This window comes from Brevundimonas sp. BAL450, assembly GCF_015767455.1.
GTDB lineage: Bacteria > Pseudomonadota > Alphaproteobacteria > Caulobacterales > Caulobacteraceae > Brevundimonas > Brevundimonas abyssalis.
This window is the reverse complement of sequence record NZ_JADWOW010000032.1, coordinates 1-51361: the sequence shown is the minus strand read 5'-3', so window position 1 is coordinate 51361 and position 51361 is coordinate 1. Positions and strand designations below refer to the sequence as shown.

Below are 51361 nucleotides of genomic sequence, written 5' to 3'. Positions count from 1 at the left end.
TGTCCGCCGGCGGACACCGGGGTCGAGCCGAAGGCGTTGGCGGGCGTCAGGCTCTGGGGAAAGGTTCGGGCGGAAGCGGTGTAGTCGGGCAGCACGCTGGGCTGGATCTGCAGCGGCGCCGGCGGGCCCACGTCGCTTGTCCGGGCGTCGGCGGCGGGCCGCTGTTGGGCGCGCGGCGCCTCGGCCTTGCCGGGCCAGCTGAGCATGCGCAGACCCGCCTGACCGCTGGGGCTTTGATTCCCGGCGCTCTGGGCGTCCGCCGACGAGGCCGTGAAGACCAGGCCGGCCGCCAGCAGACCCGAACACAGGATGCTGTGGTTCCCTCGTCGTGGCGCCATGGCCGAAGCCCCCTGGAGATCATGGCCGCATCATCGGCCGGACAGGGGGCGAGGCTAGGCTCCACGGCCTTAACCCGTCGCTAACGGAGGCCCCGATTTCCGCCCCGCCGACGCAGCACCGCGCGCTCGATCCCGCCGATCAGCGCGTTCAGCGCCACCCCCATCAGGGCCAGACAGGTCAGGGCGGCCAGAAGCTCGGCGGTGCGCAGCCGGTTTCCCGCCTCCAGCAGACGCCAGGCCAGCCCCTGGGTCTGACCCGTGCCCGAGACGAACTCGGCCACCACCGCCCCGATCACCGCCAGGCCCGCCGCCACCCGCAGCCCCTCCAGGGCGAAGGGCGCGGCGGCGGGCACGCGCAGCCGCCACAGCCTTTGCCACGGCGATGCGCCATAGAGGTCGAACAGCCGCTCCAGATCCGGGTCCGCCGATTTCAGCCCCGTCAGCACGCCCGAAAACAGAGGGAAGAAGGCCACCGTGGCCGCCAGCGCCACCACCGCCCGGTCGGCGTTGTCCAGCCCGGCCCAGATCAGTACCAGCGGCGCGATGGCCACCACCGGCGTCACCTGAAGCGTCACCGCCAGCGGCCGCACCGCCCGCTCCGCCGTGGGGTTCAGGGACACCGTCAGGGCGAGGGCCGTGGCGGCCAGCCCCGCCACCATCAGCGCCTGCAGCGCCATCCAGAAGGTGGCCCAGGCCGAGGCGGCCAGACGCGGTCCGGTCTCCACCAGCGCCATGAGCACCGCGCTGGGCGGCGGCAGGAAATAGGCGGGCACGGCCAGCGCCCGGCAGGCGATCTCCCACCCCGCCAGCAGCAACGCCAGCAGGATCAGGGGCGCCAACATGTCGCCCGCCCGCCTCACGCCGCCGGCTCCATGGCCGCGTCCAGCGCCGAGGCGATCTGTTCGACGGCGCGGGCGTGGGCCGGGTCCAGGCGATGGCCCGCCGGACGCGGCAGGGCGCCGGGCGTGCTGATCTCGGCGGCGATCCGGCCGTCGACGGCCCGCATCACCAGCACCCGTCCGGCCATGTAGGCGGCCTCCTCCACGTCATGGGTGACGAAGACCACGGCGGGCCGGCGCCGCGCCCACAGGGCGTGAATGTCCTCGATCAGGGCCCGGCGGGTGGCCGAATCCAGCGCCGCGAAGGGCTCATCCAGCAGCAGCAGGTCGGGGTCGGTCACCAGCGCCCGGGCCAGGGACGCGCGCATGGCCATGCCGCCGGACAGCTGATGGGGCCGCGCCCCCGCCCGCTCGCCCAGCCCCACCTGCGCCAGGGCGGTCCGCGCCCGCACATGGGCCTGATCCTTCGATTGCCCGGCAAGGCGCAGGGGCAGGGCCACGTTCTCCACGGCGGCGGCCCAGGGCATCAGGGTGGCGTTCTGGAACACCAGACCGGTGCGGCCCTTGTCCACCCGCCGCTCCACCCGGCCCGCGTCCGGCGTCTCCAGCCCGGCCAGCAGCCGCAGCAGGGTCGACTTGCCGCAGCCCGAGGCCCCGACCACGGCGACGATCTCGCCGCGCGTCACGGCCAGGTCCACCGGGCCGATAGGGCCACGGTCGGCGTGATGGACGACCACCCCGTTCAGCCGGGCGATGAGGGAAGGGTCAGCGGTCATGGACGTCCAGCCCGGTCAGAAGGCCGGACTGTTCCACGGGCCGGGGCGGGACGGAAGCGTCTCCATCAGCCTGCCGGAACGGTTTCAGTCGTCGCGCTGGGCCTCGCGGATGCGCGCGCGCTCCTGCTCGACGGCGTCGCGGCGGGCCGCCTCGCGCGCGGCGATCCGGCGCTCGATCTGGACCAGTTCACTGGCGTTGCGGCGGGAGGCCTCCTCGCGGCTCTCCCCCGGCTGACGACCGGTGATGTCGGGAACATAGATGCGCTGGGCGCAGGTGCGGGTCTCGAGATCGTACCAGCCGCCCCGGGCCTCGCATCGTTCTCCGGGGGCCGTCCAGAAGACGCGGAAGAGCACCACGCCGATCAGGAGCACGGCGAAAATGATCAGAAACAGGAAGCCCAACCGCTTGAAGCTCAGATACACGCGCGAGAATCCCCGGGAAGTTGACTTGGCGTTACGTTGACAGGCCGTGACGGCCGTTCCATGTGCTGCCGCACCAATAAGGCCGCGGCCGGGCGGCTTTCCAGACCAAAGTTTCAAAAAGGGTTCGGCATGAAGGTTCTTGTCCCCGTCAAACGGGTGATCGACTACAACGTCAAGGCGCGCGTCAAGGCGGACCAGTCGGGCGTCGACCTGGCCAATGTGAAGATGAGCATGAACCCCTTCGACGAGATCGCCGTCGAAGAGGCCGTGCGCCTCAAGGAAGGCAAGGAGCACCACGCCGCCGGCACCGCCGACGAGATCGTGGTCGTCTCCATCGGTCCGAGCCAGGCGCAGGAGACCATCCGCACCGCCCTGGCCATGGGCGCCGACCGGGGCATCCTGATCCAGTCCGACACCGATCTGGAGCCACTGGCCGTGGCCAAGCTGCTGAAAGCGGTGGTCGAGGAAGAGAAGCCCGACCTGGTCCTGATGGGCAAGCAGGCCATCGACGGCGACAACAACGCCGTCGGCCAGATGCTGGCCGCCCTGCTGGACTGGCCCCAGGGCACCTTCGCCTCCAAGCTGGAGATCAAGGACGGCAAGGCCGTGGTGACCCGTGAGATCGACGGCGGGCTGCAGACCCTGGCCTCGACCCTGCCGGCGGTGGTGACCACCGACCTGCGCCTGAACACCCCGCGCTACGCCTCCCTGCCCAACATCATGAAGGCCAAGAAGAAGGAGATCGCCATGAAGGCGGTCGCCGACTACGGCGTCGACACGGCGCCGCGCCTCAAGGTGCTGAAGGTCACCGAGCCGCCCAAGCGCTCGGCCGGCATCAAGGTGGCCGACGCCGCCGAACTGGTGGCCAAGCTCAAGTCCGAAGGAGTCCTGTAATGGCCGTTCTCGTCATCGCCGATCACGACAACGCCCACGTGCGCGACACCACCCACAAGACCGTCGCCGCCGCCGCGCAGTTGAACGCGGGCGACATCGACATCCTGGTGGTGGGCCAGGGCGCCCAGGCCGCCGCCGACGCCGCTGCGAAGATCTCGGGCGTGCGCAAGGTGCTGCTGGCCGAGTCCGCCGAACTGGGCAAGACCATCGCCGAGGCCGTCGAGGCCGTGGTGGTCCCCATGGCCGGGGACTATGACGCCATCCTGTCGCCCGCCTCGTCGGACGGCAAGAATTTCGCCCCGCGCATCGCCGCCAAACTGGACGTGGCCCCCATCTCCGACATCATCGAGGTGGTCTCCGGCGACACCTTCACGCGGCCCATCTATGCGGGCAACGCGCTGGAGACGATCCAGAGCTCGGACAAGACCAAGGTCATCACCGTGCGCCCCACCGCCTTCACGGCGGCGGAAGAAGGCGGCTCGGCCAAGGTCGAGACCATCAAGGGCGCCGACGCGGCCAAGACCGACTTCGTCGGCGAGGAAATGGTCAAGTCCGACCGTCCCGAGCTGGGCGCGGCCAGGATCGTGGTCTCCGGCGGCCGGGCCCTGGGCTCGGCGGACGAGTTCCACGCCGTGATGGACCCGCTGGCCGACAAGCTGGGCGCCGCCGTCGGCGCCAGCCGCGCCGCCGTGGACGCGGGCTACGCCCCCAACGACTATCAGGTGGGCCAGACCGGCAAGGTCGTGGCGCCGGAGCTCTACATCGCCATCGGCATCTCGGGCGCCATCCAGCACCTGGCCGGCATGAAGGACTCCAAGATCATCGTGGCCATCAACAAGGACGCCGACGCCCCCATCTTCCAGGTGGCGGACTATGGCATCGTCGGCGATTACAAGACGGTGATCCCCGAGCTGATGAAGGCGTTGGGCTGAACCTTCGAACACCCTGACGGGGGAAAGGGCCTTCCCGGCCCGCCCCCGCTTGGCGTAAGACAGCCGTCCGCGCGTTTCCGCGCGATCGGTTCAAGAGGCGTTCGACCGCATGGTTGAAATCAGGACGGTGGCCGTCATCGGCGCAGGCCAGATGGGCATGGGCATCGCCCATGTGGTGGCTCTCGGCGGCTATGACGTCAGGCTTTACGACGTGGGCGCGGACAAGCTGCCCGCCGCCATCGGCGCCATCGGCGCCAGCATGGCCCGCCAGGTCTCGCGTGGGACCGTGACGGCGGCCGACGCCGACGCGGGCCTGGCCCGCATCCTCCCCATCGAGACCCTGGCCGAAGCCGGAACCGCCGATCTGGTGATCGAGGCCGCGACCGAGGACGAGGCCATCAAGAAGTCGGTCTTCCGCGACCTGACCCCGCACCTGGGCGCCCATACCCTGCTGGCCTCCAACACCTCGTCCATCTCCATCACGCGGCTGGCCTCGGTCACCGACCGGCCCGAGCGGTTCATCGGCCTGCACTTCATGAAGCCGGCCCCCGCCATGAAGCTGGTGGAGCTGATCCGCGGCATCGCCACCTCGGGCGAGACCTATGACATCGCCGTGGCCTTCGCCGAGGCCCTGGGCAAGACCACCACCGAGTCCGAGGACTTCCCCGCCTTCATCGTCAACCGCATCCTGGCGCCGATGATGAACGAGGCGGTCTACACCCTGTACGAAGGCGTGGGGAACGTCACCGCCATCGACACGGCCCTGAAGCTGGGCGCCAACCATCCCATGGGGCCGCTGGAGCTGGCCGACTTCATGGGCCTGGATGTGGTGCTGGCCATCATGAACGTGCTGTACGAGGGCCTCGGCGACAGCAAATACCGCCCCTGCCCGCTGCTGGTGAAATATGTCGAGGCCGGCTGGCTGGGCAAGAAGACCGGCCGGGGCTTCTATGACTATTCCGGCGCAACCCCGGTTCCGACCCGATGAAACGCGATCTGAAGGACATCCGCGACGTGGGCGATCTGCCCGGTCAGGCGCCGATCAAGTGGCGCGGCTCGCCGGGCCTGTGGGCCCTGCTGGGGGGTCTGGCGGCGGTGGCCTGGCCGCCGCTGATCCTGACCCTGCCGCTGATGCCGCCGTCGCAGATCAGCTTCGGCTTCGACATGGACTGGCGGCTGCAGGTTCTGATCGCAGGCGTCATCGCGGTGCCGCTGGGCATGTACATGCTGGCGCGCGAGCGTGAACGGTCGGGTTCCCCGTCCACCCGTCTGGGGGTGATCTGGCGTTTCCTGCTCTACGGAGGCTTGCTGGCGGCGGTGCTGCAGATTCTGACGGCCCTGGTGATGATGGGTCTTCGCTGGGTGGAGGCGGGCGCCCTGGCGCAAAGCCTGGGCGCGGCCGAGACCACCCTGCTGATCTATGGCGTGGCGGGACTGCCGCTGGCCATGCTGATCGGCCTCAGCTACGCCCTGTGGGCGGGGCTGTGCGTGGCCCTGATCGCCTTCACGCCCAAGCCCCCGCCGGTGCGCCCGCGCGCCGGCCTGCTGGGCGAAACCGAAGGCGTCTAGGCCCCGCCGCCGCGGAATCATTACAGTCCTTTCATGAATCCCGGCTTGCCGATCGGGCGGATCGAGGCGACCCTCCCGCGCGAATGTCTGGGAGGGGCGACATGACCGAAACAGCCGTCAACACATCAGAGCGCGATCCCGTCGCCGAGCCCGCGCCCGTGCGCACATCCGACCGGCTGTTCAGCCTGGACGTGGTGCGCGGCTTCGCCGTGCTGGGCATTCTGGCGGTCAACGCCATCACCTTCGCCATGCCTGAACCGGTCATGATGAATCCGTCGCTGCAGCCCGGCGGACTGGAAGGCGAGGCGGCGGCGGCCTGGCAGACCATGCATGTGTTCTTCCAGGACAAGATGCGCACCCTGTTCTCCATGCTGTTCGGGGCGTCGCTGTTCCTCATCGGCGGCGAACGCAGCGACCTGACGCGCGGCAAGCTGCTCAGGAAGCGCCTGTTCTGGCTTGGGCTGTTCGGCCTGGCTCACGGCCTGTTCTTCTGGTTCGGCGACATCCTGCTGCTCTACGCCCTGACCGGGCTCGTGGTCCTGCTGGTGCGGTCCTGGAGTGCGAAGCGGCTGCTGATCGTGGGGGTCGCGCTGAACGTGACCCTGTCGGCGCTTTATGTGGGCGCCATCGCCCTGATGCGCATGGCGCCGCCCGAGGCTCTGGCGGACATGAACTGGGACGCCTCGCCCCAGCGGATCGCGGAAATGATCGCCGAATATCAGGGCACGGCCCTCGAAACGACGCTGACCCTGATGGGCAGTTGGGTGTCGGTGGTTCCGTTCATGGCCATCGGTTTCATTCCGGCGACCGCGGCCCTGATGATGATCGGCATGGGACTCTACAAGAGCGGCTTCCTGGCCGGCCGCGCACCCGCGTGGGTGTATGGGCTGTTCATCGCCCTGGGGGCCGGATCCGTGTGGCTGATCCACGGAGAAAGCTCGGCCGTGATCGCCGCCGGTTTCCCCATGGTGGAGACCCTGATGCGCCCGGCCAACACCTTCCTGTCGCCGCTGGTGTCGCTGGCCTACGCCAGCGCCCTGATCCTGCTGGCGCGGTTCGGGCTGAAGCTGATCCTGACGCCGCTGGCCAGGGCCGGGCAGATGGCCTTCACCAACTACCTGACCCAGACCCTGATCATGACCACCATATTCTACGGCGGGCGCGGCCTGGGCTATTTCGGCCAGGTGGGCTGGCCCGAGATGTGGATGTTCATCATCGGCATCTGGGTGGTGCAGCTGATCTGGTCGCCCCTGTGGCTGTCGCGGTTCACCATGGGGCCGCTGGAATGGGTGTGGCGCCGCCTGACCTACGGAAAAGGCGTGGCGCTCAAGCGGGCTTAAGGCGCGCTATCGCTCGCCGCGCGGCGGCTCGCTGCTTGAGCGCATGTTTGTGCGCTAACGCTCGCCGCGCGGCGGCTCGCTGCTTGAGCGCGCGGGGAGCCTGACCATTGTCGCGGGGGACGTGATGGCGTAATCGCGCGCCATGACATCCCCCGCCGACACCACCACCGAACCCGTCCGTCCCGAAGCGCGCGCGCCGCGCGGATTCCAGGACCGGCGCGGTCACGACCTGGTGGCCGAGCGCCGCATCGTCCAGGCGGTGTCCGAGGTCTACGAGCGTTGGGGCTTCGAGCCGCTGGAGACCTCGGCCTTCGAATACGCCGACGCCCTCGGCAAATTCCTCCCGGACGCCGACCGCCCCAACGAAGGCGTGTTCGCCCTGCAGGACGATGACGATCAGTGGATGGCCCTGCGCTATGACCTGACCGCGCCCCTGGCCCGGTTCGCGGCCCAGACCTGGGAGACCCTGCCCAAGCCGTTCCGCCGCTACGCCTTCGGGCCCGTCTGGCGCAACGAGAAGCCCGGCCCCGGCCGTTTCCGCGAGTTCGTCCAGTGCGACGCCGACACCGTGGGCTCGGACCGGCCCGAGGCGGACGCCGAGATCATCGCCATGGCCGTCGAGGGTCTGCAGGCCGCGGGCCTCGCGCCCGGTCAGGCCGTGATCAAGATCGCCAGCCGCAAGCTGGTCAACGGCGTGCTTCAGGCTGCTGGCGTGACCGAACAGGGCCAGACCCTGGCGGTGCTGCGCGCGGTGGACAAGCTGGACCGGCTGGGCCCCGACGGGGTGAAGCTGCTGCTGGGCGAAGGCCGTCTGGACGACTCCGGCGACTTCACCAGGGGCGCCGGGCTGAATACGAAAGGCGTCGACGCCGTGCTGGCCTTCCTGGCGGTTCAGGCCGGGTCTCGCGACAGCGTGCTGAACGCCCTGGACGCCGTGGTCGGCGGCACCGAAGCGGGGGCCGAGGGCCTGAACGAACTGGGCCGCATCAGCGCCGCGCTGAAGGCCATGGGCGTGGCCGACGAAGCCGCCGGCATCGATCCCTCGGTGGTGCGCGGGCTGGAGTACTACACCGGCGCCGTGTTCGAGGCCGAGCTGCTGCTGGACACCACCGACGACAAGGGCCGTCCGGTGCGCTTCGGCTCCATCGGCGGCGGCGGACGCTATGACGATCTGGTGGCCCGCTTCACCGGCGAGCGCACGCCGGCCACGGGCTTCTCCTTCGGCGTGTCGCGCCTGGTCTCGGCCCTGCGCGCGGCGGGCCAGGACCCCGCCGGGGACGCCCGCGGCCCGGTGGTCATCATCGCCTTCTCCGAAGACGACATGGCCCACTATTTCGCCGCCGCGTCAGAGCTGCGCGGCGCCGGGATCGCGGCCGAGGTCTATCTGGGCAAGGCGGGCATGAAGGCCCAGATGAAGTACGCTGACCGGCGCGGCGCCCCCGCCGCCGTCATCATGGGCGGCGACGAGATCGCGGCGGGCAAGGTCACCATCAAGGATCTGGACCTGGGCCGCGAACTGGCTCGCAAGGTCGCCGATAACGACGCCTGGCGCAGCGAACGGCCGGGCCAGTCGCTGGTGGATCGCGCCGATCTGACGGCCACGGTGCGGGCGATTCTGGATCACGGCAAATAACCTTCACCATTGCGTGGGTTATCAGCGATCACCTTGCTTTTGCCCGGCTTTTCAAGGCTGCGGCGGCTTGACGCGCCCGCAATTTTGGCGTTTTGTTGCACTTGTGTGAAGCACGGCGCGCCTTCGGGCGAGCTGATGGTTCTCCGGCGTTTCGGGGAGGAAGCGCCCGCTCCGACAGAGAGCGAGAAGACCCGCCGCGATGTATCCCCCGCGGCGGGTTTTTTCTGTCTGGGACTCATCTTTGGTGCGCTAACGCTCGGCTCGCGGAGCCTCGCTGCTTGAGCGCGCGCCTCCGCTCATCCCGGCGAAGGCCGGGATGAGCGGGAGAACAACCTCACCCACGAAAAAGGGCCGGAGCGTCGCCGCTCCGGCCCTTCCTCAGTTCGCTTTGACGCGCCTTACCAGAGGCGGACCCGGTCTTCCGGCGCCACGTAGTAGCGGTCGCCCGGCTGCACGTCGAAGGCGTCGTACCAGGCGTCCACATTGCGCACCGGCCCGATCACGCGGAACTCGGCGGGCGAGTGCGGGCCCTGGGCCAGCTGCTGGCGCAGGGCGTCGTCGCGGTACAGACCCCGCCACACCTGGGCCCAGCCCAGGAACACGCGCTGGTCGCCGGTGTAGCCGTCCAGAACCGGCGCTTCCTGCCCGTTCAGCGACACCCGGTAGGCTTCCAGGCCCAGGGTCACGCCGGCCAGATCGCCGATGTTCTCGCCCATGGCCAGGGCGCCCTGGATGAAGTGGCCGGGGATCGGCTCATAGGAGTCATACTGGGACCCCAGGATGTTGGTCTGGGCGACGAAGCGGGCGGCGTCCTCTTCCGTCCACCAGTCCTCCAGACGGCCGTCGCCGTCGGACTTGCGACCCTGATCGTCGAAGCCGTGGCCGATCTCGTGGCCGATCACGCCGCCGATGGCGCCGTAGTTGACCGCCGGGTCGCCGTCGGGATCGAAGAACGGCGGCTGCAGGATCGCGGCCGGGAAGACGATCTCGTTCTTGGTCGAGGAATAGTAGGCGTTCACCGTCTGGGGCGTCATGAACCATTCGGCGTCGTCCACCGGCCGGCCCAGGCGGTTCAGGTCATAGTTCCAGCGCCACTGCCCCGAGCGGAGGTAGTTGCCGAACAGGTCGCCCGCCTGGATGTCCAGGTCGGAATAGTCACGCCATTCGTCGGGGTAGCCGATCTTGACGCCGAACTTGTCCAGCTTGTCCAGGGCGCGGACGCGGGTCTCCTCGCTCATCCAGTCCAGGTTGCGGATGCGCTCGCCCATGGCGGTCTTCAGGTTCTGGACCAGCTCCTCCATCTGGGCGCGGTGCTCCGGCGGGAACCAGCGGGCCACGTACAGACGACCCAGGGCTTCACCCAGACGACCCTGGGCGAAGCTGACGCCGCGCTTGTCGCGGGGCCGCTGGGCCTGGGCGCCGGTCAGCTCGCGGGAGCGGAACTCCCACTGGGCGTCGCTGAAACGCTCGGACAGATAGGGCGCGGCCTGGTCCACGGTGTGGAAGGCCTGCCAGGCGCGCAGGGTCTCCATGGGCGCCTCGGCGAAGACGCGCGCCATCTCCGGGAAGGCGGTGTTCTGGCTGACCACGAAGCGGTCCTGCTCGCCCAGACCCGCCGCCTCGAAATAGGCGGACCAGTCGAAGCCCGGCGCATAGGCGCTCAGCTCGGCCGTGGACATGGGGTTGTAGGTCAGGTCGCGGTCACGGCTCTGGATGCGGGTCCAATGGGCGGTGGCGATGGCGGTCTCCATCTGCACCACATCGACGGCGGCCTGTTCGGCGTTCTCCCAGCCGGCCATCTCCAGCATGCGGGCCACATAGACCTGATAGGCGGCCAGCTTCTCGGCGAAATTCTCGGCCAGATAATAGTCGCGGTTGGGCAGGCCGATGCCGCCCTGGCTCAGATAGACCGCATAGGCTTCCGGGTCGCGGGCGTCGTCGCTGATGTAGGTCCCCCAGAACGAGCCGCCGGGCGCGCCCTGGGTCGCCCCCATGTAGGCGGCCATGGCGTCATGGCTGTCGACGGCGCGGATGGCGCTCAGCATCGGCTGGATGGGCTGGGCGTCCAGGGCGTTGATGGCCGCCACGTCCATGAAGCTGTTGTAGGCGTCGCGGACCTTGGCTTCGTCGCTGCCGGCGGCGAGATCCTCGGCGGCCGAAATCTCCGCGATCAGCGCCGTCATGCGGTTCTCGGACAGCTGGCTCAGCAGGTCGAACGAGCCGTAGCGGGTGCGGTCGGCCGGGATCTCCAGATTGTCCACATAGGTCCCGTTGGCGTAGCGGAAGAAGTCGTCGCCGGGACGCACGCTGGTGTCGCGGCCTTCCAGGTCGAAGCCCCACGTGCCGTAGCGCGGCGTCTCGATGCTCTCATAGCCCGTGGCGCCCAGCTGCGGCGCCTGGAACAGCGACACCACCGTGCACGACTGGTTCATGCACTCGTGGTCGTGGCCGTCATCGGCCATGGCGGCGGCGGGCAGCAGCAGGGCGGCGACGGCGGCGCCGATCATCAGTCTTTTCATGGTGTTTCCCACAGGGGTCCCTGAGCCGGGACGAGGTCGGCGCACCATAGGGGTCCGGACCGCCCCCCGAACCTAAAAAAAAGTTCATCCAACCCTCGGCCGCTCTCGCATCGACGCGCGCGATGCCCTTTAGATGGTCGTTCTGACAAGGTGAGGCTGGATGGCGGCGGAACACGCGGGCGAATACAAGGATCTGGTGGTTTTCCTGGCCGCCGCCGGGGTGCTGGTGCCCATCTTCAGCCGGTTCAAGGTCAGCCCCGTGCTGGGCTTCCTGGCCGCGGGCGTGCTGCTGGGCCCCGACGGCCTGGGCCGGTTCGCCGACGTGGCGCCCTGGGTCGAGTGGCTGACCATCACCGACCGGGCGGACATGGCCGTGCTGGCCGAGCTGGGCGTGGCCTTCCTGCTGTTCATGATCGGGCTCGAGCTGTCGTGGGGGCGGCTGAAGACCATGCGGCGCATGGTGTTCGGTCTGGGCGTGGCCCAGATTCTGGCCTGCACCGCCGCCCTGTCCGCCCTGTTCCTGCTGCTCGGCCAGACCCTGGACACGGCGCTGGTGGCGGGCATGGCCCTGGCGCTGTCGTCCACGGCCATCGTGCTGCCGGTCCTGGCCGAACGGAACCGCATGGGCGCGGGCGCGGGCCGGGCGACCTTCTCGATCCTGCTGGCCCAGGATCTGGCGGTGGCGCCGCTGCTGATCACCGTCACGGTGCTGGCGGCCCTGTCCGCCACGGCCGAGGGCGGGCTGCATCCCGCCGCCATCGGCACGGCCCTTCTGACCCTGGGTCCCGCCGCCCTGGGGGTCGGACTGATCGTCATTCTGGGCCGGCTGGTGCTGCGCCCCCTGTTCCGCTCCGTGGCCCGGGCCCCGGGGCGCGAGCTGTTCCTGGCCGCCGCCCTGCTGATCGTGGTCGGCGGCGGCGTGGCGGCCCAGGCGGCGGGCCTGTCCATGGGCCTGGGCGCCCTGATCGCGGGGCTTTTGCTGGCCGAAACCGAGTACCGGCGCGAGGTCGAGCTGGCCATCGAGCCTTTCAAGGGCCTGCTGCTGGGCGTTTTCTTCGTCAGCGTCGGCATCGGCCTGGATCTCGACGCCGTGTTCGCCGAGCCGCTGCGCATCCTGTCGCTGGCCCTGGGACTGGTGGTCATCAAGGCGGCGGTGATCTTCACCCTGGCGCGCGTTGCGGGACTGAAGTCGCGCCAGGCCCTGGAGACCGCGCTCGTGCTGGGACCGGCCGGCGAGTTCGCCTTCGTCATTCTCAGCGCCGGGGTGGCCGAGGGCGTGGCCTCCCCCGCCTTCATCCAGTCGGTGCTGGTGTCCGCCACCCTGACCATGTTCGCCATCCCGCTGCTGGCCGGCATCGGCGCGCGCATCACGCGCCGCCCGCGTCGTCTGGAGAATGAGGATGAGGTGGAGCAGGCGCCGGAGCTGACCCCGCCCGAGAGCACGGTGCTGATCGTCGGTTTCGGCCGGGTGGGACAGCTGGTGGCCGAGATGCTGAAGGCCCATGATCAGAGCTACATCGCCATCGATTCCAACTCCAGGGCCGTGACCGCCGCCCGCCGCAAGGGCGAGCCGGTCTATTATGGCGACGCCGCCAATCCGGAGATGCTGAAGCTGTGCGGCGTGGACGGCATCCGGGCCCTGGTCATCACCATGGACGCCCCGGGCAAGGTGGACGAGGTGGTGGGGGTGATCCGCACCCTGCGCGAGGATCTGATCATCATCGCCCGGGCCCGCGACGATCGCCATGCGGAGCGCCTGTATGCCCTGGGCGTCACCGACGCGGTGCCGGAGACCATCGAGGCCAGCCTGCAACTGGCCGAGAACACCCTGGTGGATCTGGGCGTGCCCATGGGCCTGGTCCTGGCCTCGGTGCACGAGCGCCGCGATGCGTTCCGGAAATCCTTCCAGGCCGCCATGCCCGAGGCGCGCCGCCGCCCCGCCCGCGCCCTGCGCGCGCGCGCGCCCGAGTAGCCGTCAGTCGATCCCGGCGTGCTCGTCGTCCAGGGCGTCCTTGGCGTCCAGCATGGCGCGCTTGAAGCCCAGCGGGTCGGCGATGGTCTTCAGGTGATTGGCGCCCTGCTCGCTGGCGGTCAGGATCAGAATGTCGCCGAAGCCCATGATGCGGCCGATCAGGGTCTGCTCGGTCTTCACGTCGTTCAGCTTCTCCAGGAGGCTGTCGGACACCTTCTTGTTCAGCACCCCTTCCATCTGGATGATGCGGCGGCTGGTCATGACGTTCATCTGATTGCGCCAGACCAGATGCTCCCAGATCCAGCCGAACAGCGGGATCACGGCCAGGCCCGCCACCCACATCCAGCGGTCGTCACCCGCGTGGGTGGTTCGGTAAAGCCAGACCGCCCCCGCCACCATGGCCCAGAAGGTCAGGGCCCACCACATGGTCCTGAACACGCGCACGATCCAGTGCCGCCGGGTGATGCGCATGATGACCTCGTCATCGCTCAGCACCTTCTTCAGATAGCCTGTCGCCCGATGGGCCATGGCCGCCTCCCTCCCCCGAATTGTCATTAACTATGCGGGTTCAGCGCGCGAACCGCCAGACGGGTTGTCCACCGGCAAAACCTTTTCATTAACCTGTGGAACGCATTTTGGTCACCCTTGCGTGGTCAAAACAGCGCTCCGATCAGCCTGGTGACAATAAGTCACTGAATTTATTCGAAATAACCGATAAAAGTTCCGAGAGCTCAAATATCGAGGAGCCTCGTTCGAACGTGACCGGGGGGGGTTACCGGTTCGGGCCGCAGCGCCCAAGCGTAGAGTGACAGTGAGTATGCGAGAGTCTTCCCTGAACGCACCCTTCGAGCCCGTCGACCAACCCGCCGACGGTCCCCGCCTCAATCGCCGCCAGGCCGCCAAGGTGCGCACGCGCCAGAAGGTGCTGGACGCCGCCCGGGATCTGTTCTCGGAGCGCGGCTATGACCCGGCGACCATCCGCGACATCGCCAAGGGCGCGGGCATGTCCACCGGCGCGGTCTTCGCCAATTTCCAGGACAAGGCTGAGCTGTTCGAAGCCGTTCTGGCCGAGAACATGGAGCGCCTGACCGAGGTCGTGCGCGCTTCCGCCGCCTCGTCCGGTCCGGTCAAGGAGCGCCTGACCACGGCGCTGGACGCCGGCTATCATCACACCATGGGCCACCTGCCCCTGATGCAGGCCATCGTCGCCCGGTCGTGGTTCCAGCCCCAGCAGGCCGAACAGCGCGCCCGCGGCTTCACCAAGGGCCTGCTGTCGGTGATCGGCGAAGTGCTGCGCGACGGCGTCCGCTCCGGCGAGCTCAAGCAGGACGTGGACACCCGTCTGGTGGGCGACATGGTGTGGGATTCCTGGCTGACCAACTATCGTGGCGCGGCCTATGACGGCTGGGACGAAAAGGCCCTTTCCGAGCGCCTGTCGCGTCAGCTGGACGTGATCCTGGCCGGCGCCGCCGCCAAGGGCTGACGCCGTCTCGGGTGCGGCGCCTTACCGCGCCGTTAACCCTGTGGCCGTAGATGCGCCGTAAAAACCGGGGAAGTTCGGGACTGATCCTGATTCCCCGCTGACGGAGCCGCCCATGCAACGCCGCCAACTGATCCTTTCCGGTCTCGCCGCCGGCGCCGTGGGCGCCTGCGCCACCCGCCAGCCGGCCGATCCCAACTATCCGATCCATTCAGACGCCACGGCCCCCGCCTACACCTTCGACGAGCTCGTTTCGGCCGGTTCGCGCGAACTGGGCATCGCCGCCGAAGCCATCGGCGCGGCCATCGAGCGGGTGTTCGCCGACCAGGGCGACCGCCCCACCGGCTACATCGCCGGCGAGGAAGGCTCGGGCGCGGCCGCCGTCGGCCTCCGCTACGGCCGCGGCGCCCTGCACATGAAGGATCTCAGCGCCTCCCAGGAGGTGTTCTGGCAGGGCATTTCCGTGGGCTGGGACTTCGGCGGCAACGCCAGCCGGGTGTTCACCCTGGTCTACGGCCTGTTCCACCCCGACATGCTGTACCGCCGCTACCCCGGCGTCGAAGGCACGGCCTATCTGATCGCTGGCCTCGGCGTGAACTACCAGCAGGCCGACGGCATCGTCCTGGCCCCCATCCGCACCGGCGTCGGCCTGCGCCTCGGCGCCAATGTCGGCACCATGGCCTACAGCCGCCAGCGCAACCTGCTGCCTTTCTGAGTTCCCTCTCCCGTCGGGAGAGGGCTGCGCGCACGGATGCGCCAGCATCCGTCCTTCGCGCGCAGGGTGAGGGTCGGGCGGTCGCCTTCTGATACGGCCGCCCCTCATCCCCCGCGCAAGAACGACGCCGCTACGCGGCTTCGTGCGCGGGTCCCCCTTCTCCCAGCGGGAGAAGGATCACCCTTGCGCCAGTATCGCCTCGATCCCCTCGCGGTAGCTGGCGAAGGCCGGCCGCCAGCCCAGCTCGGCCTTGGCGCGGGCGTTGGAGACGCGCTTGGAGTCCAGATAGAACCGCCGCATGGTCTCGCTGACCGACGGATCGGTCCAGTCGGTCTCGGGCGGCGGCTCCAGCCCCATGCGGCGCGCAGTCCATTCCGTCACCACGTCGGCGGGCGCCGGCTCATCATCAGCCAGATTGTAGAGCCCGCCCGGGCGGGGCCGCGCCATGGAGGCGAACAGGCCCGAGGCGGCGTCGTCCACATGGATGCGGTTGAAGATCTGGCCCGGCTTGCGCACCAGCCGCGCCGTGCCCGCCCTCAGCCGGTCCACCGGCGAGCGGCCCGGACCATAGATGCCGGGCAGGCGGAAGATCTGGATCGTCAGGCCCAGGCCCGGTCCGGCCTCCAGCCACTCCCGCTCGGCCCGCACCCGCCGGGCGCCCTGGATGCTGGCGGCGTTCAGCGGATCGTCCTCGAACACCCAGCCGCCGGCACGGTCGCCATACACGGCGGTGGACGACACATAGCCGATCCAGTCGGGATAGGCGCCCGCCGCCGCCAGGGCCGGCAGCAGCACCCGCGCCCCGGGGCATCCGCGCGCATCAGGCGGAGCGGCGATGACGATGGCGTGGGCCTCCGCCGCCGAACGCGCCAGGGCTTCGGCGTCTTCCGGATCGAGCGCGGCCACGCCCTTCGCCTCAAGCGCCTGTCGCCGCTCAGCTGAACGAGAGGTCAGAACCGCCCGCGCGCCCTCGGTTTCCGCGCGCCGCGCGATGGCCTCCCCCAGATAGCCGCCGCCGAAGACAAGGACCGTGCGTGACAAGGCGGATCAGCTCGCCTGGCGCGTCTCGAGCCGGGTGACCCTGGCCCCCGTCTGATCGCGCGCCGCCTGTTCGCGCGCGGCGTTCCAGTGTGACACGCACGGCACCTTGGACAGGTCGGCCCGGTCGGCGTAGCGGCGGGCGACATCGGTGACTTCGTCCAGCAGACCCTGGGCCAGGGTGATGGGCTTCAGCCCCAGGTCGCGGAACTGATCGTTGGCCACCACCAGCTCGTTCTCGTCCGCCTCCTGGCGCGGGTTCGGCACATTGGCGATCTCGGCGCCGGTCATCTCGGCGATCATGCGGGCCAGGTCGCGCACCCGGTGACTCTCGGTCATCTGGTTCAGGATCTTGACCCGCTCGCCCTGTTTCGGCGCGTTCTTCAGGGCCAGCTCGATGCAGCGCACCGTGTCCTGGATGTGGATGAAGGCCCGGGTCTGGCCGCCCGAACCGTGCACCGTCAGGGGATGGTCCACCGCCGCCTGCATCAGGAAGCGATTCAGCACCGTGCCGTAGTCGCCGTCATAGTCGAAGCGGTTGATCAGGCGCTCGTCCTGGCGGGTCTCCTCGGTCTGGGTGCCCCAGACGATGCCCTGGTGCAGGTCGGTGATCCGCACCCCGTCGTTCTTGGCGTAGAACTGGAACAGCAGGGCGTCCTGGGTCTTGGTCATGTGATAGATCGAGCCCGGGTTCGGCGGGAACAGGATCTCCTGCTCCACCGGGCCGCGGTCGGTCTCGACCGTCACGGTCAGATAGCCTTCCGGAATGGTCAGCCCGGCGGTGGCGTAGCCATAGACCCCCATGGTCCCCAGGTGCGCCAGATGGATGTCCAGCCCGCTCTCCACCATGGCCGCCAGCACATGGTTGGTGGCGTTCAGATTGTTGTCGACGGTGTAGAGCTTGTGCCGCGCCGACTTCATGGAATAGGGCGCGGCGCGCTGTTCGGCGAAGTGGACGATGGCGTCGGGCTTCTCGTCCTTGAGCAGGGCGACGAAGCGGTCGAATTCCTTGCCCAGGGTCAGGTTCTGGAAGCCGATCTCGCGGCCGGAGATTTCCTTCCACGCGGCGATGCGCTCGCCGATGGGCCGGATCGGGGTCAGGGACGACACCTCCAGCTCATTGTCGATGTTCCGGCGTGACAGGTTGTCCACCACCGTCACGTCCCAGCCCCGCGCCGACAAATGCAGGGCGGTCGGCCAGCCGCAGAATCCATCGCCGCCGAGAACAAGTACGCGCATCCGAGACACTTCCCTTGTGGTTGCTGCCGTCTGCCTACCCCATGCGCTTCCCTCTAGGAAGCGTCGGGACAGGCCCGCATCATAGACCGTCATGTGGCCACAACGGGTCAGGCGCGCATTTTGTCGATCATTGTCGCGGGAGCGGCGGGATTCGTGGACGGGTCTCGGAATTTTGAGGCGGCCCGCGACTGACACGCGGCCCTCGCGGCGTTAGACAGGGACCATGAACGCCCATGACCCCAATCTCGACGGCCTGGCCCAGCTTCATTACGGCGACGGCGACTATGTGGTGCTCAAGCCCGGGCGCTTCGTCGTCTGCGCCGTGACGGCCCGCCAGATCCCGCTGGACGCCCTGCGCTACTGGAGCATCGACCTTCAGGAGCCCTATGTGGGTCCGGCCGAGCTGATGGAACGGGCGGTGGCGGCATGATCGCCGCCCGCCGATCCTTCCTGCTGGGCGCCGGCGCCCTGGGCCTGGCCGGACCCGCCTGGTCCCGCGAGGGCCTGGCCCTGGACGGGCGGTTCGTCCAGGGCGGCTTCGCCATGGGCCGCACCTGGCCGCGCGCCATCGTCTTCGTGGACGGCGAGGCCCTGACCACCGCCTCGGCGGCGGGCCTGTTCATCGTCGGCTTCGATCGCGACGCGGCCGCATCGGCCCGGATCGAGGTGCTGTCCGGCGTCCGGCGCGAGAGCCGCGACGTGACCATCGCCCCCGGCGATTTCGCCATCACCCGCATCGACGGCCTCCCGCCCCAGACCGTGACTCCCACCGCGCCCGAGGTCCTGGCCCGCATCCAGCGCGAGGCGGCGCTCAAGACCGAGGGCTTCGCCAGCCGCGCGGACGCCGATCATTTCAACGGCGGCTTCATCCGTCCGCTGGAGACCTGGCGGGTCACCAGCCGCTGGGGCGCCCAGCGCGTCCTCAACGGCACGCCCGCCCGGCCCCACTACGGCATCGACCTGGGCGCGCCGACCGGCACAGTGATCCGCGCCCCCGCCGACGGCCTGGTCACCCTGGCCGAGCCGGACCTGCACTTCGAGGGCGGCCTGACCCTGATCGATCACGGCCAGGGCCTGATCTCGGCCTATCTGCACCAGTCGCGGCTGGACGTGCGTCCCGGCGAGCGGGTGGTTCAGGGCCAGGCCATCGGCCGGGTCGGCGCCAGCGGCCGGGCCACCGGCCCGCACCTGTGCTGGCGTCTGAAATGGCGCGACCGCAACCTTGATCCGAGCCTGCTGGTCGGCGCGGAGGCCCCGCCGCCAGCCTGACAGCGCCGCGACCGGTCATGGTAGCGCTTCCATGATCAAGTTACGCATTCCTGGGGATTTTCTCCCCTCGCGTTTGTGCCTAACTTGCGCGAATCGGCGGGGAGCCGGTGACAGAGGGACACCCCGCGATGGCGGCGATGGAAGCGCTTGAGATTCTGCTGGTGGACGACAACCAGCACATGCGCACGATTGCGGGAGCCATTCTGAAGTCCGCGGGCATCCGTCACATCCACGAGGTGGACGACGGCGCCGAGGCCCTGAAGGTGCTGAATCACCTGCCCATCGACCTGGCCATCGTCGACTTCAACATGTTCCCGCTGGACGGTGTGGAGTTCACCCGCATGGTCCGCAACAGCGCCGACAGCGCCAATCCCTATCTGCCGATCATCATGATGACCGGCCATTCCGAGCGCACGCGGGTGCAGGAGGCGCGCGACGCCGGCGTCACCGAGTTCGTGGTCAAGCCGGTCACCCCCAAGGCGATGCTGGACCGGATTCACGCCGTGATCTTCCACCCCCGCCCCTTCGTGAAGGCGGACGACTATTTCGGCCCCTGCCGCCGCAGGAAGACGCCCGTCGGCTACGCCGGGCCCTTCCGCCGCTCCACCGACGTGGGTTCGGCCTCCAACGTCGCATAGACGTCCTCGGGCCAGCGCTTGTGGGTCCAGAACCATTCTTCCGGCCGCGACCGCACCTGATCCTCGATGAAGCGGGTGATGGCCTGGGTCGCCTCCTCCACGGCCCTGGCCTTGTCGGCGGGGGACGTGGCCGGACGCACCCGCATCTCGGGATGGAAGGTCACCGTCAGGCGGGCCGGGCCTGACCGCTCCACAGTCACAGGAATGATCGGCGCGTCGAACCGCTGGGCCAGGCGGCTGGGGCCCGTGGCGGTGTTCACCGGATGGCCGAAGAAGGCGACCGCCGGCCCCTCGCGGAATTTCTGATCGTTCAGCAGGGCCACCGACTCCCCGCGCTTCATCCCGTCCAGCAGTTCGCGCGCCCCGTCCCCGCCCTTGGCCGCCATCAGCTCCACGCCGTAGCGGGCGCGGCCGTCGATGATCATGCGGTCCACATAGGGGTTGTTGCCCGCCCGATAGGTGATCTGGGTCTTCAGCCCGGTGGAGACGATGGCCGCGGCCATGGCCTCCCAGTTGGAGAAATGGCCCGATACCAGCACCGCCGCCCGGCCGCTGTCGCGGACGGCGTGCAGCCGCTCGGCCCCCACCACTGTCACCCGCCCCGTCGCCGGGGTGATGCGGTCCATGAGCGGAAACTCGGCGAAGGTGCGGCCCGTGCTTTCCCACTGGGCGCGGGACAGGGCGCGGCGCCCGGCCTCGTCCATGTCCGGGAAGGCCAGGCGCAGGTTTCTCTGCACCGTCTTCTCGGTGCTGGTCAGAGGGCCGATCCGCGCCAGCAGCCAGGCGCCGAAGTTGGACGCCGTCTCCACCGGCAGGGCCCGCATCAGGCCGGAATAGGCCGTGAAGGCCGCCGCCTGGGCCAGCCAGCCCAGGCGTTTTCCGGGCGACGGATTGTCGTCCCGGCCGTGAACCGCGCGCCTACCAGGCAATGGTGACCCCGCCGTCGATCACCAGGGTCTGGCCGGTCATGTAGGCGGAGGCGGGCGCCGCCAGATAGACCGCCGCCCCGGCGATCTCGTCCGGCTGGCCGATGCGCTTCAGGGGCGCGGGCTCGGTGACGGTCTTCAGCAGCTCCGGGTTCTCCCACAGGTATTTGGCGAAATCGGTCTGGACCAGGCCCGGGGCGATGCAGTTCACCCGCACGTTGGAGGGCCCCCACTCCACCGCCAGATTGCGCGCCATCTGCATGTCGGCGGCCTTGGACACGTTGTAGGCGCCGATCAGGGCGTTGCCCCTCAGGCCGCCGATGGACGACAGCAGGATGATCGAGCCGTCCTTGCGCTCCAGCATCTGCGGCGCGACCATCTGGATCAGCCAGTGGTTGGAGATGACGTTGTTCTGGAGAATCTTCTCGAACTGCTCGTCCGAGATCCCCGCCATGGGCCCGGCGTAGGGATTGGTGGCGGCGTTGCACACCAGGATGTCGATCTGGCCGAAGGCGGCGTTGGTCTCGTCCACCAGACGCTGCAGGTCCTCCTTCGACGCGATGTTGGCCGGAACGGCGATGGCGCGGCCCTCGCCGTGCTTCGCATTGATGGCCTGGGCGACCTCGTCGCAAGGCCCGGCCTTGCGCGACGAGATGACGACATTGGCGCCGTGATCGGCCATCTGCTCGGCGATGGCCTTGCCTATGCCCTTGGAAGACCCGGTGATGACGGCGGTTTTCCCCGACAAATCGAACAGTTTCATGCGTTAACCTTCTTGTTCCCCTATACGGCACTAGCCGCGGACCCCTGATACCCCGATACTCGGGCGATTCCATCCGGGAAGGCGGCGATCCATCCCATGCGCAAGATCACATCCGGGCTGCTCCTTGCATCCTATCTGTTCCTGGCCCTGACGGTCTCGGCGCTCATCTGGCGCGCGGGCTTCGGGCTGGGCAATGCGACGGCGGCCTTCTTCGGGGCGCTGGGCGTCGGCATGGCCCTGCACGCCCTGGTGACCGGTTCGCTGGACCGCCGCGCCATCCGCCGCGAGGTGGAGGCCGTGCGTCAGGCCCACCGCCTGCTGGCCGACGCCATGGAGAACACCCAGAACGCCCTCAGCGAACTGGCCCAGGCCATCGAGACCGGCGCCCTGTCGCGCACCGAGGAGCTGACCACCGAGGTGCGCATGCTGGAAAGCCTGGTCACCCAGATCAGCGAAGGCCTTGAGGCCAAGCTGGCCGCCGCGCCCGCCCATCCGCCCGGCAGCCTCGAAGCGCGCCTTTATCAGCAGCAGGGCGCCCTGCTGCGCACGGTCCAGGACGCCCTGGCCGACAACCGGGTGGACCTGTACCTGCAGCCGGTGGTCACCCTGCCCCAGCGGCGCACCACCTTCTATGAGAGCTTCACCCGCCTGCGCGACGGCACCGGTCGGGTGCTGATGCCCGCCGAATATCTGTCGGTGGCCGAGGGCGAGGGTCTGGTCCCCGCCATCGACAACCTGCTGCTGTTCCGCTGCGCCCAGATCGTGCGGCGGCTGGCGACGCAGGACCGCAAGGTGGGCGTGTTCTGCAACGTCTCCCTGACCTCGCTGGGCGACGAGACCTTCTTCCCCAAATTCCTCGAGTTCCTCAGCGAGAACCGCGACCTGAAGGACGCCCTGATCTTCGAGCTGGGCCAGGCGGTGTTCGACGCCCGCGGCGCGGTCGAGGCCCGCAACATGGCCAAGCTGGCCGACCTGGGCTTCCGCTTCTCCATCGACAAGGTCCAGACCCTGGATCTGGACTTCACCGATCTGCAGCGCTCCGACGTCAAGTTCGTCAAGATCTCCGCCGACCTGCTGATCGAACAGCTGCTGGACCAGGACGCGGGTGCGGCCCTGCCGTCCCTGCGCGACATCCAGGCCGCCGACTTCGCCGGTCTGGTGCGCCGCTACGGCATGGAGGTCATCGCCGAAAAGGTGGAGACCGAGCGTCAGGTGGTGGACGTGCTGGAGCTGGACATCGCCATGGGCCAGGGCCACCTGTTCGGCGAGCCCCGCGCCATCAAGGAAGCCGTGCTGGCCGAATCGGACGCCCCTTCAGACTTCGTCCGCGACACCCTGCAAAGCGCCGAACGCCGCCGCCGCTTCGCCTGAGGCGTGGGCTCCTGAAATCACCGATCCCACGGGTCCGCTTGCAAGCTTAAGGTCACAGTGTGCTCGCGGTAGGCGGAAATGGTCGTCACATTGCTGCGCAGGATGATGAACAACATCAGCAGCATCAGCAGCATCAGGAGCGCACAAACTCGAGGAGCGGTGCGATGTCATGCGCGTCGGCCGCGCGAAGCGCGGCGACATAGCGTCTGCGGGTTTCGCCCGCATGGACGAGGTTCTCGCCGCCCCAGGTGAAGCGGGGGCGGCCGAGCGACACGAGCAACAGGTCTGTCGCCATACGCGCGAAGCGCCCGTTGCCGTTCGGGAAGGGGTGAATCCAAGTCAGTTTGTGGTGGAAGCGCGCGGCGATTTCGTCAGGCGAAAAGGTCTGGTGGGCGATCCAGAATTGGACGTTGTCGATAAGGCCGCGAAGTTCAGGCTCGACCATGAAGAAGGCGACGCCGATGCGCCGGCCTTGCTGGCGCGTCCACTCGCCTGCCCATCGCCAGACCTTGCCGTACATGCGCTTGTGAAGCGCCCGCATGAAGTCGATGTCGAGGATGCCGCGCTTCTTGCGAAACGCCCAGCCGTCGGCTGCGGCGATGTTGAGGTGTTCTGCCTCGTTCAGTTGGGCGCGGGTCGTGATGTAGGTCGGTATCAGACCGTCCTGCTCATCGGGCGTTAGCGGCGTCGCGGCGTCATCCTGTCCACCGAAAAGGTCATCGTCATCGCTCATGCGTCATCCCAGAGACGACGCATGTCGTTGCGCAGGATGTCGTCGACCAAGCGCTCGCGCTCGAGCGCTAGGTCGTCGGGCGTCATGGCCTGATCCTCGAGGCGCATCGTGTGATGGACGCGGCCAAGTCTGCGGTCTGCGACCTGGCGGGCCCGTTCGCGCACGGTGTCTTCCAGGGGACGGTTGGGCACGAGCGCGTAGACGAGCGTGCAATCAAGTGCGCCGGCGGCCTTGCGCAGCGTCGCCAGGGTAATGGCGTCATCGGCCTCGTTTTGTTCAAAGCGGGTGTAGGTCGATTGGGCGATGCCCATGCGCATCGCCGCCTGCCGCGAACTCATGCCGAGAGCATCGCGGATGGCCCGTATCCACCCGTGCGGCGGCCGCCGGTCACGTTTCAGTGTACGCCAGCCTTTTAGCTGACGGTCCAGGTGTTTGCGTGCGAGGGCTCGCTGGTCCATTTGATGCGCCATAAGCTATCACTTTATAGATATATGATCGTTTATATTGCATCAAACGTCAAGATAATGATGCGCTAAAGCACATCACATATTTATATTATGATCGCCTAAAATGCATCAAATAAATAGATTTCAATAGTCCAAAAGCTATCGGAAACGACCGCCCGGGCGGGACGGCAACGGTGCTCGGGAACGGGCGGGAGACTGGCTACCCGCAAACGCCTCTTTCGACCGCGCCTCGGTCAATGACCGCAAGCGCGAGATGGCCGCCCGGCCCGACTCCTGCTGTTTAAGATCGCGGAACATCGCTAACGCGGCCAAGCCATCTCTCTCCCTATGCGCTTCGCGCAGTTGACGCCTTGCGTCGGCCATGGCCTCCGCTTTGCGATGCACGTCGTCGCGCATCGCTTTGAGCGCCTTGCGGCGCAGCGCGCGGCCAAGCCGGCTGCTCGCCCTCTGGCTGGTGACTTTTGGATGCCCGCTTCCCACCGTAGCGGGGTTCGGGACGTCTGCTCTTCGGCAGGCGCCCCTTCCTTTTCGACCTAGAACAAATCCCCCTGATCCGCCTTCGCCGCGGGTTTCGCCTTGCGCGGAGGCGGGGGCGCGGACGCGCCGTCCACCACGGCCTGGCGGTCGCCGTCCTCGAACACCAGCCTGACCGGCTGCCCGGACTGCAGCGCCGCCGCCGACCGGACCAGCGCCCCGTCCTCGGCGTGAACCCGTGCGAAGCCGCGCTTCAGCGGTCCATCGGGGTTCAGGCTCTCGTACAGACGGCTGATGCGGCCCAGCCGGTCCGCCTCGCGCGGGATGACCCGGCCCAGCGCCCCGGCCATGCGGGCGTCCAGACTGCCCAGCCGCTCGGCCTGATGCCGGATCGGCCGCATCAGCAGGCCCGGCGTCAGGCGCGAGGCGGCGCGCACCAGCTCCCGCTCATGAATGGCCGCATTGCGGGTCAGGCCTGACGACAGCCGGCTCGAGGCATGGTCCAGCCGCTGCTGCGCCAGGGCGATCAGGTCCTCGGGCCGGGCAGGCAGTCCCCGCGCGGCGGCCCTCAGGCGCGTGCGCCGATCCTCCAGCACCCGCGAGCCGCAGCGGAACAGCCGCCGCTCCATATCCGCCACCGCCGCCTTCAGGTCCGCCAGCACCGGGGTGGCCATCTCGGCCGCCCCGGTCGGCGTCGGCGCGCGGCGGTCCGAGACGAAGTCGATCAGGGTGGTGTCGGTCTCGTGGCCCACCGCCGAGATGATCGGGATGCCCGCCTCGGCCACCGCCCGGGCCAGGGCCTCGTCATTGAAGGCCCACAGGTCCTCCACCGAGCCGCCGCCGCGCGCCACGATCACCACGTCCGGTCGCGGGATCGGCCCGCCGGGCGTCATGGCGTCAAAGCCCCGCACCGCCGCCGCCACCTGGGCCGCCGCCGCATCGCCCTGAACCACGCAGGGCCAGACGATGACCCGACAGGGCCAGCGCTCGGCGATCCGGTGCAGGATGTCGCGGATCACAGCGCCCGTCGGGCTGGTGATCACCCCCACCACCGCCGGAAACGCCGGGATGGGCCGCTTGCGCCCCGGCTCGAACAGGCCCTCGCCGTGCAGCTTCGCCTTCAGCCGCTCCAGCTGGGCCAGCAGGGCGCCCGCGCCGGCCGGCTCCATGCTGTCGATGACGATCTGGTACGAGGACCGCGCCGGATAACTGGTGATCTTGCCGGTGACGATGACTTCCAGCCCCGTCTCCGGCTGGACCTGCAGCCCCCGCACCACGCCCTTCCACACCACCCCGTCGATGGAGGACCGATCATCCTTCAGCGTCAGATAGACGTGGCCGGACGCGTGCCGGTTCACCTTGGAGATCTCGCCGCGCAGCCGCACATGGCCGAACCGCTCCTCGAGCGTCCGCTTCAGCGCGAAGCTGAGCTCGGAGATCGACAGCGGCGGGTTGTTGTCGTGGGGATCGGGGACGCCCCCGGCGGGGCCCTCAAAGACGTAGGATTCGTCGCTCATCGGGGGAGACTAACGGGGCGGGCGTGTGGGGGGAACGGGGCGTGGCGGCGAATCGGCTCCCCGCAGCATTGACGGGGGAGCGGGATCATGCCAAGTTAACTTGGCAATATGACAAGTTTGTTGTTCGTTTCGGGTCGCGTTGCGATACCGTCGATCAAGGAGAAACGCATATGCCATCGCCCACCCGATCGCGCGTCCTGGCGCTCGCCGTCATCATGGTCGTCCCGCCCATTGCGATCTTGGCCTCCATTCCGTGGCTGAGGCATCAACCCGACGGGCTGGTTTTTCTCCTGACCGGGATCGCCGCCACGCTGACGGTGCTCGCAAGCATCGCGCTCGCCGTCATCAACGATCGCCAGATCGATGAATGGCAGCGAAGCAATGCGCGGTTCTCGAGCCAATGGGGCTGGACGGTCGGCGCCGGCATGGTCGCCCTGCTTCTCGCCCTGCCTCCGGTCCGAGACCTGATCGTTTCCGGCGCCGCAGTCTGGGGCGGAACGCCGAATCCGGATTCACGCCTCGTGATTACGACCTTCACCTTCGGCTTCATGGCGGTCGTCATCACACAGGCCATATGCACAATGCTGCTGAGTCTGGGCTGGCACGTGTGGATGTCGCGGGACGCGCGCGATCCGTCGTGAAAAACAGGATCAGGGTTCTTCGTGCTGACCGCCGCTGGAGCCAGGCGGAATTGGCGACGCGGGTCGGGGTGTCGCGCAATTCGATCAACTCGATCGAGAACGGCCACTTCGATCCTTCGCTGCCCTTGGCGTTCGCCATCGCGGAGGCGTTCGGGTGCACGATCGAGGAGGTGTTCGAACGAGATCCGCCGTCCTCTTGATCGGGGGCGTGGTGCTGATCGCGGGGACGGTCGTCTCCGCCATCCTGATCTCATGCGATCCGTGACTTGACCGCCTGCGCAGTCACGGTCATGTCGCGGGCATGAAGGTACTTCTCGTCGGATCGGGCGGTCGCGAACACGCCCTGGCCTGGAAAATCCGCCAGTCGCCGCTGGTGACGTCGCTGGTCATCGCGCCGGGCAACCCGGGCATGGAGCGGCTGGGCGAGCTCGCCCCGGTCAAGGCCGACGACGCCGAGGGCCTGGCCGCCCTCGCCCGCGAGATCCGCGCCGATCTGGTGGTGGTGGGGCCCGAGATGGCCCTGGCCGCCGGGCTGGCCGACCGTCTGGCGGCGGCGGGCATCCCCTGCTTCGGCCCCACCGCCAGGGCCGCCCAGCTCGAGACCTCCAAGGCCTTCGCCAAGGACTTCCTCGAGCGCCACAACATCCCCACGGCGGGCTATGGCGTCTATGAGACCCTGGCCGAGGCCAGACAGGCCCTGGACGTCTTCAGGCCCCCCTATGTGATCAAGGCCGATGGTCTCGCCGCCGGCAAGGGCGTGGCCATCAGCCCCGACCGCCCCGACGCCGAGGCCGAGATCGAGCGCATGCTGGGCGGCCGCTTCGGCGCCGCCGGGGCCCGGGTGGTGATCGAGGAGTTCATGGACGGCGAGGAGGGCTCCCTGTTCGCCCTGTGCGACGGAACCCGCGCCGTGCTGCTGGGCGGCGCCCAGGACCACAAGCGCGCCTTCGACGGCGACCTGGGCCCCAACACCGGCGGCATGGGCGCCTATTCCCCTGCGCCCGTCTTCACACCCGAACTCGTTCAACAGGCCGATGAGCGCGTGATCCAGCCGACCATGGCGGGCATGGCGGCAGAGGGCGCGCCCTATCGCGGCGTGCTCTACGCCGGGCTGATGGCCACGGCGGACGGCCCGAAGGTGGTGGAATTCAACGCCCGTTTCGGCGATCCGGAATGCCAGGTGCTGATGATGCGTCTGGCCGGGGACATCGTGCCCCACCTGCTGGCCTGCGCCCGGGGCGACGTGTCGAAGCTGCCGCCGCTGGAGTTCCGGCCCGAGACGGTGATCTGCGTGGTCATGGCCGCCAAGGGCTATCCCGACAGCCCCCTGACCGGCTCGGTCATCCGCGGCGCGGATCAGGACTTCGGCCCGGACGTCGAGGTCTTCCACGCCGGCACCGCCCGCAACAAGGACGGCGCTCTGGTCGCCTCAGGCGGCCGGGTGCTGAACGTCTGCGCGCGCGGGGCCGATATCGCGCAAGCCCGCGAGCGCGCCTACGCCGCCATCAGCCGGATCGACTGGCCCGGCGGCTTCCACCGCTCCGACATCGGCTGGCGGGCGCTGGACCGGGACGACTAGGCCGGATTTCGCCTAGGCCAGCGCGAACAGCAGCCGGCCCTCGCCCATGCGGTCGCGCACAGCCCGAAGGTCGGCGTGCGACAGCGAGAAACAGCCGTACGACCGCCCCAGCTTGCCTTCACGCTCAAGGAATTCCGGCTCGGCGTAATCGGCGCCGTGGACGATGATGGCCCGCTCGCGCGCGGCCGAGTTGGAGTACTCCAGCCCGTCCAGCAGCACATTCGGTCCCTGCTGCGGCCCCCAGTTCGGGCCCGCCGTCACGAACGAGCCCACCGAGGACATGTGGGAATCCACCACATTGGAGAACCGCTGGGCGAAACCGGAATGGGCCGGGTCCGAGCCGCGCCCGTGGCTGGTGCGGAACGCCTGCACCCCGCCGGACTCCAGATTGACCTCGTACAGCCGCGTCTCGCCCGAGAAGCGCGTGAAATCCACCAGATACATGCGGTCCCGCGACGGGATGCGGCGGTGGTGGATGTCCAGGGCCGCCATGGCCCGGCTCATCAACTCGGGGCGCACCTGGCCGGAGGGGTCCAGCGGCGGCCGGACCTGCACGGTCTGGATGGGCCGCGGCGCCAGGTCCAGCGACGCCGGCAGCATCACCTGCTGCACCGGTGCGGCGCCTGTGGAGGCGCAGCCGGACAGCGCCATAGCCCCGCCTGCGGCGAGACCGCCCGTGATCAGTCCACGTCTGGATAGCCGCATGCGACGCCCTTGTATGCGGATTGAACCCCTTGGGCCGATTTGTTCCATACCTGTTCGCGCTCCTGCAAGCGTGAGCTTGGCGAAAAGTCCCGGACGCCTATTATGCCGCAGCCCGGATCACCTGACCGGCCATAGTGAGGGGAAAGTATGATGAAGCGGTTCCTGTGCGCCCTGGCGCTGGCGGCGACGACGGCCTTTCCGGCTCTGGCCCAGTCAGGACAAGGGACTGCGGCGTCTGAAACGGCGGTGACATACGTCCATGCGGGCCGCCTTCTGGCCGATCCCTCCACCGGCCGGGTCAGCCGCAATCAAACCGTCGTGATCGAGAACGGCCGCGTCCGCGAAATCCGCGACGGCTTCGTCGGCGAAGGAAACGTGGTCGACCTGTCCGACCGCTTCGTCCTGCCGGGCCTGATCGACAGCCATGTGCACATCACCAGCCAGCAGGGGCCCAACAGCCGCATCGAGCGCTTCACCCGCAGCGCGGCGGACTCCGCCATGCAGGGCGCCGCCTACGCCCGCATCACCCTGGAGGCCGGCTTCACCACCGTGGCCGATCTGGGCGGCATGAGCGAGGCGGTGGTGGCCCTGCGCAACGGCATCGCCGCCGGGCACATCCCCGGCCCGCGCCTGCTGGTCTCGGCCGGCGGGGTCACGCCCCACGGCGGCCACGGCGACGTCAACGGGGTGCGCGAGGATCTGGTGCCGCATCTGCGCTCGGGCGGGGTCTGCTCCGGCGCCGACGACTGCCGCCGGGCCGTGCGGGAACGGGTGCTGGCGGGCGCCGACATCATCAAGATCACCGCCACGGGCGGGGTGCTGTCCGACACCGCCGCAGGTCTGGGCCAGCAGTTCTCCAACGCGGAGCTGGAGGCCATCGTGGAGACCGCCCACTTCATGGGCCGCACCGTCACCGCCCACGCCCACGGGACCGACGGCATCAACAGCTTCCTGGCGGCGGGCGGCGACTCCATCGAGCACGGCACCTATCTGGACGCCGACTCCATCCGCATGATGCGCGCCAACGGCGCCTGGCTGGTGCCCACCCTGCTGGCGGGTGACTTCGTGGCCCGCGTCGCCTCGGGGCCGGACAATTTCCTCACCCCCAACCAGACCGCCAAGGCGCTCCAGGCCGGGCCCCTGATGCTGGACATGGCCCGCCGCGCCCACGAGGGCGGGGTGCGCATCGCCTTCGGCACCGATTCCGGCGTCTCGGCCCATGGCGACAACGCCCGGGAGTTCGCCCTGCTGGTGCGCGCGGGCCTGACGCCGCTGGAGGCCATCCAGACCGCCACCGTCAACGCCGCCGAACACTTCCGCCTGCAGGACCAGATCGGCCGCCTCGCCCCCGGCATGGCGGCGGACCTGATCGCGGTGGCGGGCGACCCCCTGAGCGACGTCACCGAACTGGAGCGTGTGGCCTTCGTCATGAAGGGCGGCGTGACCTATCTGGACTGATCAGACCCCGAAAATCCACCAGATGGCGGCGCAGGTTGCGGCGCCGACGATGATCATCATGGGCACGCCGATCTTCAGGAAGTCGGTGAAGCGGTAGTCCCCCGCCGCATAGACCAGGGTGTTGGTCTGATAGCCGATGGGCGTGGCGAAGCTGGCCGAGGCGGCGAACATCACCGCCACCAGCAGCGGCCGGGCGTCGATGCCCATCTGCTCGGCCAGGCCGATGGCGATGGGGGTCATGATCACGGCCACGGCGTTGTTGGTCACCATTTCGGTCAGGATGGTGGTCAGGAAATACAGGCAGATCAGCACCACCAGCGGCGAGGCGTCCACCAGCAGGGGCGTGGCCCAGCCCACGATCAGGCCCACACTGCCGGCGTTCTGCAGGCCGATGCCGATGGCCAGCATGGCGAAGATCAGCACCAGCACGTCCCCGTCGATGGCGCCCCAGGCGTCCTCCGGGTCGATGCAGCGGGTCACCAGGATCACCGCCACGGCGATGATGGCGGCCCCGGCGATGGGGATGATCCCCAGGGCCGCGGCCAGCACCGTCCCGGCCAGCGCCGCGATGGCGATGGGCGCCTTGGCCCGGCGGAACGGCTGCTTCTGTGTCTCGCCGACCCCGATCAGGGTGCGGTTCTCGCGCAGGTCCGGCATGGTCTCGGGCGGCGCCGCGATCAGCAGGGTGTCCGCCGCCCGCACGCGGGCGCCGCTCAGGTCGGGGCCGGGCAGGTGGTGCGGCCGCGACACCCCCAGAACCCGCAGCTTCAACCGTGACAGCAGCGGAATTTCCGAAAGACGCCGGCCGATGCCCGGATGGGTGGGGGCGATGGTGGCCTCGATAAAGGTGATCTCGTCGTCCTCAACGTCGGGATTCTCCTCCCCCTCCTTGCGCGTCAAAACGATGCCGCCGGTGCGTCCGTTCATGCCGACGGTGAAGCCGGGCGCCCGGGCCAGGGCCTGGATTTCATGGGCCGGCGCCGACAGCAGGATGCGGTCGCCCTGGAGCAGGGCCTGCTCGTCCAGATCCTTGCGCAGGATGCGGCCGTCCCGCTTCAGGCCCACCACCTTGGTCTCGGACCGCTTCAGCAGTTTGATCTCGCCCAGCTTGCGGCCGATGCGGTCGCTGCCGTCGCGCACCAGAAGCTCGGTCAGGAAAATGTGCGCGTCCGCCTCGCCATCGTCGGTGTCGTCCCGCTTCGGCAGCAGGAACGGCCCCAGCACCGCCAGGGTCAACACCCCGCTCAGCACCGTGACCAGACCCACGCCCGTGATCTCGAAGATGCCGAAGGGCTCCATGCCCATGTCGCGCGCGACGCCGTCCACCAGCAGATTGGTGGAGGTGCCGATCAGGGTCAGGGTTCCTGACATGATCGACAGATAGGACAACGGAATCAGCAGGCGGGTGGAGGCCACCGACAAGGCCTTGGCCAGCTTCTTGATCACCGGGATGAGGATGATCACCACCGGGGTGTTGTTCATGAAGGCGGGCGCGGTCAGGGCCCCGCCGAACACCCCCGCCGCCGTCAGGCGCGGCCGCTCCTGCGCGCTGCGGGTCACCAGCCCGAGTACGGCCTCGATGGCTCCGGTCCGCACCAGGGCCCCGGACAGGATGAACATGGCGGCGATGGTCACCGGCGCCGGATTGGCCAGCACAGACAGGGCTGACGTCAGCGGCAGGAAGCCCGCCAGCATCATGACCGCCACCCCGCCCACGGCGATCACCGTCGGCGGCAGCCGCTCGCTGATGAAGGCCGCGAACAGCCCGACCAGGAACGCCAGGCCGATATAGGCGCTGTACGTGTCGATGAAGGTGGTGATGACGTCCAAGGCTGCCCCTCTCGCCGGAAGGCCCCCGGCTTCGCACGAAAGGCGCGGGCGTGCATCCGGTTCCGCGTTGACGCAACCCCCGTGGGCGCCTACCCCCGGTACATGACCATCCAGCCCCTGCCCCATCCCATCGACGGCCTGCGCGCCGTGGCCGCCGACTATGACGTCCTGCTGTGCGACGTCTGGGGCGTGATCCATAACGGGCGCGAGCATTTCGCCCCGGCCCTGGACGCCCTGATCCGCTTCCGCGACGGCGGCGGCAAGGTGGTGCTGATCTCCAACGCCCCCCGCCCCTCTCAGGCCGTGCTGTCGCAGCTGGACAGCCTGGGCGTGCCCCACACGGCCTGGGACGCCTTCGTCACCTCCGGCGACGCCACTCGCGCCGAGCTGAGCCGCCGCGCCCCCGGCCCCGTCTGGGCCCTGGGGCCGGACCGGGACATGCCGCTGTACGAGGGGACCGGCGTGGCCGTGTCCGACGGGCCGGACGAGGCGGGCTTCATCTGCTGCACCGGTCTGTACGACGACACCACCGAACGGCCGCAGGACTATCGCGAGGCCCTGTCGAAGGCGGCCGCCCGGGATCTGGAGATGGTCTGCGCCAACCCCGACCGCGTGGTCCAGCGCGGCGACCAGCTGATCTACTGCGCCGGCTCTCTGGCCGATCTCTACGAAACCCTCGGCGGGCGCGTGACCATGGCGGGCAAGCCGTTCGGCCCGATCTATGACCTGGCCATGAAGGAGGCCGAGCGCCTGCTGGGCGCCAATGTGGACCGGTCCCGCGTCCTGTGCGTGGGCGACGGCGTGGTCACCGATGTCATGGGCGCCAACGGCCAGGGGCTGGACTGCCTGTTCGTGGCCGCCGGCATCCACGGCGCCGCCGCGCAGGGGCCCGACGGCCGGGTCGATGCGGAAAAGGCGGGCGAGCTTCTGAGGGCCGAGACCACCTACGCCCGCTACACGATGCTGGACCTGGCCTGGTGAGGCTCGCCAAGCGGCGCGGCGGGCGCTAGATCACCTCCATGACTGAGAAAAAACTTGTGGGGGCTCACCCCTCCGGCGGCTACATCCTCGACGAACTGCACGTCGGCATGACCGCTGAAAAAACCGTCGAGATGACCGAGCAGCGCATCCAGCAGTTCGCCGACGCCTCGGACGACTTCAATCCCGTGCACATGGACGAGGCGTTCGCGTCAAAGACCGCCTATCGCGGCCGCATCGCCCACGGCCTGTTGTCGGCCTCGTTCGGCTCGGCGGTGGTGGGCACCATCCTGCCCGGCGCCGGGGCCATCTACCTGCATCAGAGCCTGGCCTTCGAAAAGCCGGTGCGCATCGGCGACAAGGTCACCGCCCGCGTCACCGTGGCCGCCGTGGATCTGGAGTCCGCGCGCGTGACCCTCAAGACCGAGGGCTATATCGGCGACACCTTCATCATGGGCGGCGAGGCCATTGTCCGCGTGCCGCGCCGTCGTCGTCCGGCGAAGGACTGACTTGCCCGTCCGCCTGATCACCGACTGGCGCACCCTGCCTGCGGGCGACCGGGGCGCGGCGGTGGCGGTGGGGGCCTTCGACGGGGTCCACCGGGGCCATCAGGCGGTGATCGCCGAGGCGAAGGCGGCGGCGGACCGGCTGGCTGCCCCGCTGGCCGTGGTCAGCTTCGACCCCCATCCCCGTCGCTTCTTCCAGCCCGAGGCCGCGCCCTTCCGCCTGATGACGCCGGATCAGATGACCCGCGCGCTGGCGCCGCTGGGCGTGGACCGGCTCTATCTGCTGCCCTTCGACGCCGAGATGGCGGGCATGAGCGACCGTGATTTCGCCGATCAGGTGCTGCATCAGGGGCTGGGCGTCGTCCACGCCGCGGTGGGTTTCGACTTCACCTTCGGCAAGGGCCGCTCGGGCTCGCCCCAGGCCCTGGCCGAGTACGGGCGCGAGATGGGCTTCACCGTCTCCGCCGCCCAGCGGGTGGACGACGCCGACGGGCTCAAGCTGTCGTCCAGCGCGGTGCGCGAGGCCCTCAAGGCCGGGGACATGGACCGCGCCGCCGCCATTCTGGGCCGCCCCTTCGCCATCCAGGCCGAGGTGATCCACGGCGACAAGCGCGGCCGCGAGATCGGCGTGCCTACCGCCAACATGGCCCTGGGCGACTACATGCGCCCGGCCTACGGAATCTATGCGACCCGCACCCGTCTGCCCGACGGCCGGGTGGTGGACGGGGTCTCCAGCCTCGGCGTGCGGCCCATGTTCCGCACCGAGACGCCCATGCTGGAGGCCTGGCTGTTCGATTTCGACGGCGACCTCTACGGCCAGACCCTGGAGACCGAACTGATCGCCTTCCTGCGCCCCGAAGCCGCCTTCGACGGCCTCGACGCCCTCAAGGCCCAGATCGACGCCGACGCTGCGGCGGCCCGGGCGATCCTGGGGGCCTGAACAGGGGCGCGGATTTTTTTCATCCCCCACCCTCCCGGGCGCCTTAAAATGCGGTCTGGCGGACGTGGTCCGACGCGGCGAGCGAAGGGGGCTTTGATACCATTGATACGATTCAGACCCTGTTTTTTCGGGGTCGGAGTCTGAATCTCGGGGCCGATTTCGGACTATTCGGACTATTCAGACCCTGTTTTTTCCGCCCGGAGTCTGAAATCCGGCCACAAGGGTCATCAGGCCCGCCTCATCCTCGAACCGCGCCCGCACCGGCCAGGCCGTGACCCGGCCGCGCCAGTCGGGCGGCAGGCGGACCCAGTCCTTCTCGGTGGTCACCAGCCCGGCCCCCTGCTCCGCCGCCCGGGCGGCCAGCGCCTTGAGGTCGCCCTCGGCGAAGGCGGCATGATCGGGGAAGGCGGCGAAGTCGATCAGGTCGCACCCGGCCGCCGTCAGGGCCCGCTCCACCTTCCACGGCTTGGCGATGCCCGCGAAGCCCAGCTGCGGCCCCGACGGCGGCGGCGCGGCCGCCTCCAGCCGGGCGATGAACACCGGCTTCTCTTTGAAAATATTCAGTAATTCCTCATCCGCGCCCGGCAGGTCCGCGGGCAGAAGCACCACCACCGCATCGGCCCTCGCCAGCCCCGCCCGCAGCGGCTCGCGCATGGGCCCGGCCGGGAACACCGCCCCGTCCCCGAAGGGCCACTCGCCCCCCCGCGTCTCCCCGTCCACCACGATCAGGGACAGGCTCTTCCGCAAGGTCGGGTTCTGATGCCCGTCGTCCATGACCACCACGGCCGCGCCGGCTTCAGCCGCCGCCCGCGCACCCGCCGGCCGGTCCCGGGCCACCCACACCGGCGCCACGCTGGAGAGCAGGAGGGGTTCGTCGCCCACGTCCCCGGCGGCGTGTTGTGCAGGATCCACCCGCACCGGCCCCGCCAGCCGCCCGCCATAGCCCCGCGTCAGCCCGTGGGCCTCCAACCCCTTGTCCCGCAACAGCCGCAGCACCTCGCGCGCCACCGGCGTCTTGCCCGACCCGCCCACGGTCAGGTTGCCCACCGAGATCACCGGGATCCCCGCATCCACCGGAACCGTCCGCGCCATGCGCCGCGCCGTCGCCCCGGCCCACAGCCAGGACAGGGGCTTCAGCAGGGTGCGAATGACCGGCGACGGCGCGCCCTCGCGCACATACCACCAACGCGGCGTGTTCAGCTTCATCGGGTCCTCCCGGCGGGCAACAGGGGCGCCAGATGGCTCCACAGCCGGTCAAGCCCCGCGTCCGCCGCCTGGGCCGCACGCCGGGCCCGCTCGCCCATGGCCCGCGCCTTCACCGGGTCCCCCAGAAGGGGCGCGACGGCCGGGGCCAGTTGCTCGATCCGCTCCACCCGGATCAGCCCGCCCGCCCGCTCCAGATCGGCCGCCACGTCGGGCCAATTGGCCATGTCCGGTCCGCAGACCGTGGGCTTGCCCAGCCGCGCGGGCTCCAGCGGATTGTGCCCGCCCGCGCCCGCATGGCCGATCACCGGCCCGAACGAGCCGCCCATGACCACCACGTCCGCCAGCGCCAGGAACAGCCCCATCTCGCCCAGGGTGTCGGCCAGGTAGACCGAGGTGTCGAGGGCGATCGTCTCGCCGGCTGAGCGCACAGCAACCACCCGCCCATCGGCCCGCAGGGTCTGGACCAGCCCGCCGCCCCGCTCCGGATGGCGCGGCATGAGGATCAGGAACGGGACCTCCTCCAACGCGTCCAGAGCCCTGGCGATGGCCCGCTCCTCGCCGGGGTGGGTGCTGGCCGCCAGCACCACGGAGCGGTCGCCGATGGCGGCGCTCAACTGCTCGAAGGCGCCCTTGTCGTGGGTCAGGGGGCCGCCCGCCAGCTTCAGATTGGCGCGGCCCTGCACCTGCCCGCCCAGCGCCTCGATGCGGGCTGCCGAGGCGTCGTCCTGGGGCAGGATCAGGTCGAAGGCCGACAGCAGCGCCCCCGCCGCCCCCGGCATGCGGCCCCAGCCCTGCGCCGTCTTGTCGGTGATGCGGGCGCTGATCAGGGCCAGCTTCACGCCCCGCGCCCGCGCCGCCCCGATCAGATTGGGCCACAGCTCGCTCTCCACCAGCACCCCCAGCGAGGGCCGCCAGTGGTTCAGGAACCGCGCGGTCGCCAGAGGCCCGTCGACCGGCGCGTACTGATGAATGACGTCGGGCGGCAGGCGCTCGGCCAGGATGCGCGCCGAGGTCACGGTGCCCGAGGTCACCAGAACCGCCACCTCCGGCCGCTCGGCCCGCAGCCGCGCGATCACCGGCAACAGGGACAGGCTCTCGCCCACGCTGACCCCGTGCAGCCATACCAGCGGTCCGGACGGCCGCGGGATTGAGGGACGGCCCAGTCGTTCGTTGAGGCGCGCAGCGTCCTCCTTGCCGCGCCGGGCCCGCGCACCCAGCAGGCGCGGCGCCAGCGGCTCCAGCCAGCCGGTGACCACGCTGTAGGCTTTCAGGACCAGCGACATCAGCCCTGCGCCAGGGTTTCGGCCCGGTCCTCGACGGCGGTGAGGCGCGCGGTCCACTCGTCGATCACCGAAGCAGGATCCACGCCCCGCCCGATCTCGACCCGGTCCCACACCATGGCCCCGCGCGCAAACGGCAGCGGCAGCATCGCCCGGTCCCAGCTGTTCAGCCGAATGGCCGGGCGGCAGGCCAGGCCCAGCAGCAGCACCGGCGCCCCGGACATGCGGGCCATGACCGCCAGCCCCTCGCCCATCTGCCGCGCCGGCCCCCGGGGCCCATCCGGCGTCAGGGTCACCGCCCCGCCGGACTTCAGCCACTTCAGGGCGTCGCGCAGAGCCTGGGAGCCGCCCTTGGCCTTCTCCGGCCTCTCCTTCTTCTGGGACGAGCCGCGAATGGCCGGGAAGCCCAGCCGCGCCACCGCGTCGGCGATGAACTGCCCGTCAGGGGACAGGGAGATGAGCGCGCGGACCGGCTGGCCCCGGTCATGGTCCCAGGCGGCGGGCGCCAGGCCGATGCGCGAATGCCAGAAGGCGATGATGACCGGCCCGCCCCCTGCCCAGGCGACCTCGACCAGGTCGCAGTTCTCGTGGCGCCAGCGGATGGTGGCGAAGCACAGCCGCATCCAGCCCGCCATCAGGCGGCTGAGAACCCCCTGAATCACCGGATTGCGGATCGGCCTCACGAGCCCGCCTCGTCCGGCGCGGCGTCCAGGGACTGCTGGCGCGCCAGGCGCGCGTACAGACCACCGCGCCCAACCAGTTCGGTGTGCGAACCCTCCTCCACGACCCGCCCGGCCTCGATCACATAGATGCGGTCCGCGTTCTGCACCGTGGACAGGCGGTGGGCGATCATCAGGGTGGCGCGGCCCTCCATCAATCGTTCCAGCGCCGCCTGCACCAGCGCCTCGCTCTCGGTGTCCAGGGCGCTGGTGGCCTCGTCCAGCAGCAGGATCGGCGCGTCCTTGAGGAAGGCCCGGGCGATGGCGATGCGCTGGCGCTGGCCGCCGGAGAGGCGAACCCCGGCCTCGCCGGCGCGGGTGTCGTAGCCCTCGGGCAGGGCCGTGATGAACTCATGGGCCGCCGCCGCCCGCGCCGCCGCCTCGACCTCCGCCTGCGAGGCGTCCGGGCGGCTGTAGGCGATGTTGAAGGCGATGGTCTCGTCGAACAGGAACGGCTCCTGGGTCACCAGGGCGATGCGGTCGCGCAGAGCCTTCAGCGCCACATCCCGCACATCGACGCCGTTGATCCGCACGGCGCCGCCCGTGACGTCATAGAACCGGGGCAGCAGGCTCAGGATCGTGCTCTTGCCCCCGCCAGACGGACCGACCAGGGCCACCGTCTCACCGGGACTCACCCGGATATCCACGCCGCTGAGCGTGGGGGCGGCGTCGGAATAGGCGAAGCTGACGTCCTCGAACCGCACCTCGCAGGGACCGTCCGGCAGATCGACCGGCTCGGCCGCCTCGCGGATCTCGGGCTGGATGTCCAGGGCCTCGAAGAGGCGGCGGGCGGCGGTCAGGCCTTCGGCCAGAACAGTTTGAAGATTGCTCAAATTGCGCAGGGACTGGGCTGCGGCCAGCAGGATGCCGATGAAGGCGGTGAACTCGCCCACGTTCATCTCGCCCTGCTGTGAGCGCCAGCCCGCATAGGTCAGAACCGCGGCGACCACGAACATGGCCACCATTTCGCTGGAGGGGCCCGAGAACGCCTTGGCGTTGGCGCCCTTGATGACGAAGCGCTGGCGTCGGGCGATGACCTCGCCCACCCGCGCGTCCTCGGCGTCCTCGCGGTTCTCGATCTTGACCAGCCGCACCCCGTCCAGATTCTCCATCAGGGCGGTGGACAGCACCGTGGTCTCGGCCATGGCCCCCACGGCGGCCTTGCGCGCCTTCTTGGAGAAGCGCCGCAGCACCAGATTCACCACCGGCATGCCGCACAGCACCACCAGCGCCAGCATGGGATCGATCCAGATCATGGAGGCGATCAGGGCGAGCAGGGTCAGGCCGTGCTGGGTGTAGCTCACCGTGCCGGTGGTGAAGGCCTCGCGCACCAGATTGGCGTCGAACAGCACCGAAGAGACGAAACCGCCGGAATGCTGGGCGCGCAGGCGGGCCAGATCGGCGCGGATCATGCGGGCGAACAGCTGGCTCTGGATCTCGCCCACCACCCCGTGGCCCAGGCGATTGACCAGATTGGCCTGGCCGATGGCGGCGGCGCCCCGGATCACGCCCACCCCGGCGATGGCGGCAGGGATCATCCACAGGGCGTTGGGGTCCTGATCCACGAACAGGCCATTCACCGCCGGCTCCAGCAGCCGCAGGATCAGGGCCGTGGTCCCGGCCGTGATCGCCGCGCACAGCATGGCCAGGGCCAGCCGGCCCTTTCGCTCCGACAGGTAGTCGCGCCAGATGCGCGCCAGCAGGGGGCGCAGCGGTTGTCGCGCTTCGGGCGGGGTCACGGTCATGGGTTCCGCTCCGACGTCAGGGTGGCGAAGTCAAGGCGTGGCCGCCCTAGCCCCACGGCCCGCCGTGGGAGCCGGAGCCGCCATCAGGGCCGCCCTCGCGCGCCTGACGTTCGGCCTGCCGCCGCGTGGCCCATTCCCGGAACCAGCGCGTGGCCTGACGGTCCCGCCGCCAGACCAGGATCCAGAAGGCGAGCAGGGTCAGAAGCGAGATGAGGCCGAACAGCTGCTGGCCGTCCAGGGTCTGTCCAAACATTGTCATGGCGAGACCTTACGCCTTCGCCGCCCCCTCGTCGCCCCTCGGATCGATCATGCGGTGGGCGTGCAGGATGAAGTAGCGCATGTGGGCGTTGTCCACGGTCTGCTGCGCCTTGGCCTTCCACGCCTTGCGGGCTTCCTCGTAGTTGGGGAAGGCGCCGACGAAATCGACCTGGGACAGGTCGCGGAACGCGGTCCCGTTCAGGTCGCGCAGCTCCCCGCCGAACACGATGTGAAGCAGCTGATTGTTCTCGATTTCCTGAGGCATTCTTTTCCGTCCGTTGGGTGGCGGTTCAGTTGGCCAGCGGAATAGGCCGACAGCGCCGGATTATCAACGGATGCAGCGCCGGGGCCGCACAGATCAGGCTGGCCTGACGTGGATCGGGCCGGTTGAAGCGCCATGGCTGGCCGTGATGGTCGCTGACCGTCGCCCCCGCCTCCGCAGCGATCAGGGCCCCGGCGGCCACGTCCCAGTCCCATTTGGGCGTCAGGGCCAGGGCGGCGTCAAAGGCGCCAGACGCCACCAGCGCCATACGATAGGCCAGCGAGTTGCGGTTCTCCACCCGCATGGGCGGCCAGGGCTCCGGCCATTTCGGGCTCTCAAGCAGCCCGGCGCCGGTCAGGACGGAGGCGTTCTCCAGCATCGAGGTCTCTGACGCCGCGATCATCCGCCCGTTCAGCAGGGCGCCGCCGCCTTCCACCGCCGCGAAGGTCTCATTCAGGTCCGGGGCGTGGATCACCGCAGCCACCGGGCGGCCGTCCTCGACGATGGCCAGCGCCACGCTCCACCACGGCCTGTTCTTCATGAAGGCCACGGTGCCGTCGATGGGGTCGACCACAAGGATGCGCCGCCGCGACAGCCGTTCGGGATTGTCTGCGGTCTCCTCGGACAGCCAGCCGTGATCGGGTAGGGCCGCCGTCAGCTGCTCCCGCAGCCAGCTGTCCACGGCCATATCCGCATCGGTCACAGGCGAGCCGCCGGGCTTGGACTGGATCTTCAGGCCCTGCGCCCGGTGGCGCACGGCCAGGGCGCCGGCCTCGACCGCCGCCGCCTTCAGCAGGTCCAGGTCGGCGGCGAGCGTCATTTCCCGGCGATGGCCACCGCGTCGATCAGCAGCGACGGACTGTTGAACGAACCCCGGAACTCCAGGTCCGATCCGACCACCATCCGTCCCGCCAGGGCCAGCAGATTACCCGCCACCGTGATTTCGCTGACGGGCCAGGCGATCTGGCCGTCCTCGAACCAGAAGCCGGACACCCCGGCCGACCAGTCGCCGGTGTTGGGGTTCAGCGACGGGCCGAACATGGAGGTGACCAGAAGCCCGCTCTTCGCGTCGGCCATCAGGCCCGCCCGATCCCGCTCGCCGGGCTCCAAGTGCAGATTATGGCCCGAGACGCCGGACGGCCCCGCCAGGCCGCGCGAGGCGTGGCCGGTGGTCTGCAGGCCCAGTTGCGCCGCCGAGGCGGTGTTCAGAAGCCAGCCGTTGATCACCCCCGCCGAGATCAGTTCGCGCCGCTCCACCGCCACGCCCTCGTCGTCGAAGGGGGTGGAGCCCAGCCCACGTGGGCGGAACGGGTCGTCGATCAGGGTGACGGCGTCCGACAGCACCTGCTGGCCCAGCCGGTCTTTCAGAAAGGACACGCCGCGAGTCACCGCGGTTCCGGCCATGGCCTGGACGAAAGGCGAGATCACCTGCGCCGCCAGACGGTTCTCGAAAATCACCGGGGCGGTGGTGGATGCGATCTTGCGCGCGCCCAGCCGCGCCACGGCCCGCCGTCCGGCCTCCGCGCCGATGGTCCCGGCGTCCGGCAGATCCGACAGGTGGCGGACCGACCGGTGCTCGCTGCCCCGCTCCTTGGCCCCGTCGCGGGCGGCGATGACGCCGACGCCCAGCGAGAAGCTGCTGCCCCGGTGCGCCCCGTCGAAGCCGTGAGAGGTCACCAGCCGCCAGTCGCTGGCGGACCATGTGGCGCTGCCGCCTTCGGAGATGGACACCCCGGGCGTGGCCCGGGCGGCGTCTTCCGCCTGACGCGCGGCGGCTTCCAGCGCCTCGGCGGTGCATTCTGTTGGGTCGAACAGGTCCAGATCGGGGTGAGGGCCCTGCGCCAGCCGATCCCGGGGCGCCAGATCCGCATAGGGGTCCTCCGGCGCCAGCCGCGCCATGGCCACGGCGCGCTCCACAAGGCGGTCGCGGGTCGCAGGCGACAGGTCCGAGGCGGAAACGGTGGCCTGACGACGGCCCACGAACACGCGCAGGCCCAGATCGCGGGACTCCTCGCGCTCCACCTCCTCCAACTCGCCGTTGCGCACGCCCAGCGACAGGGTGCGCCGGTCCGCGTGCACAGCCTCGGCGGCGTCGGCCCCGGCCTTCAGCGCGGCGGAGAGAATGTCGTTCAGGATGTCGGCGGTGGGGAGGGAAGCATCAGCCATGCCCCGATATGGCCGGTCGTCCGCCCGCCCGCAACCGGCGTCAGGGCACGGCGTAGGCGATCAGCACCACGGCCAGGACCAGCAAGGGCACATAGGTCAGCATCATGCCGATGACCCGCGCCCGGGTGGCGCCCACCGATCGGGAGAGGCCGAAGGCGTGGACGAGGCGGCCCAGCAGGAACATGGCGCCCACCACATGGATCAGCCAGGGCGTGACCCCCACCAGCGCCATGAGCGCCAGCCCGCCCATGGCCGCCGGCGCATATTCGGCGGCGTTGCCGAAGGCGCGCGAGGCGCCCATGAGCTCCGGCGACTCGCCGTCGCCATAGCCGATCCGCAGTCGCTGGCGCTGGCGCACCACCAGACCCGACAGGGTGATCAACAGCAGGATCAGCAGCCCGCCCCACAAGGCGGCGGCGCGGGCGGAGTCCTGAACGGCGGCGGTGAACAGGTCCATCAACGGACCTCCCTTCCAATGGGATACAGGCGGTAGCGGTCGTCATAGAAGGGCGTCCGCTCGTAGAACCAGGCCAGACGGGCGTCGCCGTCGGCGGCGAAGTCCGCATCCTCGGCCAGACGCCGTTCGAAGGCGGCGCGGAGCGCGGGGTCGGCCTCCAGCATGCGCTCGGCCAGCGGCGCGATGGCGTAGGCCTCAATGTATTCCACCCGGTTGAGGACTTCCGGGAACATGCCCCAGGCGAAGAAGCTCTCGGACGACTGCGGCTCCAGCGCCAGCACCACCAGGTCACCCAGGGGCTGATCGGTCGGCACGCGCACCGATCCGGCGGGGAAGGTCCAGTCGCGGTCCTCCGGCGTCACCGTCTCCACCGTGATCGGCACATGCCCCTCGCTGGTGCGTCCCGAGACCCGCGGGTCCTCAAGGCGCAGCATCTGGACCGGGACCGTGCGCGGCGCGTCCAGCACCTCCATCCGCACCCCGTGCAGATGCAGGCGCTCAATGATGTCGGCGCGCCAGGACGGCACCCAGTAGGCCTCGGGCCGCGCCAGGGTCAGGGTCGGGCGCGAGCCGTAGAACGGCATCATCCAGGGCTCGGGGTCCGGCTGGCCCAGCCAGCGGATCTCCGACCGGCCGGACGCGGGGCTCTCCCAGGTTTCGTAGCGGATGCCCAGGAACGCGCGGGTGGCCACCGGCTCGGGGGTGGATTCAAAATTCGCCAGAATTTCGGACGGACGCAGGGCGCGGTCCCGCGTCACCGCCACCCGCAGGTCATCGCCGTGATCGGCCAGCAGGCGCATGGCCGTCTCGATGAACACATAGGTCCCCAGCACCCGCTGCTCGTAGGGCTTCAGGCTGTGGTTCTCGATCAGGATGGTGGGCACATGGGCGGCCGAGCCCCAGCCGTTGGAGAACCGCTCGCCCAGCCCGCCGTCCGACAGACCCGCGCGCGGGTTGCGGTCGTCCACGGCGAAGACCAGCTCGCCGGGGATATGCCCCTGGGCCTCCAGCGCGTCGTTCATGGCCGGCTTGAAGGCGTCGTCCAGCCATAGGGCGGTGGCCGGTGAACGGGACCAGATGCCGTTCTCGCCGTTGTAGCCGTAGGTGACGTCGTACTGGTAATCGATGCCGTCGGTGACGTGGATGTCCAGATAAAGGTCCGGCTGATAGCGCTGGATCAGGCCCATGACCGCGCGCATCTCGGTCTGGTCCAGCTTCACGAAATCTCGGTTGAGGTTCTGGTTGGTGGCCGTGTGACGCCAGCCCTGAATGCGCGGTCCGCGCTGGTTGGGGCGGGAGTAGGCGCTGGTCCGCTCATGGCCGTCCACGCTCAGGATCGGGATCAGGATCAGGTTGACCCGGTCCAGCAGGTCGTCGCGGCCGTAGAAGGCGATGTCGCGCAGCAGCATCATGCCCGCGTCCTTGCCGTCGATCTCACCCGGGTGGATGCCGGCCTGGGCCAGCAGCACCGGCTTGGACGGGTCGAACTCCGCCCCGTCCTTCGACGCGATCACCGCATAGATGGGCCGTCCCTCCGGCGAGGTTCCGAACTGTTCGATGCGGATCAGGTCCGAGGCCGCATCGAGCCGGTCGAACCACGCCCGGGTGTCTGCATAGGTCGGACTGAAATCATGCTCGGGGTCCGCCTCGAACGCCGTCACCCAGGGGTCGGATGCCTCGCGCAGCAAGGACCGGCTGGCGCCGCTCCACTCGGGCGCTGGCGGCAGGAAAGTCTGATCCCACGGCGCGGCATTGGGAACGGAAGGCGACTGGGACATGGCGGGACTCGCAAACAGAAGAGACGCGGCGCAGAGCCAGACAATTGGACGCATGAGGCGCTTTCGAAGCTCCGGCGGCGCGCCGGACGATGCAGCCTTCTAGCCCCTAAAATCCGGAATGTCAGACCGCGTCGGCGTCCTTCTCGGCAGGCATGTCCGCCCGCGCCTTGTCGCACAGCTTCTTGAGGGCCGAGGTGATGGTTGAACCGTACAGCTGCCCCTGGACGTCGGAATAGCCTTCCGAAGTCAGCCGCCGCTTGATCTCGCCCACATTGGCGAATTCGCCGCTTTCGGCGAGTTGATAGGCGCGTTCGACGGTGGTGAGACGATAGTTCATAACCCTGATATAGTGACGCTTTGTGGAAATGCGAGGGCCGAGCGCCAATAGAGACCATTCTGGCGGGGCGCTAATCTTCCGGCGATGCCGCAGCCGCCATGCTGGAGCTGACCCCCAGATACCGCTCATCCAGACGTCGCAGCGGCAGGAAGACGTCGTGGGCGACGCGTCCCACGCGCGTGTCGGGATAGACGATGTGGGTCACCACGCCCTGCTCCAGCCGGTCACCATGGACGATGCGCCACGCGAAATAGGCGCCCAGCCAGATCACGAGCAGAAAGATCAGCGGCCCGGCCAGGGTCAGGCCGCCCCGACGCGGTTCGCTGGCGAGCCGTCTCACTTCCATATGGGGGCGCCGTTCCCCGGCAGACCCAGCCGATCCCACATCGCGTTCACCCGGTCCACGACCTCCGCCTCCATGCGGATCTCCTCGCCCCATTCGCGCTTCGTCTCGGGCGGCAGCTTGTCGGTGGCGTCCAGGCCGATCTTGGAACCCAGTCCGCTCTCCGGCGATGCGAAGTCCAGATAGTCGATGGGGGTGTTCTCGATCACGGTGATGTCGCGCGCCGGGTCCATCTTGGTGGAGACCGCCCACATGACGTCCTTCCAGTCCCGCGCATCGATGTCGTCGTCCACCACGATGATCCACTTGGTGTACATGAACTGGCGCAGATAGCTCCAGACGCCCAGCATCACCCGCTTGGCGTGGCCCGGATAGGCCTTCTTCATGGAGACCACGGCGATGCGGTAGCTGCAGCCCTCGGGCGGCAGCCAGAAGTCGATGATCTCGGGGAACTGTGCCTGCAGCAGGGGGATGAACACCTCGTTCAGCGCCTCGCCCAGCACCGAGGGCTCGTCCGGCGGCCGGCCGGTGAAGGTGGTCAGATAGATGGGGTCGCGGCGCATGGTGATGGCCGTCACCTGAAACACCGGGAAGGTCTCCACCGAGTTGTAATAACCGGTGTGGTCGCCGTAGGGGCCTTCCTCGGCGTGCTCGTCCAGCAGCACATGGCCCTCCAGCACGATCTCCGCCTGGGCCGGAACCATCAGGGGCACGGTCTTGCAGGGGACCAGCTCGGCCTTGGCCCCGCGCATCAGTCCGGCGAACTGGTATTCGCTCAGGGTGTCGGGCACCGGCGTCACCGCCGCCAGGATGGTCCCGGGATCGGCCCCCAGCACCACGGCGGCGGGCAGGGGCTCGCGCTTTCCCGCCTTCCGATGCCGGGCGTAGTGCTGCGCCCCGCCCCGGTGGGCCAGCCAGCGCATGATGGCCTTGTCCTTGCCCAGCACCTGCATGCGGTAGATGCCCAGGTTGAAATCGTCCTCGGCCGCATCCGACGGCCCCTTTGTCACCACCAGCCCCCAGGTGATCAGGGGCGCGGGCTCGCCGGGCCAGCAGGTCTGGACGGGCAGGCTCGTCAGGTCGATGTCGTCGCCCTTCAGCACCACCTCATGCACCGGCGCTTTTTTCACCACCTTCGGCCGCATGCCCATGACGGTGCGCGCCATCGGCAGCATCTCCATGGCGTCGGACAGGCCGCGGGGCGGTGTGGGGTTCTTGAGGAACGCCAGCAACTCCCCGACCTCGCGCAACTCGGCGGCGGTGGTGCGCTGCTTGTTCTCGAGGGTCACGCCCATGGCCACCCGCTTCACCGTGCCGAACAGATTGACCAGGCACGGGATGGGGCTGACCGAGCCGTCAGGCATGACGGGCTTTTCGAAGATCACCGCCGGTCCGCCGTTTCGCAGCAGCCGGGTCTGGATCTCGGTCATCTCCAGGACGGTGGACACGGGTTCGGACACCCGCACCAGCTCGCCCTGGGCTTCCAGCATGTCGATGAAATCGCGCAGGGACTTGTAGGCCATGACCACCGATTAGGCGGACAGGGGCGGCGTGTCACCCGCTATCAATACGCCCGTGTGTCCGACACCAGCGCCCAGACCGGCAGGTGCAGATGCCGGGTCGCCACGCCCAGCTGGACAGAGTCCAGATGCGCCCGTCCCGCCTCGATCAGGCGCAACTCTTCGGGCGGGATGTGCAGGGCCTGCGCCATGGCCTCCAGATCCACGCCGCGCTGGTCGCGCCAGCGTCTCAGCCGGGCGCCGATGGCCGCGTCGGCCGGATCGGCCCCGGGAAATCCCAGGACGGAGCCCATGGTCGAACCCTCCCTAAGGGTCTTCTATTGTTGGGAGGTATCCTGATCCCATTCAAAGGCCGGATCAATCCAGTCGCCGATGCGCCCGCCCGGATGGGCCAGGGCGTGGATGCGGGCCATGTCGTCGGCGCTCAGCTCGAAATCGAAGATGTCCAGATTCTCGGCCGCGCGCTTCTCGCTGGCGGTCTTGGGGATGGTGATGACGTCCTGCTGGACGAACCAGCGGAGGGTCACCTGACCGGGCGTCTTGCCGTGGGCCTTGCCGATCTCGGCAATGACCGCATCGTCGACAATCTTCCCCTGGGCCAGAGGCGACCACGCCGTGATGGACGATCCCAACTCGCGCGCGGTCTCGATCAGGGTCTTCTGGGACAGATAGGGGTGGTACTCGACCTGGTTGGTCACCAACGGCGCCTCGGACAGGGCGGCGGCCTCGCGGAACAGGGCCGAGGGGAAGTTGGACAGGCCGATGTTCTTCGCAAAGCCTCGAACACGGGCGTCGTTCAGCGCCTTGATGGTCTCTTCCAGCGCCGGTTCGGGCTTGGGCCAGTGCAGCAGCAGAAGGTCCGGGACCTGCCCCAGACGCTGCGCGCTCTCCTCGGCCTGGCGCTGCAGATCGCCGTCGCGGAAATTGGTCACCCAGATCTTGGTGGTCAGGAAGACATCGTCACGCGCCACCCCCGAATCAGCGATGCCCTGACCCACGCCCTCCTCGTTCTTGTAGATGAAGGCCGTGTCCACGTGGCGGTAGCCGATGCGCAGGGCTTCGGCCACCATGCGCCGGGCATCCGCCGGCTCCAGCTGATAGGTGCCGAAGCCCAGGGCGGGAATCTCGACGTGGTCGGTCTTGACGGTCTTCATGGGCGGCTCTCCGGGTCAGCATCCCCAAGAGCTAGGAGGCGCCGAGGGGTGACGAAAGGGCCGCGCTCTGGATTCATTCCCCCGGGAGGGGTAATTCACCGCTTCGGAACGCTCCGGCACGCCTGAGCGCTTTACAAGCGCCCGATCGGACGCCAAGAGACTGTCCGACACGCTTTTTATGTTCGCCCGCGACCCTCTCCCTAATCGCGCGGGCCCGACTGGAGACACTGTGTATGGCGGCCAAACTCAAGCAACAGGGCGGCAAGGTCGAAGAGCTGAACTCGGACATGAACGTGACGCCGTTCGTGGACGTCATGCTCGTGCTGCTGATCATCTTCATGGTGGCCGCGCCCTTGGCGACCGTGTCCATCCGTCTGGACCTGCCGCCGGCCTCGCCCCCGCCTCCGGGCGAGGAACAGGAAGAACCGGTGTTCATCTCCATCCAGGACGACACCTCGATCTATGTCGTGGATGAAGAAACGACCCTCGAAAACCTGATCCCGGCCCTGAACGCTGCCCTGGCCGTGCCGAACCCGCGCGAAGAGCGCGTGTTCGTCCGCGCCAACGCGGAAGTGACCTACGAGCGCTTCATGGAAGTCATGAACACGCTTCAGGCCAACGCCTACTACAAGGTCGGCCTGCTGAACGAAGACATCGAATAGGCTTCGCGCCTCCGATCAGAACGACAAGGGCCGCGTCGCAAGACGCGGCCCTTTTCACTTGATGACCTGCCGTCGTTCAGTTCTTCAAGGCCGTCTGGCGACGAAGACGCTCCAGGCGCTGATGCTGGGCCTCGGTCATGCACCGGGGCGTCGCCCAGCGCTCACCGGCGTCCGCGGCGGCCAAGGCTTCCTCGGCTGTCACATAAATGGGCTCGGCTCCGTACTCCCGCTCGAAAGAACGACGTGTGGCTTCATCGGTCGCACAGACATAGGCCGCGCGTTCAAACCGCGCTTCCGCGCGTGGCGTCTGATCCTGCTGCTGTGCAGCAGCAACACAAGGTACTGAAAAAGCGGCGACAACTGCCGCAACAAGGGGCATGGGCGTGCGCATGGGCGTCTCCTCCAATCCCGAAATCAGTCCGGGTTCAGAGCAGACTGCGCCGTTTCCCAGCGCTGTAAAGAGAGGGCGTCATGAATGTTTTATGACGGTCTGTAATATTCTTCGTGAATTTTGGGCATATCTATTAGCCCGGCTAGCTAATGCCCAGGGCGGGGCCGAAGGCCAGGATTGTAGCCACCGCGCCGAACGCCACAGCCACAGCCGCCCCCGCCACAAAAGCCAAGGCCGTGCGGGCGCGGCGTCGTCTGAGGCCGCCCGGCCTGACCTTTCGGACATAAACGAAGGGCGCCTTTTCGAAGGCTTCGGATCCGACAATGTTGTGCTGGGACATGAACGCGCTCCCCTTGGGTACAGGCCCCGACGTCGGGGCCAAGGCACTCAAGACGGGCGGATACGTTCATTTGATGGCGAACAGCGCTCGCCAAACCCTTGCGTCATCAAGGGTTTGTGTTTGTCAGCCGCAATAAACCCGCCGCCCGCTGTAGGCGCGGTAATAGCCGGTGGCCGGATTGTATGAGCGGTAGTTCGCGCGGCACCAGTCGATGCGGCGGGGATCGCGTCCGCCTGCGTGACTCTGGCCTCCGCCGGGATAGACCAGATCCGGCCGCCCATAGGCGCCCGGCCACACATTGGCGCCGCGCACCGCAGCGGCGTAGCGCTGATAATCATGGCGCTGTGCGTACCCCTGTCCCCGGCTGTAACCGTAACGCCCATGGCCCTGATCGCGATAGCCGCGATTGTCGGCGTAACGCGGCCGCTGATGACGCCAGCGCTCGTGACAGTCGGTGCGGTTGGCGTCCCAGTAGGCGTCGCAGCGGTAGTCGCCCGGCCGATCCCGCTGATCCCACCAGGACGGCGTACGCCAGCCTTGATCATAGCCCCGGTTGTAGTGGCCGTAATGGCCGGCCTGCGCGACGGCGGGCTCGGCGGTCAAGCCGGCGGCGGCAAGTCCGATGGCGGCGGCCATCATGGTTAACGGGCGGGGACGCGACATGGCTACCACTCCTCTCGCCTCAACGAGGCTCTGTCTGCCTAATCCAAGGTGACTCTGACGGCGCCGCGGGCGCTAGTTTCAATGCGACGCATCAGGACCACGGGTTCGCCTGACCCGGCGCGGACCGGCGCGATGACAAACCATCCGCCGGCCGGCAGGTTCTGGAACGCGAACCGCCCCTCTGCATCGCAGGCGGTGGACCGCTCATAGGCGCGATAGTCGGAACTGGGCTCGCCGCCGCTGCGCGAGCGCACCTCCCCGGCTGGAACGGCGGCCCGGTCCAGAGACTGATAAAGCGTCAGGAAGCGATGCCGCGTGTAGGACGTTTCGGGAATGAGTCCCACCGAGCCGATGCAGTCGAAGTTCTGGCCGCCCGCGCGGTAATCCACGCGACCTTCCACCGCCGCTGCACCCGACTGGGTGGACCATGCAAAGTCCGCCGCGCTGAAGCTGGCCGACAGGCCGCCTCCAGGGATCGGGCCCGGCGCGGGTGTCGGCGCGCAGGCGGCCAGGGCTGCGGCGCCCAGGGCCGAAACGGCGGCGATCCTGACGAAGCTGGCGGCATGCATGGCGAAATCCTCTCGTAACGCGCGAATGTCGGATGTCTTAACACATACAACACGGTCAAGGTTGCGAAGCCTTGGTGAAGAGGCCGTGAGAGCGCTTTTCGCCGCCTCACGAAAACGATAAGCCTCGCCGCGCGGCAGGTCGCCGCAAAGGAAAAGGGCTCAGGCAGATTCATGGCCGTCACTATCGACGACATTCGGGCCGCGCAGCAGCGTATCGCCGGCCAGGTGGACCGCACCCCTGTCCGCCATTCCCGCCGCCTGTCCCAGCTGACCGGCGCGGATGTCTGGGTGAAGTACGACAATCTGCACTTCACCGGCTCGTTCAAGGAGCGAGGCGCCCTGAACCGACTGATGCAGCTGACCGGGGATGAGCGGAAGCGCGGTGTCGTCGCCGCCTCGGCGGGCAACCACGCCCAGGCCCTGGCCTATCACGGCGGCCGTCTCGGCGTGCCGGTGACCATCGTCATGCCCCATGGCACACCCTTCGTGAAGGCGGACGGCACGCGCGCCCACGGGGCCACCGTGGTCATCGAAGGTGACGACTTCTCCGGCGCCAGCGCTCACGCCAGGCAACTGGTGGAGGATGAAGGCTACGTCTTCATCTCGGCCTTCGACGACGAGGGCATCGTGGCGGGACAGGGGGTCTGCGCCCTGGAGTTTCTGGAGGACGCGCCGGATCTGGACGCCCTGGTCATCCCCATCGGCGGGGGCGGTCTGATCGCCGGCTGCGCCATCGCCGCCAAGGCCATCAAGCCGGACATCGAGATCATCGGGGTTGAGGCGGCCATGTACCCCTCCTTCTCCGCGCGGCGTAAGGGCGAGACCCCCAAGTGCGGGGGTCAGACGATCGCCGAAGGCATCGCCATCAAGGCGGTGGGCGACATCACCTTCGCCCTGGCCGACCCGCTGGTGGATGACGTGCTGGTGGTGGACGAAGAGGATTTCGAGAGAGCGGTGGCCTTCTATGTCACGCTCGAAAAGACCGTGGCCGAGGGCGCCGGCGCCGGCG

Annotated in this window: 56 protein-coding genes; 22 read left to right on the top strand and 34 right to left on the bottom strand. The window is 68.9% G+C overall.

Going from position 1 to position 51361, the window contains the following annotated elements:
* The 4 genes from IWC96_RS02460 to IWC96_RS02445 all read right to left on the bottom strand — a co-directional run.
* Positions 1-338 (bottom strand): hypothetical protein (locus tag IWC96_RS02460; RefSeq protein WP_196838292.1); only part of this gene is annotated, 338 nt, incomplete at its 3' end.
* A gap of 80 nt (positions 339-418) precedes the next feature.
* Positions 419-1180, bottom strand: coding sequence for an ABC transporter permease (locus IWC96_RS02455; RefSeq protein WP_196838294.1), 762 nt, complete (start codon positions 1178-1180; stop codon positions 419-421).
* A 14-nt stretch (positions 1181-1194) separates the two neighbouring features.
* The gene (locus IWC96_RS02450) at positions 1195-1953 is read right to left on the bottom strand and encodes an ABC transporter ATP-binding protein (RefSeq protein WP_021698423.1); all 759 of its coding nucleotides are present in this window, start codon (positions 1951-1953) and stop codon (positions 1195-1197) included.
* Between the two features lie 84 nt (positions 1954-2037).
* Positions 2038-2376: a hypothetical protein gene (locus IWC96_RS02445; RefSeq protein ID WP_021698424.1), complete on the bottom strand. Its 339-nt coding sequence runs from the start codon at positions 2374-2376 to the stop codon at positions 2038-2040.
* A 129-nt stretch (positions 2377-2505) separates the two neighbouring features.
* On the opposite strand from IWC96_RS02445, the gene IWC96_RS02440 reads away from it, so the two are divergent.
* The 6 genes from IWC96_RS02440 to hisS all read left to right on the top strand — a co-directional run bounded on the left by IWC96_RS02440 (position 2506) and on the right by hisS (position 8744).
* Positions 2506-3270 (top strand): electron transfer flavoprotein subunit beta/FixA family protein, encoded by a 765-nt coding sequence (locus tag IWC96_RS02440; RefSeq protein WP_045319362.1) that lies wholly within the window; start codon positions 2506-2508, stop codon positions 3268-3270.
* Positions 3270-4202: an electron transfer flavoprotein subunit alpha/FixB family protein gene (locus IWC96_RS02435; RefSeq protein WP_196838291.1), complete on the top strand. Its 933-nt coding sequence runs from the start codon at positions 3270-3272 to the stop codon at positions 4200-4202. Before IWC96_RS02440 ends, IWC96_RS02435 begins: the two co-directional genes overlap by 1 nt.
* A 109-nt stretch (positions 4203-4311) precedes the next feature.
* The gene (locus tag IWC96_RS02430; RefSeq protein ID WP_021698427.1) at positions 4312-5190 is read left to right on the top strand and encodes a 3-hydroxybutyryl-CoA dehydrogenase; all 879 of its coding nucleotides are present in this window, start codon (positions 4312-4314) and stop codon (positions 5188-5190) included.
* A complete protein-coding gene (locus IWC96_RS02425) occupies positions 5187-5771 on the top strand; it encodes a phthalate transporter (RefSeq protein ID WP_196838290.1) in 585 nt (194 codons plus the stop codon). The genes IWC96_RS02430 and IWC96_RS02425 overlap by 4 nt, the downstream gene beginning before the upstream one ends.
* 101 nt (positions 5772-5872) lie before the next feature.
* Complete coding sequence (locus IWC96_RS02420; RefSeq protein WP_021698429.1) at positions 5873-7111, top strand: DUF418 domain-containing protein; 1239 nt, start codon at positions 5873-5875, stop codon at positions 7109-7111.
* Between the two features lie 142 nt (positions 7112-7253).
* Positions 7254-8744 (top strand): histidine--tRNA ligase, encoded by a 1491-nt coding sequence (gene hisS / locus IWC96_RS02415; RefSeq protein ID WP_021698430.1) that lies wholly within the window; start codon positions 7254-7256, stop codon positions 8742-8744.
* A 398-nt stretch (positions 8745-9142) separates the two neighbouring features.
* Here hisS and IWC96_RS02410 read toward each other — a convergent pair whose 3' ends face one another.
* A complete protein-coding gene (locus tag IWC96_RS02410; protein ID WP_021698431.1) occupies positions 9143-11263 on the bottom strand; it encodes a M13 family metallopeptidase in 2121 nt (706 codons plus the stop codon).
* A 160-nt stretch (positions 11264-11423) separates the two neighbouring features.
* Here IWC96_RS02410 and IWC96_RS02405 point away from each other — a divergent pair, with 160 nt between their 5' ends.
* Positions 11424-13235 carry a cation:proton antiporter gene (locus IWC96_RS02405; protein ID WP_196838289.1) on the top strand — a complete coding sequence of 604 codons (1812 nt, stop codon included), beginning with the start codon at positions 11424-11426 and terminating at the stop codon, positions 13233-13235.
* Positions 13236-13238: 3 nt separating this feature from the next.
* Here IWC96_RS02405 and IWC96_RS02400 read toward each other — a convergent pair whose 3' ends face one another.
* Positions 13239-13763, bottom strand: coding sequence for a PH domain-containing protein (locus tag IWC96_RS02400; RefSeq protein WP_021698433.1), 525 nt, complete (start codon positions 13761-13763; stop codon positions 13239-13241).
* A 289-nt stretch (positions 13764-14052) separates the two neighbouring features.
* On the opposite strand from IWC96_RS02400, the gene IWC96_RS02395 reads away from it, so the two are divergent.
* Together IWC96_RS02395 and IWC96_RS02390 are read left to right on the top strand one after the other, a co-directional pair.
* Positions 14053-14718 (top strand): TetR/AcrR family transcriptional regulator, encoded by a 666-nt coding sequence (locus IWC96_RS02395; RefSeq protein ID WP_021698434.1) that lies wholly within the window; start codon positions 14053-14055, stop codon positions 14716-14718.
* 112 nt (positions 14719-14830) lie between these two features.
* Positions 14831-15430 (top strand): EipA family protein, encoded by a 600-nt coding sequence (locus IWC96_RS02390; RefSeq protein WP_021698435.1) that lies wholly within the window; start codon positions 14831-14833, stop codon positions 15428-15430.
* Positions 15431-15607: 177 nt separating this feature from the next.
* Here the strand turns inward: IWC96_RS02390 and IWC96_RS02385 are convergent, their stop codons facing one another.
* Entirely contained in the window at positions 15608-16471 is an 864-nt protein-coding gene (locus IWC96_RS02385) for an NAD-dependent epimerase/dehydratase family protein (RefSeq protein WP_196838288.1), read from the bottom strand.
* A 6-nt stretch (positions 16472-16477) separates the two neighbouring features.
* Positions 16478-17707, bottom strand: coding sequence for an NAD-dependent epimerase/dehydratase family protein (locus IWC96_RS02380; RefSeq protein WP_196838287.1), 1230 nt, complete (start codon positions 17705-17707; stop codon positions 16478-16480).
* Positions 17708-17930: 223 nt separating this feature from the next.
* On the opposite strand from IWC96_RS02380, the gene IWC96_RS02375 reads away from it, so the two are divergent.
* The 3 genes from IWC96_RS02375 to IWC96_RS02365 all read left to right on the top strand — a co-directional run bounded on the left by IWC96_RS02375 (position 17931) and on the right by IWC96_RS02365 (position 19614).
* Entirely contained in the window at positions 17931-18137 is a 207-nt protein-coding gene (locus IWC96_RS02375; protein ID WP_021697453.1) for a DUF2093 domain-containing protein, read from the top strand.
* Positions 18134-18976 (top strand): M23 family metallopeptidase, encoded by an 843-nt coding sequence (locus IWC96_RS02370; RefSeq protein ID WP_196838286.1) that lies wholly within the window; start codon positions 18134-18136, stop codon positions 18974-18976. Before IWC96_RS02375 ends, IWC96_RS02370 begins: the two co-directional genes overlap by 4 nt.
* A 128-nt stretch (positions 18977-19104) precedes the next feature.
* A complete protein-coding gene (locus tag IWC96_RS02365; protein WP_045319050.1) occupies positions 19105-19614 on the top strand; it encodes a response regulator in 510 nt (169 codons plus the stop codon).
* On the opposite strand, the gene IWC96_RS02360 is transcribed toward IWC96_RS02365, so the two are convergent.
* Both IWC96_RS02360 and IWC96_RS02355 read right to left on the bottom strand, forming a co-directional pair.
* On the bottom strand, positions 19557-20543 hold the full coding sequence (locus IWC96_RS02360; RefSeq protein WP_021697450.1) for a lysophospholipid acyltransferase family protein: 987 nt from the start codon (positions 20541-20543) through the stop codon (positions 19557-19559). The genes IWC96_RS02365 and IWC96_RS02360 overlap by 58 nt on opposite strands.
* Positions 20533-21303: an SDR family NAD(P)-dependent oxidoreductase gene (locus tag IWC96_RS02355; RefSeq protein WP_021697449.1), complete on the bottom strand. Its 771-nt coding sequence runs from the start codon at positions 21301-21303 to the stop codon at positions 20533-20535. The genes IWC96_RS02360 and IWC96_RS02355 overlap by 11 nt, the downstream gene beginning before the upstream one ends.
* A gap of 96 nt (positions 21304-21399) precedes the next feature.
* On the opposite strand from IWC96_RS02355, the gene IWC96_RS02350 reads away from it, so the two are divergent.
* On the top strand, positions 21400-22674 hold the full coding sequence (locus tag IWC96_RS02350) for an EAL domain-containing protein (protein ID WP_021697448.1): 1275 nt from the start codon (positions 21400-21402) through the stop codon (positions 22672-22674).
* A 133-nt stretch (positions 22675-22807) separates the two neighbouring features.
* Here IWC96_RS02350 and IWC96_RS02345 read toward each other — a convergent pair whose 3' ends face one another.
* The 3 genes from IWC96_RS02345 to xseA all read right to left on the bottom strand — a co-directional run bounded on the left by IWC96_RS02345 (position 22808) and on the right by xseA (position 25865).
* Complete coding sequence (locus IWC96_RS02345) at positions 22808-23407, bottom strand: mobile mystery protein B (RefSeq protein WP_021697446.1); 600 nt, start codon at positions 23405-23407, stop codon at positions 22808-22810.
* The gene (locus IWC96_RS02340) at positions 23404-23865 is read right to left on the bottom strand and encodes a mobile mystery protein A (protein WP_045319055.1); all 462 of its coding nucleotides are present in this window, start codon (positions 23863-23865) and stop codon (positions 23404-23406) included. Before IWC96_RS02340 ends, IWC96_RS02345 begins: the two co-directional genes overlap by 4 nt.
* 542 nt (positions 23866-24407) lie before the next feature.
* Positions 24408-25865: an exodeoxyribonuclease VII large subunit gene (gene xseA, locus IWC96_RS02335; protein ID WP_021697444.1), complete on the bottom strand. Its 1458-nt coding sequence runs from the start codon at positions 25863-25865 to the stop codon at positions 24408-24410.
* A 170-nt stretch (positions 25866-26035) separates the two neighbouring features.
* Here xseA and IWC96_RS02330 point away from each other — a divergent pair, with 170 nt between their 5' ends.
* From IWC96_RS02330 to purD, 3 genes are all read left to right on the top strand, one after another.
* Positions 26036-26506, top strand: coding sequence for a hypothetical protein (locus IWC96_RS02330; RefSeq protein WP_021697443.1), 471 nt, complete (start codon positions 26036-26038; stop codon positions 26504-26506).
* Complete coding sequence (locus IWC96_RS02325; protein WP_045319049.1) at positions 26503-26706, top strand: helix-turn-helix transcriptional regulator; 204 nt, start codon at positions 26503-26505, stop codon at positions 26704-26706. The genes IWC96_RS02330 and IWC96_RS02325 overlap by 4 nt, the downstream gene beginning before the upstream one ends.
* A gap of 101 nt (positions 26707-26807) precedes the next feature.
* On the top strand, positions 26808-28085 hold the full coding sequence (purD, locus tag IWC96_RS02320; RefSeq protein WP_021697441.1) for a phosphoribosylamine--glycine ligase: 1278 nt from the start codon (positions 26808-26810) through the stop codon (positions 28083-28085).
* A 12-nt stretch (positions 28086-28097) separates the two neighbouring features.
* Here purD and IWC96_RS02315 read toward each other — a convergent pair whose 3' ends face one another.
* A complete protein-coding gene (locus tag IWC96_RS02315; RefSeq protein WP_045319048.1) occupies positions 28098-28790 on the bottom strand; it encodes a murein L,D-transpeptidase catalytic domain-containing protein in 693 nt (230 codons plus the stop codon).
* Between the two features lie 147 nt (positions 28791-28937).
* On the opposite strand from IWC96_RS02315, the gene IWC96_RS02310 reads away from it, so the two are divergent.
* Complete coding sequence (locus IWC96_RS02310) at positions 28938-30248, top strand: amidohydrolase family protein (protein WP_148291472.1); 1311 nt, start codon at positions 28938-28940, stop codon at positions 30246-30248.
* Here IWC96_RS02310 and IWC96_RS02305 read toward each other — a convergent pair whose 3' ends face one another.
* Entirely contained in the window at positions 30249-32078 is a 1830-nt protein-coding gene (locus IWC96_RS02305) for an SLC13 family permease (RefSeq protein WP_196838285.1), read from the bottom strand.
* A gap of 102 nt (positions 32079-32180) precedes the next feature.
* Here IWC96_RS02305 and IWC96_RS02300 point away from each other — a divergent pair, with 102 nt between their 5' ends.
* Genes IWC96_RS02300 through IWC96_RS02290 form a run of 3 tightly spaced genes read left to right on the top strand, consistent with a single transcriptional unit; the run spans position 32181 to position 34502 of the window.
* Positions 32181-33059, top strand: a complete 879-nt coding sequence (locus IWC96_RS02300) for a TIGR01459 family HAD-type hydrolase (RefSeq protein ID WP_196838293.1) — start codon at positions 32181-32183, stop codon at positions 33057-33059.
* 38 nt (positions 33060-33097) lie between these two features.
* On the top strand, positions 33098-33565 hold the full coding sequence (locus IWC96_RS02295; RefSeq protein ID WP_045319047.1) for a MaoC family dehydratase: 468 nt from the start codon (positions 33098-33100) through the stop codon (positions 33563-33565).
* 1 nt (position 33566) lies between these two features.
* A complete protein-coding gene (locus tag IWC96_RS02290; RefSeq protein WP_021697435.1) occupies positions 33567-34502 on the top strand; it encodes a bifunctional riboflavin kinase/FAD synthetase in 936 nt (311 codons plus the stop codon).
* Positions 34503-34679: 177 nt separating this feature from the next.
* Here the strand turns inward: IWC96_RS02290 and lpxK are convergent, their stop codons facing one another.
* The 15 genes from lpxK to IWC96_RS02215 all read right to left on the bottom strand — a co-directional run bounded on the left by lpxK (position 34680) and on the right by IWC96_RS02215 (position 47727).
* Complete coding sequence (gene lpxK / locus IWC96_RS02285) at positions 34680-35708, bottom strand: tetraacyldisaccharide 4'-kinase (protein ID WP_021697434.1); 1029 nt, start codon at positions 35706-35708, stop codon at positions 34680-34682.
* Positions 35705-36991, bottom strand: a complete 1287-nt coding sequence (locus IWC96_RS02280; protein WP_196838284.1) for a 3-deoxy-D-manno-octulosonic acid transferase — start codon at positions 36989-36991, stop codon at positions 35705-35707. Before IWC96_RS02280 ends, lpxK begins: the two co-directional genes overlap by 4 nt.
* Positions 36991-37671: a lysophospholipid acyltransferase family protein gene (locus IWC96_RS02275; protein WP_021697432.1), complete on the bottom strand. Its 681-nt coding sequence runs from the start codon at positions 37669-37671 to the stop codon at positions 36991-36993. Before IWC96_RS02275 ends, IWC96_RS02280 begins: the two co-directional genes overlap by 1 nt.
* Complete coding sequence (locus IWC96_RS02270; RefSeq protein ID WP_021697431.1) at positions 37668-39452, bottom strand: ABC transporter ATP-binding protein; 1785 nt, start codon at positions 39450-39452, stop codon at positions 37668-37670. Before IWC96_RS02270 ends, IWC96_RS02275 begins: the two co-directional genes overlap by 4 nt.
* 46 nt (positions 39453-39498) lie before the next feature.
* Positions 39499-39711, bottom strand: coding sequence for a hypothetical protein (locus tag IWC96_RS02265; protein ID WP_045319046.1), 213 nt, complete (start codon positions 39709-39711; stop codon positions 39499-39501).
* A gap of 9 nt (positions 39712-39720) precedes the next feature.
* Positions 39721-39975 carry a DUF4170 domain-containing protein gene (locus tag IWC96_RS02260; protein WP_021697429.1) on the bottom strand — a complete coding sequence of 85 codons (255 nt, stop codon included), beginning with the start codon at positions 39973-39975 and terminating at the stop codon, positions 39721-39723.
* Between the two features lie 25 nt (positions 39976-40000).
* On the bottom strand, positions 40001-40792 hold the full coding sequence (locus tag IWC96_RS02255) for a 3'(2'),5'-bisphosphate nucleotidase CysQ (protein WP_021697428.1): 792 nt from the start codon (positions 40790-40792) through the stop codon (positions 40001-40003).
* Positions 40789-42138, bottom strand: a complete 1350-nt coding sequence (locus IWC96_RS02250; RefSeq protein WP_196838283.1) for a TldD/PmbA family protein — start codon at positions 42136-42138, stop codon at positions 40789-40791. The genes IWC96_RS02255 and IWC96_RS02250 overlap by 4 nt, the downstream gene beginning before the upstream one ends.
* Positions 42139-42178: 40 nt before the next feature.
* On the bottom strand, positions 42179-42595 hold the full coding sequence (locus IWC96_RS02245) for an MAPEG family protein (protein WP_021697426.1): 417 nt from the start codon (positions 42593-42595) through the stop codon (positions 42179-42181).
* Positions 42595-44373 carry a M14 family metallopeptidase gene (locus IWC96_RS02240; RefSeq protein WP_021697425.1) on the bottom strand — a complete coding sequence of 593 codons (1779 nt, stop codon included), beginning with the start codon at positions 44371-44373 and terminating at the stop codon, positions 42595-42597. The genes IWC96_RS02245 and IWC96_RS02240 overlap by 1 nt, the downstream gene beginning before the upstream one ends.
* Before the next feature lie 121 nt (positions 44374-44494).
* Positions 44495-44710, bottom strand: coding sequence for a hypothetical protein (locus tag IWC96_RS02235; protein WP_196838282.1), 216 nt, complete (start codon positions 44708-44710; stop codon positions 44495-44497).
* A gap of 70 nt (positions 44711-44780) precedes the next feature.
* Positions 44781-45056, bottom strand: coding sequence for a hypothetical protein (locus tag IWC96_RS02230; RefSeq protein WP_021697424.1), 276 nt, complete (start codon positions 45054-45056; stop codon positions 44781-44783).
* Positions 45047-46576 carry a UbiD family decarboxylase gene (locus IWC96_RS02225; protein WP_045319052.1) on the bottom strand — a complete coding sequence of 510 codons (1530 nt, stop codon included), beginning with the start codon at positions 46574-46576 and terminating at the stop codon, positions 45047-45049. The genes IWC96_RS02230 and IWC96_RS02225 overlap by 10 nt, the downstream gene beginning before the upstream one ends.
* A gap of 41 nt (positions 46577-46617) precedes the next feature.
* Entirely contained in the window at positions 46618-46866 is a 249-nt protein-coding gene (locus IWC96_RS02220; RefSeq protein WP_021697422.1) for a helix-turn-helix domain-containing protein, read from the bottom strand.
* A gap of 24 nt (positions 46867-46890) precedes the next feature.
* A complete protein-coding gene (locus tag IWC96_RS02215) occupies positions 46891-47727 on the bottom strand; it encodes an aldo/keto reductase (protein ID WP_021697421.1) in 837 nt (278 codons plus the stop codon).
* A gap of 233 nt (positions 47728-47960) precedes the next feature.
* On the opposite strand from IWC96_RS02215, the gene IWC96_RS02210 reads away from it, so the two are divergent.
* Positions 47961-48389, top strand: coding sequence for a biopolymer transporter ExbD (locus tag IWC96_RS02210; protein WP_021697420.1), 429 nt, complete (start codon positions 47961-47963; stop codon positions 48387-48389).
* Between the two features lie 76 nt (positions 48390-48465).
* Here IWC96_RS02210 and IWC96_RS02205 read toward each other — a convergent pair whose 3' ends face one another.
* The 4 genes from IWC96_RS02205 to IWC96_RS02190 all read right to left on the bottom strand — a co-directional run bounded on the left by IWC96_RS02205 (position 48466) and on the right by IWC96_RS02190 (position 50352).
* Complete coding sequence (locus IWC96_RS02205) at positions 48466-48780, bottom strand: hypothetical protein (protein WP_148291470.1); 315 nt, start codon at positions 48778-48780, stop codon at positions 48466-48468.
* 142 nt (positions 48781-48922) lie between these two features.
* Complete coding sequence (locus tag IWC96_RS02200; RefSeq protein ID WP_021697418.1) at positions 48923-49120, bottom strand: hypothetical protein; 198 nt, start codon at positions 49118-49120, stop codon at positions 48923-48925.
* Positions 49121-49243: 123 nt separating this feature from the next.
* A complete protein-coding gene (locus IWC96_RS02195; protein WP_081703458.1) occupies positions 49244-49783 on the bottom strand; it encodes a BA14K family protein in 540 nt (179 codons plus the stop codon).
* Between the two features lie 38 nt (positions 49784-49821).
* Complete coding sequence (locus IWC96_RS02190; RefSeq protein WP_021697416.1) at positions 49822-50352, bottom strand: hypothetical protein; 531 nt, start codon at positions 50350-50352, stop codon at positions 49822-49824.
* A gap of 171 nt (positions 50353-50523) precedes the next feature.
* On the opposite strand from IWC96_RS02190, the gene IWC96_RS02185 reads away from it, so the two are divergent.
* Positions 50524-51361 (top strand): pyridoxal-phosphate dependent enzyme (locus tag IWC96_RS02185; RefSeq protein WP_196838281.1); only part of this gene is annotated, 838 nt, incomplete at its 3' end.

Coding starts and splice junctions, on each gene's coding strand:
- IWC96_RS02455 (WP_196838294.1), bottom strand. CDS start 1,180: ATGTTGGCGCCCCTGATCCTGCTGGCGTTGCTGCTGGCGGGGTGGGAG.
- IWC96_RS02450 (WP_021698423.1), bottom strand. CDS start 1,953: ATGACCGCTGACCCTTCCCTCATCGCCCGGCTGAACGGGGTGGTCGTC.
- IWC96_RS02440 (WP_045319362.1), top strand. CDS start 2,506: ATGAAGGTTCTTGTCCCCGTCAAACGGGTGATCGACTACAACGTCAAG.
- IWC96_RS02435 (WP_196838291.1), top strand. CDS start 3,270: ATGGCCGTTCTCGTCATCGCCGATCACGACAACGCCCACGTGCGCGAC.
- IWC96_RS02430 (WP_021698427.1), top strand. CDS start 4,312: ATGGTTGAAATCAGGACGGTGGCCGTCATCGGCGCAGGCCAGATGGGC.
- IWC96_RS02425 (WP_196838290.1), top strand. CDS start 5,187: ATGAAACGCGATCTGAAGGACATCCGCGACGTGGGCGATCTGCCCGGT.
- IWC96_RS02420 (WP_021698429.1), top strand. CDS start 5,873: ATGACCGAAACAGCCGTCAACACATCAGAGCGCGATCCCGTCGCCGAG.
- hisS (WP_021698430.1), top strand. CDS start 7,254: ATGACATCCCCCGCCGACACCACCACCGAACCCGTCCGTCCCGAAGCG.
- IWC96_RS02410 (WP_021698431.1), bottom strand. CDS start 11,263: ATGAAAAGACTGATGATCGGCGCCGCCGTCGCCGCCCTGCTGCTGCCC.
- IWC96_RS02405 (WP_196838289.1), top strand. CDS start 11,424: ATGGCGGCGGAACACGCGGGCGAATACAAGGATCTGGTGGTTTTCCTG.
- IWC96_RS02400 (WP_021698433.1), bottom strand. CDS start 13,763: ATGGCCCATCGGGCGACAGGCTATCTGAAGAAGGTGCTGAGCGATGAC.
- IWC96_RS02395 (WP_021698434.1), top strand. CDS start 14,053: ATGCGAGAGTCTTCCCTGAACGCACCCTTCGAGCCCGTCGACCAACCC.
- IWC96_RS02390 (WP_021698435.1), top strand. CDS start 14,831: ATGCAACGCCGCCAACTGATCCTTTCCGGTCTCGCCGCCGGCGCCGTG.
- IWC96_RS02380 (WP_196838287.1), bottom strand. CDS start 17,707: ATGCGCGTACTTGTTCTCGGCGGCGATGGATTCTGCGGCTGGCCGACC.
- IWC96_RS02375 (WP_021697453.1), top strand. CDS start 17,931: ATGAACGCCCATGACCCCAATCTCGACGGCCTGGCCCAGCTTCATTAC.
- IWC96_RS02370 (WP_196838286.1), top strand. CDS start 18,134: ATGATCGCCGCCCGCCGATCCTTCCTGCTGGGCGCCGGCGCCCTGGGC.
- IWC96_RS02365 (WP_045319050.1), top strand. CDS start 19,105: ATGGCGGCGATGGAAGCGCTTGAGATTCTGCTGGTGGACGACAACCAG.
- IWC96_RS02355 (WP_021697449.1), bottom strand. CDS start 21,303: ATGAAACTGTTCGATTTGTCGGGGAAAACCGCCGTCATCACCGGGTCT.
- IWC96_RS02350 (WP_021697448.1), top strand. CDS start 21,400: ATGCGCAAGATCACATCCGGGCTGCTCCTTGCATCCTATCTGTTCCTG.
- IWC96_RS02345 (WP_021697446.1), bottom strand. CDS start 23,407: ATGAGCGATGACGATGACCTTTTCGGTGGACAGGATGACGCCGCGACG.
- IWC96_RS02340 (WP_045319055.1), bottom strand. CDS start 23,865: ATGGACCAGCGAGCCCTCGCACGCAAACACCTGGACCGTCAGCTAAAA.
- xseA (WP_021697444.1), bottom strand. CDS start 25,865: ATGAGCGACGAATCCTACGTCTTTGAGGGCCCCGCCGGGGGCGTCCCC.
- IWC96_RS02330 (WP_021697443.1), top strand. CDS start 26,036: ATGCCATCGCCCACCCGATCGCGCGTCCTGGCGCTCGCCGTCATCATG.
- purD (WP_021697441.1), top strand. CDS start 26,808: ATGAAGGTACTTCTCGTCGGATCGGGCGGTCGCGAACACGCCCTGGCC.
- IWC96_RS02315 (WP_045319048.1), bottom strand. CDS start 28,790: ATGCGGCTATCCAGACGTGGACTGATCACGGGCGGTCTCGCCGCAGGC.
- IWC96_RS02310 (WP_148291472.1), top strand. CDS start 28,938: ATGATGAAGCGGTTCCTGTGCGCCCTGGCGCTGGCGGCGACGACGGCC.
- IWC96_RS02300 (WP_196838293.1), top strand. CDS start 32,181: ATGACCATCCAGCCCCTGCCCCATCCCATCGACGGCCTGCGCGCCGTG.
- IWC96_RS02295 (WP_045319047.1), top strand. CDS start 33,098: ATGACTGAGAAAAAACTTGTGGGGGCTCACCCCTCCGGCGGCTACATC.
- lpxK (WP_021697434.1), bottom strand. CDS start 35,708: ATGAAGCTGAACACGCCGCGTTGGTGGTATGTGCGCGAGGGCGCGCCG.
- IWC96_RS02280 (WP_196838284.1), bottom strand. CDS start 36,991: ATGTCGCTGGTCCTGAAAGCCTACAGCGTGGTCACCGGCTGGCTGGAG.
- IWC96_RS02270 (WP_021697431.1), bottom strand. CDS start 39,452: ATGACCGTGACCCCGCCCGAAGCGCGACAACCGCTGCGCCCCCTGCTG.
- IWC96_RS02265 (WP_045319046.1), bottom strand. CDS start 39,711: ATGACAATGTTTGGACAGACCCTGGACGGCCAGCAGCTGTTCGGCCTC.
- IWC96_RS02260 (WP_021697429.1), bottom strand. CDS start 39,975: ATGCCTCAGGAAATCGAGAACAATCAGCTGCTTCACATCGTGTTCGGC.
- IWC96_RS02255 (WP_021697428.1), bottom strand. CDS start 40,792: ATGACGCTCGCCGCCGACCTGGACCTGCTGAAGGCGGCGGCGGTCGAG.
- IWC96_RS02250 (WP_196838283.1), bottom strand. CDS start 42,138: ATGGCTGATGCTTCCCTCCCCACCGCCGACATCCTGAACGACATTCTC.
- IWC96_RS02245 (WP_021697426.1), bottom strand. CDS start 42,595: ATGGACCTGTTCACCGCCGCCGTTCAGGACTCCGCCCGCGCCGCCGCC.
- IWC96_RS02240 (WP_021697425.1), bottom strand. CDS start 44,373: ATGTCCCAGTCGCCTTCCGTTCCCAATGCCGCGCCGTGGGATCAGACT.
- IWC96_RS02235 (WP_196838282.1), bottom strand. CDS start 44,710: ATGAACTATCGTCTCACCACCGTCGAACGCGCCTATCAACTCGCCGAA.
- IWC96_RS02230 (WP_021697424.1), bottom strand. CDS start 45,056: ATGGAAGTGAGACGGCTCGCCAGCGAACCGCGTCGGGGCGGCCTGACC.
- IWC96_RS02225 (WP_045319052.1), bottom strand. CDS start 46,576: ATGGCCTACAAGTCCCTGCGCGATTTCATCGACATGCTGGAAGCCCAG.
- IWC96_RS02220 (WP_021697422.1), bottom strand. CDS start 46,866: ATGGGCTCCGTCCTGGGATTTCCCGGGGCCGATCCGGCCGACGCGGCC.
- IWC96_RS02215 (WP_021697421.1), bottom strand. CDS start 47,727: ATGAAGACCGTCAAGACCGACCACGTCGAGATTCCCGCCCTGGGCTTC.
- IWC96_RS02210 (WP_021697420.1), top strand. CDS start 47,961: ATGGCGGCCAAACTCAAGCAACAGGGCGGCAAGGTCGAAGAGCTGAAC.
- IWC96_RS02205 (WP_148291470.1), bottom strand. CDS start 48,780: ATGCGCACGCCCATGCCCCTTGTTGCGGCAGTTGTCGCCGCTTTTTCA.
- IWC96_RS02200 (WP_021697418.1), bottom strand. CDS start 49,120: ATGTCCCAGCACAACATTGTCGGATCCGAAGCCTTCGAAAAGGCGCCC.
- IWC96_RS02195 (WP_081703458.1), bottom strand. CDS start 49,783: ATGTCGCGTCCCCGCCCGTTAACCATGATGGCCGCCGCCATCGGACTT.
- IWC96_RS02190 (WP_021697416.1), bottom strand. CDS start 50,352: ATGCATGCCGCCAGCTTCGTCAGGATCGCCGCCGTTTCGGCCCTGGGC.